This window comes from Halomonas sp. THAF12 (assembly GCF_009363675.1).
GTDB classification, from domain to species: Bacteria; Pseudomonadota; Gammaproteobacteria; order Pseudomonadales; family Halomonadaceae; genus Halomonas; species Halomonas smyrnensis.
This window is the reverse complement of the sequence record NZ_CP045400.1, coordinates 106,895-161,154: the sequence shown is the minus strand read 5'-3', so window position 1 is coordinate 161,154 and position 54,260 is coordinate 106,895. Positions and strand designations below refer to the sequence as shown.

The following is a 54,260-nucleotide window of genomic DNA, read 5'->3' as shown; positions in this document are numbered from 1 at the left end:
GCTTCGCGTGAGGGAGAGGGTGTACCGCTTGGTTTATTTACGTCGCTGGACACACTTTTCAGCCCACTTTGCCCGTTGACTCGTCGAGGTCAGTCATAGCAGGCTCTTCGCTATCAAGTATCACCCTGTCACGACCACCACGTTTGGCCCGGTAACTGGCAGCATCGGCGCGGTCGAGAACAGCCTTGATTGACTCCTCACCTGATTGGAAGTGGCTCACGCCGATGCTGGCAGTCACGTACCAGCGCTTATCCCCTTGTTCCACGGGGCAAGACCCAATCTGCTCTCGCAGTGCCTCGGCGAGAACCAGCGCCTGATCGGGGCTACAACCACTCAGTAGCACGGCAAACTCATCCCCGCCCTGGCGAGCGGCATGATCACTGCTTCGCACCACGCTGCGCACTGCGTCCGCCACCTGCTGCAGCATGCGGTCGCCTAGTGCATGCCCCCCCTGGTCATTGACCGGCTTGAAGTGATCGAGGTCGAAGAGCAGTACCGCTGTCGGCGTGCCAGTCTTCTGCCACTCCACCAGGGCTTCTTCAAGATAGCGTGTCAGGCCACGTCGGTTGAGTAGTCCGGTCAGCGGATCGTGCTCGGTCTCCCAGCGGCGCAGAGCGTTTTCATGGCGGTCCTGGGTGATATCGCGCACCATCCCGACGATACCGATGAACTCACCTTCGACATGAATCGCTCCAGCATGTACGTCCAGCCAGCGCGGGATACCTTCAGCACCCAGGAGGCGGAACTGGCGCATGAAGTCGCAGCGGCCGGCCAGGCTTTGATGCCAGGCCTCTATCACGGCTGGACGGTCCTCAGCATGGATCCGTTTACCCCAGGTATCCATATCGAGCGATTCATCACCTCCCAGAAGCTCCTCGAGGGCAGCATTGATGAAGGTCACCTGCCCTCTCGAGTCCGTGACGAACATCCCTTGAGGCGAAGCGGCCAAGGTGCCTCGCAACAAGGCCTCACGCTCCGCCAGATCCTGCAAGTTGCCCCGTCGCTCGCGCTCGGTCTCGTTGATCACATCAATGACCCGGCGCAGCTCAGGCATGTGCGTAGGAATTTCCAGCAGATAACGCCGTTCATTCTGAAGCTCACGGACCTGCTCTGCCAGGCGTGTCAGTGGACGAAGCGTCAACCAGATCAGCCCCCCGACCAAGGGTAGAACCAATACCAGCGCCCCCCAAGCATGGAAGGAGATGCGTTGCATACCGGCCACCAGCGGCGCCTCGGCCTGCGACTGTGGCAGGTGCACGCCCACGATCCAGCCGGCTGGCCAGATCTGACGATACGCTACCAGCTGGGCTTCACCGGTGACTGCCTTGCCGGCGCTTTCCCCCTCCCAGCCGTACAGTGCTCGTTCGAGCACCGGAGAAAGCTGCTCTGGAAGGGCAACGATAGGCTGCTCCTGATCAGGGTGAAATAGCCGCTTGCCGGACGCGGTGGTAATGGTGACATACCCACCGTCGCCCAGGCGCAGCCGCTCGAAGCTCTTGAAGAGTCGGCTCTCATTGATGTTGACCAGGCCTCCCAAAAAGCCGGTGTAGCGTCCCGCGCCGTCTCGCAACGGGACCAGCATCATCACCAAAGGAGATCCGGTGATGCGCCCCACGAAAGGCTCGCTGACGTACGGGCGCCGGAAAGCATGCATGAAACGCGCATACTCTCGATCGGGGAAGCTGGCCCCCACCCGGCCGTCACCGATAGGCCAAGCGTCTACAACTCGTGTGTCGCGATCGAAAAGAGTGAGACCTTCGAAGAGGGGAGACAAGGAGTGTCCATGCTGGGCATCAAGGGCACCACGGACTGGTTCAGGAATCTGCTTCGCTAACTGCTCCAACTCATCCAGACGCTCATCGACCTGATAGGTGATGGAATTGCTGATCAGCTCAGCTTCATAACGCAGGTGCTGGTGGTTGGTCTCGTCCACCAAGATACGACCCGCTTGCCAGCCGAGGGTCAGAAGCGTCACGCACAACACCCCCCACAGCATCGCGGCGCCAACCAGCAAGCGTCCACGCAGAGTCATCAGAGGGAGCTTGAGAGGGAGTTTCAGGAGACCCAAAATTTCGGTGTCAGCACCAGGTCTCTTTGCATTAGAACTTGATGTCATCAGCATTATGCTGCACCAGAATATCTCTAGCCGCCAGAGCCCCCACCCTCCTCAGACAAAAAGCCCCTGGTGACGGGGAGGCACCAGGGGCAAAATAATGGGTATCCGGATTATCTGGTTGGTATGCGAGAGCGAAAGGTGGCCGACAAACTCAACCCACAACGGATTAGCTGGTTGATGGCTCGCTGAGTACGCTCACTTGCTAGAGAGCAGATACTTCACCAAACAGGCGATGCCCAGGACCAGTAGCAATAGTAGGGCAATTCCGATCACTGGCATTATCCAGCCCATCGCCCCCATCATCCCGCAATCTGGTAGTGTCGTGTTCATCGTGACAGGGCTCCCTGTGGTGTCCATGCCCAAAACCCGTGGTGCCGCCGCCCAGTGGCACCACGGTCGCGCTCATATCGTTCACCCGGCACAGCAGGACAACTGCGTCACATCCTTGGTGAAAGTCTGGGCACAGAGCTTGAGCCCTTCCACCATGGTCAGGTAGGGAAACAGCTCATTGGCGATGTCGTGTACGGTCATGCGTGCGCGTAGCGCCATCACCGCCGTCTGGATCAGCTCACCGGCTTCCCCCGCCACCGCCTGCACCCCCAGCAACCGGCCCGAGTCGCGTTCGGCCACCAGCTTGATGAAACCACCGGTGTCGAAATTCACCAGCGCACGCGGCACGTTTTCCAGGTCCAGCTCACGGGTATCGACGCTGAAGCCTTGCTCGATGGCCTCGGCTTCCGTCAGGCCGACGGTGGCCACCTGGGGGTCGGTGAAGATCACCGCCGGCATGGCGCTCAGGTCCAGGGTGGCTTCGCCCCCGGTCATGTTGACGGCAGCCCGGCTGCCCCCGGCGGCGGCGACATAGACGAACTCCGGCTGATCGGTGCAGTCACCGGCGGCATAGAGCCCCGGCACCGTGGTGTGCAGATGCTCATCGACCAGAATAGCCCCATGTGCGGTTTCCACGCCGAGGCTCGCCAGGTTCAGGGCCTCGGTATTGGGTGTCCGTCCGGTGGCCACCAGCAGTTGATCCGCCCGCAAGGTGCCGGCGTTGGTGTCGACAATGAATTCATTGTCGGTGTAGTCCACACGGCTCGCCTGGGTCTGCTTGAGGACCTCGATGCCCTCGCGGCGAAACGCCGCCTCCACCGCATCCCCTACCGCCGGGTCTTCCTGGGAGAGCAGGCGGCTGCGGGCCAGCACCGTGACCCGGCTGCCCAGCCTGGCGAAGGCCTGGGCCAGTTCCAGGGCCACCACCGAGGCGCCGATCACAATCAGCCGCTCGGGAAGAGTGTCCAGGGCCAGAGCACTGGTAGAGGTCAGGTAGGGGGTGTCGGCAAGACCCGGGATCGGCGGTACTGCCGGTCGGGCGCCAGTACCGATGAAGGCGCGGTCGAAGTGGACGACCTGCTCGCCGCCCTCGTTCAGCTTGACCATCAGGCTATGGGCATCGATAAACCGGGCCTCGCCGTGCAGGACAGTGATGGCCGGGTGGTCGCGCAGAATCCCCTCGTACTTGGCGTCACGCAGTTCCTCGACACGTCGCTGCTGCTGCTCGAGCAGCTTGGCCCGATCCACCACCGGCGCCTGGGCGCTCAGGCCTGCATCGAAGGGACTTTCCGTACGCAAGTGGGCAATATGGGCCGCGCGAATCATGATCTTCGAAGGCACACAGCCTGTATTGACACAGGTACCGCCGACGGTGCCGCGTTCGATCAGGGTGATCCGGGCGCCGCGCTCGGCGGCCTTCAGGGCCGCCGCCATGGCGGCGCCGCCGCTGCCGATCACCGCGATGTGCGGGGCGTCTTCATCACGGCCCTTGGACACCGATGCGCCTGCCGGGGAAGTGGGCCCACTGTTGGCCAGTCGAGCTTGGTAGCCAAGTCGGGTCACGGCAAACGTCAACGCCGAGGCCGGTGTCCCCGGATCAACGGCTACCGATGCCGTCCTCTGAGGATAGGATACCTCCACCGACTGCACGCCGGGCAGCTTCTCCAAGGCTTCCCTGACATGATCCGCACAGCGGTCACAGGTCATGCCGCTCACGTTGAGTTCAATCATCACGTTTCTCCGAGTCTTCATTAGTAAAGCCGGCATCCTGCTTCCGCTTGTGGTATCGCGCGTAGAGAGGTAAGCCGATGACGATGGCCAGGACGGCAAACAGCAGGTAATCGAGATAGCCTGCCAACGCGGCCAGGCCCGCCGTACCGAATAGCACCAGGGCGATTGGCCCGGCGCAACACAGCACCATCAACCCGGTGCCAAGCACGACGCTTATAAATTTCTGCGAATCTTTCACGCTTATTCCTTCACCGTGACGGACAAGCTCGTAAACAACTCACCCGATGACCGCGATGTGCAGCTGCTTGATGTCACTCAGGGGGCGTATTCCTTGATTTGATAGAGCCGTTGTCACAACAGGCGTCGAACTGCTTCTTACGCCAAATCGCATAAATGGTCAGGCCGATGAAGAAGGCCAGGGCCGGCAATAACACAACGTCGAGATAGCCCGTCAGCGCCGCCAGGCCCACCGTGCCAAGCAGGATCACCAGGATCGGCGTAAAGCAGCACAATGCCACCAGGACGGTGCCGATCACGCTCACGCGCAGCAGGGTCTTGGGATTCTTCATGATCACTCTCGATCCGCTTGCGAGGATGTCGGGGTTGATGGATACCCAGCGTTGGTGGTGGCCTCGGTCAATGCCTCCACCGACGTTCGGGCGTCGTCAAAGGTGACCACGGCCTCGAGATCCGCGTAGCTCACGTCGACTTGCGAGACGCCGTCCACCTTGTTGAGGGCGGCCTTGACGGTGATCGGGCAGGCGGCACAGGTCATGCCCGGCACCGACAGCTTCACGGTCTGCAAGGCCGCTAAGGCGGGCGTGCTGAGCAGGGCGAGTAGCGCGATGAAGGCGAAACGAGCTTTCATGGTAGATCTCCTTTTAATAGAACAAGGGCAAGACGTAGGGGAATACCAGGGCGATTAGCACCAGCAGCGATACGAGCCAGAAGATCGCCTTGTAGCCCGTCCTGACCCGTGGCACGGCACACACCTCTCCCGGCTGGCACTTTTCCACTGGCCGAAAGACGCGACGCCAGGCGAAGAACATCGCCACCAGCGCGACGCCGATAAAGAGCGGGCGATAGGGCTCCAGCGACGCCAGATTGCTGATCCAGGCGCCGGAAACGCCCAGCGTGATCAGAACCAGCGGGCCGAGGCAACACGCCGAGGCCAGGAGGGCCGCGACTCCTCCGGCGGCCAGGGGCCCTCGCCCCGTTTTAGGTGTCCGCATTGACGATTCTCCTTTCGGGATGGGGGGAGCTACGATAAGGTTACTTCCGTAGCTTGGTACGGAGTCAAGCATCATGAAGAGACATGCAGATAAAGTGGCGGACACCATGACCATTGGCGGCCTGGCCAAGGCGGCCGGCGTCAATGTCGAGACAATCCGCTATTACCAGCGACGAGGGCTATTATCGGAGCCCGAACGACCTCCCGGAGGTATTCGACGCTATAGTGCCGCCGATATCGACAGGTTGACGTTCGTGAAAACGGCGCAGCAGCTGGGCTTTAGTCTGGATGAGATCAGTGACCTACTTCGGCTGGAAGATGGCGCCCACTGTCAAGAAGCCAGTGCTCTCGCAGAGCACAAGTTAGGGGACGTTCGCGAGAAGATCGACAGGCTTGAAAGAATTGAGAAGGTGCTGAGCGAAATGGTCGACCGATGCCATGCACAACAAGGCAATATCACTTGCCCGCTAATTGCGTCATTGCATGAAGGGCTCAGAGAAGCAGAAGACCCAAGGGAGTAAATCACCTTCAGTTCGTAGAAAACAACGCGGTCAAAGAGTCGCAATCATCTATGGACCATGTCGACAAGGAAAGTTTGCATGACCAGCTTGCCTGACAACATCCTGCACCTTCCCGAGTACCACGTCCTAGCCACCAAGATGGAAGAGCATGATCTCCACTACCAGGTCGAAGCTCCTGAGCCTCTAGCTTGCGAGGAATGCGGCGTTGAGAGTGAGTTTGTCAGGTTCGGCAAGCGCGATGTGGCCTATCGCGACCTACCCATCCACGGAAGGCGGGTCACCCTCTGGGTGGTCCGTCGCCGCTACACCTGCCGGGCGTGTGGAAGGACGTTCCGGCCAGCTCTTCCGGAAATGGTAGACGATCACCGCATGACGCGGAGGCTTTACAACCACGTCGAGAAGGAAGCCTTCAATCACCCCTACGCCTACGTGGCTGATACCACGGGCCTCGACGAGAAGACTGTCCGCGAGATATTCAAGAAGAAGGCTGAGTTCCTGGCAGCCTGGCATCGCTTCGAGACACCCCGCTGCCTGGGGATCGACGAGCTGTACCTGAACCGCCGCTACCGCTGCATCCTGACCAACCTGGAGGAGCGTACCCTACTGGACCTGCTGCCCGGTCGCCAGCAGGACGCGGTGACGAGGCGCCTCATGAGCATGACCGAGCGCCACCAGGTCGAGATCGTCAGCATGGATATGTGGAAACCCTACCGCCGTGCTGTCCAGGCGGTGCTGCCGCAGGCTCGCATTGTGGTCGATAAGTTCCACGTCGTGCGAATGGCCAACGAGGCCTTGGAAAAGGTCCGCAAGGGGCTCAGGAAAAAGCTGACGTCCAACCAGCGCCGAACCCTCAAGGGTGACCGGAAGATCCTGCTGAAGCGCGCTCACGATGTCTCAGATCGCGAACGGCTCATCATGGAGACCTGGACAGGGGCATTCCCCCAGCTCTTGGCGGCCTACGAGCACAAGGAGCGGTTCTTCCACATCTGGGACGCCACAACCCGGCGTGACGCCGAGAAGGCGCTGACTGCCTGGATTGACGACATCCCACAGGGGCAAAAGGAGGTCTGGAAAGATCTCGTCAGTGCTATCAGTGGCTGGCATGAGGAGATGCTGACCTACTTCGAGACCGACATCCCGATCACCAACGCCTTCACGGAGTCAATCAACCGGCTGGCCAAGGATAAGAACCGCGATGGCCGTGGCTACTCATTCGAGGTGATGCGGGCCCGGATGCTCTACACCACCAAGCACAAGAAGAAGGTGCCGCAGACCAAGGAATCCCCCTTCCTGGGCAAGGCCACCATGACCTACAGCATGGGTCTTCCCGAGCCTGAGAAAAACTACGGCGTCGATCTATCAACCTTCTGGAAGAGTTAAGGGTTCGAAGGAGCAAGGGGCTCCATCTACCACTTAATCCGGATACCCGCCTTAACTAGTCAGGAACTTAGCCATCCATGCGCTTCCTCAAAACCTTACCTCAGCGAGACAACGGGCAGCCCGGCTTACCCGGGCTGCCAAAGGATTCCGCTAGTTATTTAGGCTGTCGCACAACACGCAGATACGGTGTCTTCTCGTCCCAGCCTTCGGGAAAGCGCTCTTTGGCTTCATCACTCGATAGTGAAGGGGAGATAATGACGTCCTCACCGCTCTGCCAATCCACGGGGGTCGCCACCTTGTGCGTGTCGGTCAGCTGAAGCGAGTCGATAACCCGTAGGATCTCGTCGACGTTGCGCCCGGTACTCGGCGGATAGGTCAGCATCAGGCGTATCTTCTTGCTGGGGTCGATGATGAAAACGGTGCGTACCGTCACCTTGGGATCGGCTTTGGGATGAATCATCCCGTACAGCTCAGCGACCACCTGATCGTCGTCGGCCAGCAACGGGTAGTTCAGCGCCGCACCCTGGGTGGTCTCGATATCCTTGGCCCAGCCGGTATGCGAATCCAGCGGATCGACGGACACACCGATCAGCTTGGCGCCACGCTTGTCGAACTCACTTTTGCGCTTGGCAAACGCGCCAAGCTCTGTCGTGCAGACAGGCGTATAGTCGGCCGGGTGAGAAAATAGCACGGCCCAGCTATCACCAAGCCATTCGTGGAAGCTGACGGTGCCTTCCGTTGATTCGACCGTGAAATCGGGGGCTGTCTCTCCAAGTTGCAATGCCATCACGCTATCCTCAGGTTAGATATTTGGAAGATGCAGCTTAAACGCTAATCCTTATACCCACCATAAGGTCAAGCCTCTTTTGAAAAGGCTACAGCCCAGCAGTCTGGCGTGTAGCTAATCAAACGATGTGCTTGCCTTAGGGCCAGATTAGGGTTTTAGAATCAAGGGCTGGACTCAGCCGGCCGACTCATGGCCCTCACTACCTCAGGAAGCGATAGCCCTTGGAATCTCTCTCTTCTATCGGTCTGATTGGCGCGTTTGCAGGTGGCTTGATCTCCTTCTTCTCGCCCTGCACGTTGCCGCTCTTGCCGGGCTACCTTTCCGTCGTCACGGGCGGCAGCGTCAACAAACGGGACAAGAAAATCGAGGCGCTGATACTGAGCGTTTTCTTTGTGACTGGCTTCACACTGGTATTCATCATCCTGGGGCTAGGTGCCAGCTCACTCAGTCAGCTCCTGCGAGGCTACCGTCAGGAGCTCAACTGGATCACAGGCTCGGTGGTCATCCTGCTAGGGGCCTTCATGACCGGCCTGTTCAACGTCCCGATCTTTCAGCGTACCTTACAATTCAATCCTCGTTTTCAGGGCGGATCGCCGCTGTCGGCCACGGCCTTCGGCGTATCGTTCGCCATTGGCTGGACGCCCTGTATCGGCCCCATCCTCGGTGCGATTCTGATGGCTACCTCCAATGCCGCCAGTGCACAGCATGGAATGATCTATCTGAGCGTGTACTCCGCCGGGTTGGCGTTGCCCTTTCTGGCGAGTACGCTCTGCGTCAACAGCCTCAGCCGCCATAGCAAAAAGCTTGGCAGGTGGAGCGCCTACACCCGGCCGGTCGCCGGTATAATCCTGATTCTCATGGGCATCGCCATCGTCTCGGGCACCATGACACGGCTCTCCAGCTTCATGATCGGCCTGTTTCCCTCCCTGGCGACGCTGGGATAAGCGGGAATAGCGAAGCATGGCGGAAGCGAAACGTCTGACAGGGCGATACTGCGGTTGCAGCAGTAACCCAAGCTCGCATGCCGAGAAGCGCAATGAGTCGCCGCGACCAACACACCATGCATTCACAATGTCGCTGCAAGGTCCGGCGTGTCTCTGCTCAGCGCTTATTGCCTGAGCCAGCCCTACATAGTTGTTGTTTGCTCTCCTCGCTGATACCCGCCAGGATGCCGCAGGCACTGATTTCTCGTCCATCATTGCAACTCGCCCTCAGGGCAACGAGCTGTTTCTCAAGCGTCTGCAGTGCGGTTATCTGCGACCGCACATGAGAGATGTGGTCATCGAGCATGGCGTTGACGGCGGTACAAGGCTGGTGAGGGCCGTCCTGATAGCTCTGTAGCTCGCGAATCTCTGCCAGTGACAGGTCCAGGATTCGGCAGCGACGGATAAAGGCAAGCTGCTCGATATGCCGCTTCGTGTAGATACGGTAACCATTCTCCTGCCGGTCTGGCAATGGCAACAGGCCCCGCTGCTCGTAGAAGCGGATCGTCTGGGGGTCGACACCCGCTATCTGTGCTAACTGACCAATGCGCATCAGGCTTTCTCCTCAACGAATCATCTGTCCCATTGACCTTATGGTGGCTATATGGTTTTTAATACTAGCAATCTATGTTGGTTAACTGGAGCCGTATCGTGAGTAAATCCTGTGATGGCCCATGTGGCTGCGATGCAACGCCTGCAGCGGATACCGATATGCCGGTCTCTTCCGAAGCGTCAGGGGAATGGGTCAGCGTGTATGCCGTGCCGAAGATGGATTGCCCCTCAGAAGAACGGATGATCCGCTTGGCGCTGAACGGCTTTGATGAGATTCGAACGCTGTCCTTCGACTTGTCGAACCGTCGGTTGGAGGTCGTGCATGACGGCGAGGCTGAGCCCATTACCGCGAAACTAGCGACCTTGGGGCTAGGCGCCTCTCTTCAGGAAACCGTCATTGCCGACCCAGAGACAATCAGGGCCGCTGAGAGCTCGGCGGCTTCTGCCGCGCAAGAGTCCGGCACCCTGCGTTGGTTACTCGGTATCAATGCCGTCCTGTTCGTGGTGGAAATGACGACCGGCCTGATCGCGCACTCCACCGGCCTGATTGGAGAATCCCTGGACAATTTTGCCGATGCGGCCGTGTACGGGCTCGCCCTGTATGCCGTAGGGCACAGTGCGAAGATGCAGGTGCGTGCCGCGCATCTGGCAGGGGTACTGCAACTGATTTTGGCTATCGGCGTACTCGTCGAGGTGGTGCGACGCTTTGTTTTCGGTAGTGAGCCTGAATCGCTGATGATGATGGCGATTGCATTCGTCGCACTGATTGCCAATACCACCTGCCTGCTGATGATATCCAAGCATCGCGAGGGCGGTGCGCATATGAAGGCAAGCTGGATATTCTCGGCCAACGACGTGGTGATCAACATGGGCGTCATCGCCGCAGGCGCCCTGGTGGCGTGGACCGGATCCAATTATCCGGATCTGATTATCGGCAGCATCGCGGGGGTCATTGTGCTCAACGGTGCCAGGCGCATTCTGGCGCTCAAGGCGTGAAGCTGCGCAGCGCGTAGCTATCGCGATTAGAATTCTCGATCGAAGCGACTTTACGATCGATGCGCTAGGCCTGAACGCCGACGAGTAGCGCGAGGTCCGGAGCCAGGAAGATGATGGATAGTATCTGGCTGGTACTCGGCCTGGCGCTGCTTCCCGCGTTGGGAAACTTCAGTGGTGGGCTCGCTGCGGAGGCCTCCCGAACTACCGGGCGCCGTCTCAATTACGCCCTTCATGGCGCCGCCGGCCTCGTTATTGCGGTAGTGGCGGTGGAAATCATGCCACGCGTGCTGGAGGGCCTTTCAGCCTGGGTAATCGCCCTCGCTTTCGCGCTGGGTGGCATTGCTTACGTAGGCATCGAGAAGCTCGTTGAGAGTCTCCAGAAGCGGCAAGGTCAGCAGGGAGAAGGCGGTCAGACGAGTGTCTGGATGATCTATATCGCCGTGTCCATCGACCTGTTCAGCGATGGCCTCCTGATCGGGGCGGGGTCGGCGGTCTCACCGTCGGTCGCGATAATCCTGGCGGCGGGTCAGGTGCTCGCGGATGGCCCTGAGGGGTTCGCGATGATCGCCAACATGAAAGACAAAGGGATTCCCCGCAGCAAGCGCTTGCTGATCTCTGCCTCCTTAGCGGTTCCCGTACTCTCGGCAGCCGTCTTTGCTTACTTCGTACTCAGGAACCAGCCGGAGGCATTTAAGCTAGCGGCACTGACGTTCACGGCAGGCCTTCTCACGGTCGCTGCCATCGAAGATATGGTCTCCGAGGCTCACGAGAGCGGTGACGATACGCACATCTCACCGCTGGCTTTCATAGGCGGCTTCGTCCTGTTCGTTCTGGTATCAGCGGGCTTGGAAGGGGTGGTATCGCAAAGCTAACGTACTGCTCCCCAACACAGCCACTGTCGTGCTGGCCGAATACGAAGCAGCTCCCAGCTTACGGCGCACCTAGTCGAGTCCAGAAACATTCACTTTGCCACCCTGGCCAGCCGGCCGAATGAATTGACGCAGCTTGATTAAGCGGAGCAAGAAAGCATGAGCCACAGGGTTGATCCTGGATTCGGAGGCGAGAATGGCGGGTGATAAATACGCGCTACCCTCTGGCCTATACATTGGCGTGCGCCACAAGTCGCTTCTAACAGGGGTGATGGCCCTGCTTGCCGGAGGCGCCATGCCGCTTGCCTTTGCCCCTGTGGGCTGGGCATGGCTGGCGGTAATTGCTCTGGCAGCATTTTTTGCCCTGACCTCGCAGCCCTCAAGACGTCAAGCTCTATGGTCGGCCTACCTCTTTGGCCTTGGTTACTTCGGCGTAGGAATCTCCTGGGTCTTTATCAGCATCAGCCAGTACGGCAATGGCGCGGAGCTATGGTGATTTCTGGTGTACGGGAGGAGGTAGGAAGGGTGGCGTATCCTGTTGATTGATCACGACCAAGATCTCAATCAACAAGAGCGGATACGCCATGACCGATTCTACTCTCCGAGCCCTGTCGCAGCCAGAACCCGAGACCTCTGACCCGTTGCACGAATTGTTGCGCCAAGGGGCACGAGACCTGATCGCCAAGGCCGTGGAGGCCGAGTTGGCCACCTTCCTGGCTCAGTATGCCGACACGACTCTGGAGGACGGTCGGCAGGCGGTGGTACGCAACGGCTATCTGCCGGAGCGCACCGTGCAGACTGGCATCGGTGACGTCACCGTCAAGGTGCCCAAGGTGCGGGACCGAAGTGGCGGCCAGGCCTGCTTCAACAGCACCCTGTTGCCGCCCTACTTGAAACGGGCCCGTAGCGTCGAGGAGCTGATTCCCTGGCTCTATCTCAAGGGCGTCTCCACCGGCGACTATCAGGAGGCCCTGTCGGCCCTGCTGGGTGACCAGGCGAAGGGGCTGTCGGCCAACACGGTCTCGCGACTGAAGGCCCAGTGGCTCGACGAGCACAAGGTCTGGTGTCAGCGGGACCTGGCGGACCGCCGCTATGTGTACTGGTGGGCCGATGGCGTCTACAGCAATGTGCGGTTGGATGACCGCCTCTGTCTGCTGGTGATCATCGGCGTCACGGCGCATGGCCGCAAGGAACTGGTCGCCGTCGAGGATGGCCATCGCGAGTCGGAAGCCAGTTGGAAAGAACTGCTCACGGGCCTGCGAGAGCGTGGCCTGACAGAGGCCCCCAGGCTGGCGATCGGTGATGGTGCGCTCGGTTTCTGGAAGGCGCTGAGCAAGGTCTATCCGACCACGGCGCACCAACGTTGCTGGGTCCACAAGACGGCCAATGTGCTGAACAAGCTGCCCAAGTCGGTGCAGCCCAAGATCAAGGCCGACCTTCACGAGATCTGGATGGCCGAGACGCGCGAGGCGGCCCATCAGGCCTTCGACCGCACGCTGAAGCGCTTCGGCGCCAAATACCCCCAGGCGATGGAATGCCTGGCCAAGGATCGGGACGAGCTGCTGGCGTTCTATGACTTCCCGGCAGAGCATTGGGTGCACATCCGCACCACCAACCCGATCGAGTCGACCTTCGCCACGGTCCGCCTGAGGACCAAGCGCAGCCGGAACTGCGGCTCTCGGGACACGACCCTGGCGATGGTCTTCAAACTGCTCCAGACCGCCCAGAAACGCTGGAGGCGGATCAAGCACTTCCAGAAGTTGGAGCTGGTCGTCAGCAACGTCAAGTTCCAGGACGGGGAGCAGGTAGCCGATCAGTCAGACAGGAATGCGGCCTGACCGTCATCCACCAGATTTGACAATAACTCAATGGCCCCGTGGTGGCGGTGTTAGCCACGGCGGCCTTTGTCTCGCTGCTCGCCCTCTTTCCATGGGGCGTCGTGTATCTCGTGCGCCGCCTGCGCCCTGAGATGGACGCAATGACGCTCTGGCTAGGACTACCGGCGGCATGGGTGCTGAGTGAATGGATGCGCACCTGGTTCTTGACCGGCTTTCCCTGGCTCTTCATTGGCTACAGCCAAACCGACACCACATTTGCCACCATCGCCCCCGTCTTTGGCGTACTTGGCGTGAGTTTTCTGGTGGCGCTGCTCGCTGGCGGGCTTGCCTGGGTTATCCTGGGGCCAAGCCTGCGCCGTGCTGCGGTAGTCGGTGCCGTGTTAGTCGCTACCCTCGCCGGCTTGCAACTGCTGGATCGTGAATGGACGCAGCCAGCCGCTGACCCAATCGATGTCGTCCTATTGCAAGGAAACATCGCGCAAGACAAGAAATGGGACCCGAGCTACCGGGACATCACACTTGAGCGCTATCAGGCGCTTACCGCGCAGCATCTCGGGGCCGACATCGTGATCTGGCCAGAAGCGGCAATCCCGATGTGGCATGACCAGGCCAAAGAGTATCTTGCTGAGCTTGAGGCGTTAGCCGATCAGGCAGGCACATCGTTAATGATTGGCGTCCCGGTACGCGAGGCGGAGGGCCGTACCTACAACGCCGTGGTAAGCCTCTCCGATCCCTCAGGCTTCTACTACAAACGCCACCTGGTGCCCTTCGGTGAATATGTTCCGTTTCGGGATCTTTTGGGGTCGGCCCTCGACGTGCTCGGGGCGCCCATGTCCGACTTCACACCGGGACGGGAAGCGCACGTCCTGAATGCAGCAGGGGTGCCCGTAGGGGCACTCATCTGCTACGAGGCGGTCTTTGGTGCCGAAGTCACTGAGCTTCTGCCCGAAGCGCAGTTACTGGTGAATGTCAGCAACGATGCCTGGTTCGGCAGCTCGCTCGGCCCCCTCCAGCATTTCCAGATGGCACGCATGCGTGCCATCGAAACCGGACGTGACCTTCTTCGAGCCACGAACACCGGTATCACAGCAGCCATCAATCATGAGGGCAAAGTGCTCAAGCGTGCTCCGCAGTTCGAAGTGGCCACCCTCAGCGCCGAAGTGACACCGCGAACTGGCGCGTCCCCTTATGTGCGCTGGCGGGATTGGCCTGTCCTTGGCCTGACCGCACTCGGACTCGGCCTGCTCCTGCTCCGTCGAATTCGTCGGCATCATCGGTTGGGTACATGACGCTTGTTATTTAGCAGCGAGCAAATTCTAGATTGGGTCAGGAGGAAGGGGATATGTCTACTTATGGCAGTCGGCTCGCAGAGAAAGCCCACGAGCCGGGAAAGGCGATGCGCTGGCTGTGGCTCTCGCTCCTGTTACTGTTTGTCGATCAGGCGAGCAAGTACCTTGCCAGCACCATGCTAGCGCATGGTGAAAGCGTGCCTGCCGCACCCTTCTTCAATTGGGTCCACCGCCACAATACGGGGGCGGCCTTCAGCTTTCTCGCGGATGTCGGCGGTTGGCAGCAGCCGCTTTTCATCGGACTGGCCCTGGTTATCTCGATATTACTGGTGTACTGGCTTTGGCGTTCACCACGCGTACTGAGTTATCGGCTCGCCCTCAGTGCGATCCTCGGCGGCGCGTTGGGCAATGTCGCAGATCGCTTGCGGTTAGGCTACGTAGAGGATGAGTTATTGTCAAATCTGGTGGATGACGGTCAGGCCGCATTCCTGTCTGACTGATCGGCTACCTGCTCCCCGTCCTGGAACTTGACGTTGCTGACGACCAGCTCCAACTTCTGGAAGTGCTTGATCCGCCTCCAGCGTTTCTGGGCGGTCTGGAGCAGTTTGAAGACCATCGCCAGGGTCGTGTCCCGAGAGCCGCAGTTCCGGCTGCGCTTGGTCCTCAGGCGGACCGTGGCGAAGGTCGACTCGATCGGGTTGGTGGTGCGGATGTGCACCCAATGCTCTGCCGGGAAGTCATAGAACGCCAGCAGCTCGTCCCGATCCTTGGCCAGGCATTCCATCGCCTGGGGGTATTTGGCGCCGAAGCGCTTCAGCGTGCGGTCGAAGGCCTGATGGGCCGCCTCGCGCGTCTCGGCCATCCAGATCTCGTGAAGGTCGGCCTTGATCTTGGGCTGCACCGACTTGGGCAGCTTGTTCAGCACATTGGCCGTCTTGTGGACCCAGCAACGTTGGTGCGCCGTGGTCGGATAGACCTTGCTCAGCGCCTTCCAGAAACCGAGCGCACCATCACCGATCGCCAGCCTGGGGGCCTCTGTCAGGCCACGCTCTCGCAGGCCCGTGAGCAGTTCTTTCCAACTGGCTTCCGACTCGCGATGGCCATCCTCGACGGCGACCAGTTCCTTGCGGCCATGCGCCGTGACGCCGATGATCACCAGCAGACAGAGGCGGTCATCCAACCGCACATTGCTGTAGACGCCATCGGCCCACCAGTACACATAGCGGCGGTCCGCCAGGTCCCGCTGACACCAGACCTTGTGCTCGTCGAGCCACTGGGCCTTCAGTCGCGAGACCGTGTTGGCCGACAGCCCCTTCGCCTGGTCACCCAGCAGGGCCGACAGGGCCTCCTGATAGTCGCCGGTGGAGACGCCCTTGAGATAGAGCCAGGGAATCAGCTCCTCGACGCTACGGGCCCGTTTCAAGTAGGGCGGCAACAGGGTGCTGTTGAAGCAGGCCTGGCCGCCACTTCGGTCCCGCACCTTGGGCACCTTGACGGTGACGTCACCGATGCCAGTCTGCACGGTGCGCTCCGGCAGATAGCCGTTGCGTACCACCGCCTGCCGACCGTCCTCCAGAGTCGTGTCGGCATACTGAGCCAGGAAGGTGGCCAACTCGGCCTCCACGGCCTTGGCGATCAGGTCTCGTGCCCCTTGGCGCAACAATTCGTGCAACGGGTCAGAGGTCTCGGGTTCTGGCTGCGACAGGGCTCGGAGAGTAGAATCGGTCATGGCGTATCCGCTCTTGTTGATTGAGATCTTGGTCGTGATCAATCAACAGGATACGCCACCCTTCCTACCTCCTCCCGTACACCAGAAATCACCATAGCTCGTAGAGGATTTTCTCGATTTTCACTATGCCCAGTGGCACTGGCCATCGTTCAACCTAGCGGACGTATGGATCTTCCTCGGTGTCGCCCTCTTTATTTGGGCGGAAATACGACATCAACCAGGCAGCCGCCGCCGCTGAATCGCCTAGCGTCTTCGCTATCGCATGCTTGACTTCCGGAATAGGCGCGTCCTGGGCCTTGATAAGGCGGCACGCCTTCATGAGCCAGCTGTACGTTCCTGATGCACGACTGCTGCCAAGGGCTCTGCTGCATCCTAACCAATCTGGAAGAGCGCACCCTGCTGGACCTGCTACCCGGTCGTCAGCAAGAGAGGGTGACAAGACGCCTCATGAGCATGGCCAACCGCCACCAGGTCGAGATCGTCAGCATGGACATGTGGAAGCCCTACCGCCGCGCCTTCCAGACGGTGCTGCCACAGGCCCGTATCGTGGTCGATAAGTTCCACGTCGTGCGCATGGCCAACGAGGCCTTAGAGAAGATCCGCAAAGGCCTAAGGAAGGAGTTGAAGCCCAATCAGCGCCGGACCCTCAAAGGTGACCGGAAAATCCTGCTGAAGCGCGCTCACGACGTTTCAGACCGCGAACGGCTCATCATGGAGACCTGGACAGGAGCATTCCCCCCAGCTCTTGGCGGCTTACGAGCACAAGGAGCGCTTCTACCATATCTGGGACTGTACCAATCGGCGTGGTGCCGAACAGGCTCTCGCCACCTGGATTGACAACATCCCTCAGGGGCAGAAGGAGGTTTGGAAGGATCTCGTCAGCGCCGTCAGTGGCTGGCGTGAAGAGATGCTGACCTACTTTGAGACCGACATCCCGATCACCAACGCTTTCACGTAGTCGATAAACCGCCTAGCCAAGGACAAAAACCGTGATGGCCGGGGCTATTCGTTCGAGGTAATGCGAGCCCGGATGCTCTATACCACCAAGCACAAGAAGAAGGCGCCACAAGTCAAGGAATCCCCGTTTCTGGGCAGAGCCACCATGACCTACAACATGGGACTCCCCGAGCCTGAGAAGAACTTCGGTGTCGATCTATCAACCTTCTGGAAGGACTAAGGGTTGGATGGGGCTGGAAGGCCCATCAACCACTTAATCCGGATACCCAAAATAATCAGGGAAGCGCCTCTGGCCAGAGGCGCAGTGCCAATGCCTATGCAGATGCAAGGCTGCTTAACATTAGCAGCCTCAAATGATGCCCTGATCGCTGCCTCAAGGCCTCCCACCCGTAGGCCAAATAACAGACAAAAACGCCCCTTTTCTTGAAATAGAAAAAATTACGCAATTTCTTTACGCAAAACCGCCCCGCCAGGGCCTCCTGGAGGGGCGGTCGGCGTGCGTAAAGAAAACGACCATATTGCATACAGCCGCTATCGGCCAAAAGCGGACATCATGCCCGGGCGAGTCATCACCCGGGCAGTCGCTATCACCTTGCGACGTTACAGCGTCATGTATGGCTGGGCTTCTCCGGCGCGAAACTGGTAGACATTCCAGTCATCCTGCTTCGGTCCCGGCATACCCGGTGTGCCGATGGGCATGCCCGCAAGGCCGATGCCATCGGTATCGGGCTGCTCTTCGAAGAGCCTTTCCACCGCCGCGAAGGGCACGTGTCCCTCGATGACATACTCACCCATCTCGATGGTATGGCAGGAGCCCAGTCCGTAGGGCAGTCCGACTCGCTCCTTGACCTGACCGATCGGGACGTCGTCGACGATGGCGACCTCGACGCCGAGCGCCTCAAGCTGGCGGGCATACTCATCGCAGCAGCCACACTGGGGGTTCTTGTAGAGCGTCGCCGCATTGGGCAAGGCCGCCTGGGCGGTGCCGGCACCGATCAGCAGTGCAGAGGAGGCAAGCAGAGTGGGGACAAGGCGTTTCATGAGCGATCCTCCCGGGAACGACGAGACGTGAAGAGATACTTGACGAGAGTAGCGATGCCGAGGCCGAGCAGAAGCATGACACTCAGAGGCATCAGCCAGCCCATCCAGCCCATTGAACCCATCAGGGCAAAGCAATCGTTGGCGTACATGATGTGACTCCTGACGAAAGTTAGGGAGCACCGATAACGAGCCAATATGTCGTTACCGGGAAGTCGAGCGACGTCAGGATCTGGGAGGTTCTCGGGGTGGTGCAGCGATGAACTCAACCACGGCCGGGTCGGCCAGGTCGGCAAGAGCGTCTGGAGGGACGCGGGGGACAGTCGGCGTGGCGGTCAATGCCGCACAGGCGCCGCAATCGGCGTTGGCGTGATCGAGCATCTCGACCTGGGAGGTACCGCAGTCGACGGCGCAGTCATCCATAGACGCATGACCGGGCAGGCTGGCGACCAGCAGCAGAGCCGCGAGCAGCAGCGCCAACAGGCGTACTCCTCGGAGGTGCAGCAGGCAGCGAACATTGCAGGTCATTCGGTCATCCTCATGGTCGAGTCCCCATTCTGCCTCGGTGGCCGTGTCGTCCAACATGATCCAGGACAAGGGATTCGGCATGGTCTTTATCAGAGCCTTGGATGCTACAACCTACGTGTAACACAAGAGTCAAGGGGTTTCGAGTTCAGTCTCATTTCAGGTTGCTGCAGTATAACCAAGGCTCCACTGATACGATCAAAGAGGTTACATGATGCGTAAGTCTCTGCTGGCCATCACCCTTGGCCTGGCCGCCACTTCCGCCCTTGCTGCCGGTGAACATGGTGGCTCCCATTCCTCCACGCCTGATGCCGAGATCGACCGCACCATCCAGGTCGAGGCCGGTGACATGTGGTTTGATCCCGAGACACTCGGCATCACCGCTGGAGAGACTGTGCGCTTCAAGGTAGTCAACACCGGCAACCTGAAGCACGAATTCGTGATCGGCGATGCCGCAGCCCAGGAAGCGCACCGCGAGATGATGCAGGCTATGGGAGACAGTGGTCATGGTGACGGCCACGACGGCCATGGCGGCCATGACATGGCGGAAGGTGCCCATGGCGGCGCTATGCCGGCGGTGACCATCGCCCCCGGCGACACCGCAGAGCTGGTGTGGACCGCCCCCGCTGACGTGGAGTCGCTCGTCTATGCCTGTAATATCCCTGGGCACTACGAATCCGGCATGGCCGGGGAGATCCAGCTAGGCAAGTGAGCCGACGCATGAAGCTCTTGCTACTCGAAGATGACGACTTGCTGGCCGAGAGCCTCGCCGAATCCCTCAAGGACAACGGTTACCGGGTCGATTTGGCCGCGTCCCTGAGAGACGCCGAGGCGCTCTCGACCACCGAGACGTACGCGCTGGCGATCATGGACCTGGGCCTTCCCGATGGCTCGGGTCTCGACCTGCTCAGGCGGTGGCGCCAGTCGGGCCGGGACCTGCCGGTGCTGATCCTGACGGCTCGGGACACCTGGGAAGACAAGGTCGTCGGGCTCGAAGGCGGCGCGGATGACTACTTGACCAAACCCTTCCACGAAGCCGAGCTTGTCGCCCGGGTCAAGGCGCTGTTACGCCGCCAGTCGGGGCGACTCTCCCATCAGTTGACGCTGGGTGGCGTTGCCCTGGACGAGGCCAACCAGTGCGTCCGAGTGGCCGATGGTACCTGGCACCCCCTGACAGGCACCGAGTTCGTGCTGCTGCGCTACTTCATGCACCATCCGGGACGGGTGCTCTCCAAGGAGCACCTGCTCAACCAGCTCTACGCCCTGGAGCAGGACGCCGCGGCCCCCAACCTCATCGAGGTCTATATCGCGCGGCTACGCCGCTACCTGGGCAAATCAAGCATCCAGACCCGTCGCGGCCAGGGCTATGTCTTCGTTGCGGATTGACCGACGCAGCCTGCGTCTCCGCTTGCTGGCCTGGCTGTCGGGTATCGCCCTGCTGGTCACCGGGCTGACCTGGCTGCTGCACGGGATCCTGCTCAACGACCTGGCGCGGGACTTCCTGGGGGAACGGCTCGAACGCGAGGCCGATCACGCCATCGAGCAGCTGCGCCGCGATCATCTGGCCACCGCGCGGGTCCTGGACTCCGCCAGTCGCGGCTTCGCGATTTTCCACCACCTCTATGTGTTGCGCCTGGGCGATGAGGTCTCGGCCTCCCATCCGCGTTGGCAGGAGGCACTGCGACCACTGCTGGACAGTGGCGAGTCGCTGGCCGAGGTGCGTGAGGCGGGTCAGCACCTGCTGGTCTTTCGCCAGCCCTTCACCCTCGACAATCAACCCGGGGTGCTGCTGATAGGGGAGGATTTCTCCCGAGTGGAGGCGGGACTGCACCGCCTGCACTGGTGGGTCGGCGGCATCGCCGCCAGCCTGCTGCTCCTGCTGGGGGTGCTCAACCTGCTAGCCGTCAGCCGAGGAATGGTGCCGCTGTCGCGGCTGCGCGACCAGCTCGGCGAGCTGCAGGCCGGCAGGCGCGATCGTCTCTCTCTGGACGTCCCCTCCGAACTCGACAGTCTGGTCGGGCAGCTTAACCGCTTCATGGACGAGATCGATGCTCGCCTGCAGCGCTCCCGTGAGTCGGTCGCCAACCTCTCCCACGCGCTGAAGACACCCCTGGCCGCGGTCATTCAGGTGCTGCGGGGCTCGCGCCCCATCGATGCCACGCGTCGCCAACGCCTGGTGGAACGCCTGGAGGAGATTCACGCCCAGCTCGATGTTGAACTTCGACGCTCGCGCATCGCGGGGCCCAATGTCGGGCGCCTTGCCGATCCATACCGCGACGCCAGCAGACTGATCGAGATGTTCCGGACCCTTTACCCGGCCAAGCGCTTCACCCTGGAGGTAGCCGAAGGCACCGGACAGCGCATTCCCATCGAGTCTCAGGACCTGTCAGAGATGATCGGTATCGTGCTGGACAACGCCGGCAAATGGGCCAACCAAGAGGTTCACTGCGAGATAGTGATGGAGGAGGGTCTCGTCCTGCGTGTCGAGGATGATGGGCCCGGCGTGCCGGACGACGACGTGGCCTGCCTGGGGGAACGCGGGTGGCGCCTGGACGAGTCACACCCCGGCTATGGGCTGGGCCTGTCGATCCTGAACCAGCTCTTGAAACGCTATGGCGGGAATGTCCAGTTCGGACACAGTCCCCTGGGCGGTCTGAGCGTGGAAATTCACGTGCCCTTTGCAAAGGATGCGCCGTAACCTGGCATTTTCAGGCGTGATTCAGCTTGCCCCGTCATGATGTCGCCTTCTGACATCGACGGGAGTCACAGATGGCACGTTCCAGCGTAATCACGCACCCGCTGTCGCGCCGACGGCTGCTCAAGGGGGGTGCCGCCCTAGGCATCGGCTCGGCAGCCGCCCTTGGCCTACGCCCTGCCTGGGCCAATCCATGGGGGCAGACCAATACCTACGCCAAGGGGATCGAGGAAGGCCCGGAGGTGGCGCTGGCCATCCGTCGCGAGTCGCTTGAGATCGATGGTCAGGCGGCGCGGCCCTACACCATCAACGGCGAGAGCCCCGGGCCGATGATCCGCCTCAAGGAGGGCCAAGATGCCGTACTCAGGGTGACCAACCTGCTCGATGAGCCGACGTCCATCCACTGGCATGGCCTGATCCTGCCGCCCGACCAGGATGGCGTTCCCGGCGTCAGCTTCGCCGGCATCGCCCCCGGTGAGACCTTCACCTACCGCTTCCCGGTACGCCAGAACGGTACCTACTGGTACCACAGTCACTCCGGCCTTCAGGAGCAGCTCGGCCATGCCGGGCCACTGATCATCGACGCCGCCGAGCGCGAACCCTTCCGCTATGATCGCGAGCACGTGCTGCTGCTCACCGACTGGACCTTCGAGGATCCCATGGCGGTGTTCCGCAACCTCAAGACCGCCGAGGGGTACTACAACTTCCAGGAACGCACTATCGGCGACTTCTTCGCCGACGTGCGCGAGAAGGGCTTTGCGGCGACGGCGGAGATGCGCGGCATGTGGGCCAAGATGCGCATGAGCTCACGCGACATCGCCGACGTCACCGGCAGCACCTACACCTACCTGCTCAATGGCCACTCTCCCGAGGAGAACTGGACGGCGCTGTTCAAGGCCGGCGAACGGATCCGCCTTCGGGTCATCAATGGCTCGGCAATGTCCTACTTCGACGTACGCATCCCAGGGCTCAAGATGACCGTGGTGGCCGCCGACGGTCAGCCGGTGCAGCCGGTCCCGGTGGACGAGTTCCGCATCGGGGTGGCCGAGACCTACGACGTGCTGGTCGCCCCCGAGGACGACACCGCCTATACGATCTTCGCCGAATCGATGGATCGCAGCGGCTATGCCCGCGCGACCCTGGCACCGCGGGAGGGCATGGCCGCGGAGATCCCCGAGCGTCGCAGGATCGCCGACCGCGGCATGGAGGCCATGGGTGCCCATGGCATGGACCACTCCAGCATGTCCGACAGTGACATGGAGGGCATGGATCATTCCAACATGTCCGGCGATGACAGGGAGGGCATGGATCATTCCGAGATGGACCATGGCGGCAGCATGGCGAGGGAATCCGCCAAGACCCGCGGGAACGGCATGCTGGCGGCGGGAGAGGCCCAGCCGGGCTCGCGCTATGACCAGGCCGGCATCGGCATCGATCCCAACGCACGCCGCACCCTGGTCTACCGCGACCTCAAGGCCTTCACCCCCTGGCCCGACCGCCGTGAACCCGGCCGCGAGCTGGAGCTACACCTCACCGGCAACATGGAACGTTACATGTGGTCCTTCGACGGCAAGACGTTCAGCGAGGTAACGGGCCCCATTCACTTCGAGAAGGACGAGCGGCTGCGCCTGATCCTGGTCAACGACACCATGATGGAACACCCCATCCACCTTCACGGCATGTGGATGGAGCTGGAGAACGGCCAGGGCGAGCTGATCCCGCGCAAGCACACCCTGAACATCAAGCCCGGCGAGCGCGTCTCGGCGTTGATCACCGCTGATGCCGAGGGCAGCTGGGCCTTCCACTGCCACCTGCTCTATCACATGGACGCCGGCATGTTCCGGGTCGTCAAGGTCGCGTAAGGAGACGCCATGAATACCAGAATCCCGATGATCGCGGCCGGTGCCCTGCTGGCCACGCTCCCGCTCTCCGTCGCCCTGGCAGAGGATGGCTATGATGCGCCGGCGGACTGGCCCGCCCCCATGGCCAAGCACAACATGGCCATGGCGCTGTTCGACCGTCTTGAATATGCCGTGCCCGACAAGGGTCATGAGGAATTGGTCTGGGACTTCCAGGCCTGGTACGGCGGGGACATCAACCGGGTCTATGTGAAGTCCGAGGGCGAGAACGTCCAGGGCGATGGCGAGGATGCCGAGTTCGAATCCCTGGAGCTGCTCTACAGCCGGCTGATCGCCGATTTCTGGGAGCTGCAGGGCGGTATCGGTTACCAGGGTGGGGTCTTCTCCGATGATCACGCCGAACGTGGCTATGGGGTGATCGGCCTGCAGGGCGTGATGCCCTACGGCATCGAGACCGACCTGGCGTTTCAGGTCAGCGACGAAGGCGACGTCTCGGCCAGTTTCGAGGGCGAGTACGACCTGCGCCTGACCCAGCGGCTTTACCTGCAGCCGCGTACCGAGATCGCCGTGGCCGCCAGCGAGGCCGAGGCATTCGGCGTCGGCGAGGGGCTCAACTCGGTACGCGTCGGCATGCGCCTGGGCTACGAGGTGACGCGCCGCCTTGCGCCCTATGTCGGTGCCTACTGGCAGAAGCAGTACGGCGATACCGCCGACATCGCCCGCCACCATGGCGATCCCACCGAAGATACCGGCATCGTCGCCGGGGCCAGGCTGATGTTCTGAGCCACGAATCGGTCTCGCGACCGACGCCACCGCCTGGTGGCGTCGTCGTCTTTGGCGATCCGAGCCTGGGTTGATCCGTGTCAATCGTCTCGGCCATGGCGTTCAGCCTGGATTCAGACAGCGTCGCCACACTGGCGGTAACAGGAACCGTTGCCGGGCCACCGGCGATGGTCAGACACATCACAGGAGCGACGCATGATCCCCTACCCCCAGATCGATCCGGTGGCACTGTCGATGGGCCCACTGAGCATCCACTGGTATGGGCTGATGTACGTGGTGGGGCTGGCCGCAGCCTGGTGGCTGGGCAGACGACGTGCCCACCGGCTCGGCCTCACCCATGACGATATCGGCGACCTGATCTTCTATGGCGCGGTGGGGATCATCCTCGGCGGTCGACTGGGGTATGTGCTCTTCTACGGCCTCGATCAGCTGGCGGCCGATCCGCTCTGGCTGTTCAGGCTCTGGGAAGGCGGGATGAGCTTTCACGGTGGCCTTGCCGGCGTGCTGGTCGCCGCCTGGTGGTTCGCTCGCCGCCATCGCCTGGCCTTCCTCCAGCTGACCGACTTCATCGCACCGCTGGTGCCGATTGGCCTGGGCGCCGGGCGGCTGGGCAACTTCATCAACCATGAGTTGCCAGGACGCGTGAGCGACGTTCCCTGGGCGATGGTCTTCCCCTCCATGATGGGGCTCGGTTCGCAGCCACGCCACCCATCGGCCCTCTACGAGTTTGCCCTGGAGGGCGTGGTGCTGTTCGTCGTGCTGTGGTGGGTCTCCGCCCGACCACGCCGGCGCGGCACCGTCTCGGGACTCTTCCTGGTGCTCTACGGCGTCTTTCGCTTCGCGGTCGAGTTCGCACGCCTGCCCGACCCCCAACTGGGCTTCATCGCCTTCGACTGGCTCACCATGGGGCAGCTGCTCTCCCTGCCCATGATGGTGGCGGGACTGCTCCTGTTGATCGCGCCCCAGCGTCGAGGCCCGATCGATGCCGTCGCCAGCACCGGCCGGCCATCGACGTAGCGTCGCTTCGATTCCTTTCACAACCCAAGCCACCGTGAGAACGCCATGGAGAAGAGAGCACAACGCCGCCTGATGATGGTCTGGCTGCCGCTGGGGGGCATCCTCGCCGTGGGCGGCTACCTGCTGGTGACCGGCCAGCGATTACATCCTTACCAGGCGTTGCCGCTGCTGCTGCTCGCCTGCCCGCTGATGCATCTCTTCCTCCATCGCCACCACGGTGGCCAGCAGGATCATGGCGACGATGACTGACTATTCGCTAGCAGAGAAGGGAGGTTGACCATGTCACATCACGACCATCGCCCTGGCGTTTCACAAGCGTCCCTGGTCACTCGCTCGCTGAAGGTAACGTCCGAGGCGTCAAGGTATATCGCGGCGGCAGTGACCGAGATCGACGCGCTGTCCGGCCTCGACGGCGTGACCTACGATCCGCAGCACCACAAGCTCCACCTGGCCTACGATGCCAAGCGGCTGTGTATCGACGATATCGAGGCGGTATTGGCACGGCATGGCGTGGACATCGGCGCCGGACGTTGGAACCGGATCAAGGAGGACTACTACCGCTTCATCGACCAGAACGTGAAGGACAATGCCAAGCAGAAACCCTGGAGCTGTCATTGAGCTCGGGGCTGGCGAGTCATTGCCACAGAGCGCGGCATGAAGGCTGACCGACCGCCTGGACGATGGCTCCTGTGGCCAGAATGGCATGTGGCACTGTTCACGTTCCTGCTCAACGTGCCCTGGGAGTTCCTGCAGGTGCCCCTATACCAGGACATGCCCTCGATGCCTCACTGGACTGCGGTGAAAGCCTGCATGCAGGCAGCGGCCGGTGATGCGCTGATAGGTCTGGTCGCCTACTGGGTAGTGGCTCTATGGCGACGTCGCCGTGGCTGGCTGTGGCGCTATGGGCTCAAGGAGTGCGCCGCCTTCGTACTGGCAGGACTGGTCATCACGGTAGGCTTGGAGTGGTACGCCACCGCCATCGCCCAGCGCTGGAGCTACGCGCCGGTGATGCCCACCCTGCCATGGCTGGGTACCGGCCTCACCCCACTGCTGCAGTGGCTGCTGCTCCCGCCGCTCTTCCTGTGGATCGCTTCACGCCACCTCGCCGGTACTGCGGCCCTACAGACACGTGGAAATTGACCTTTGGGTAACACAAGGGTTCTAGGATGGAAGACAGAGCCTGCTGCCCCTGGCACAGCACGCCTGGCAGTTCGATGCCTCACTCGCCCATATCGACACGCAAGGAGATGCATGGACAGGTCGCCTCAGTACCAGAAGAACAGCCTCTCCCTCGTCGGGGCCATCGCCCTGGGAACCGGCGTGATGATCGGTGCCGGGATCTTCGCGCTGACCGGACAGATGGCCGAGATGACCGGCGAGCTGTTTCCCCTGGCCTTCCTCTCGGCGGCCATGATCGTCAGTTTCAGCGCCTACTCCTACGTCAAGATGTCCAATGCCTACCCGTCGGCCGGCGGCATCGGCATGTACCTTCACAAGGCCTATGGGCCCACCCTGCCCACGGCCTTCCATGCGCTGCTGATGTACTTCTCCATGGTGATCGCCCAGAGCTTCCTGGCGAGGACCTTCGGCTCCTATACCCTGGAGCTGTTCGATGGGGGTAACCGGTCGCTGCTGGTGCCGGCGCTGGGTGTCGGCCTGCTGATCGCCGCCTTCCTCATCAACCTCTCCGCCAACAAGCTGATCCAGGGCGTGGCGTCGGTGCTGGGGGTCATCAAGATCGGTGGCATCATCCTGTTCGGCGTGGTGGGCGTGCTGGTGGCCGACACCATCGGTATCCGGGCCACGGCCGAGGCGCCGGCGCCCGGCGTCTCCGGGTTCCTGGGGGCCACCGCGCTCGGCATCCTGGCCTTCAAGGGGTTCACCACCATCACCAACAGCGGGGCCGAGATCCGCGATCCCCACCGTAACGTCGGCCGGGCCATCATCGTCTCGATCGCCCTGTGCGTGGTGATCTATGCGCTGGTGGGCCTCGCCGTCACCAGCAACCTGTCGCTGACGGAGATCATCGCGACCAAGGACTACTCGCTGGCCGCGGCTGCACGCCCTGCGCTGGGGGAGGCCGCCGTCTGGTTCACCGTCCTGCTCGCCATGCTGGCCACGGCAGGTGGCATCATCGCCAGCGTCTTCGCGGTATCGCGGATGCTGGCGATGCTGACCGAGATGAAGCTGGTGCCCCATCGCCATTTCCATATGCCCGGCAGCATCCAGAAGCACACCTTGGTCTATACCATCGTGCTCGGCCTGATGCTGACGGCGTTCTTCGACCTGAGCCGCATCGCGGCACTCGGCATCATCTTCTATCTGGTGATGGATATCGCCATTCACTGGGGGGTGTTGCGGCATCTACGCGATGCGGTGGCGGCCCGCCCGGCCATCCTGCTGACCGCGATCGCCCTCGACCTGGTGGTGCTGGCAGGCTTCCTCTGGGTCAAGGCCACCACCGACCCGCTGGTGCTCTACGTTGCCGCCGCCGCGATGGCCGTCATCCTGGTGGCGGAATACGCCTTTCTTTCCCGGCGATCCGAGCAGGACGCCGACCACCATGCTCATTCGCATGACGCGAGTGGCAGCCACAGCAGGGAGGATGGAGCATGACACAGGACCACACCCATGAGGTCACGGACCCCGTCTGCGGGATGACGGTCGATCCTCACCATACCGACCACCGCGCCTCACACGCTGGAAAGACCTGGTACTTCTGCTCAGCCAGGTGCCAGCAGAAGTTCAAGCGGGACCCTGACGCCTACCTGCAGTGCGACGACACACCGGCCGAGCCAGCGCCGCCCGGCACGATCTACACCTGCCCGATGCACCCCGAGATCCGCCAGGAGGGGCCGGGGGACTGCCCGATCTGCGGCATGGCCCTGGAGCCCGAGACGGTCACCGCCGATAGTGGGCCTTCCGAGGAACTCAAGGACATGACCCGGCGCTTCTGGATCGGGCTGGTCCTGGCGCTGCCGGTGCTGGTACTGGAGATGGGTGGCCATGTGTTCGGCCTCGACCACCTGATCGCCCCCCAGGTCTCGAACTGGATCCAGCTGCTGCTGGCCACCCCCGTGGTGATCTGGGCAGGCGCGCCCTTCTTCGTGCGCGGCTGGCGTTCCATCGTGCGGCGCAGCCTCAACATGTTCACCCTGATCGCCATCGGCACCGGGGCGGCGCTGATCTACAGCCTGCTGGCGACGATCGTGCCGGGCATCTTCCCCGCGACCTTCCGCCAGGCCGATGGCTCGGTGGCGGTCTACTTCGAGGCGGCGGCGGTGATCGTGGTGCTGGTGCTGCTCGGACAGGTGCTGGAGCTGCGTGCCCGGGAGAAGACCTCCGGGGCGATCCGCGCCCTGCTCGACCTGGCACCGGCCACCGCACGCCGCATCGACGACGACGGCCAGGAGGAGGAGATCTCGCTGGACAAGGTCCAGGTGGGTGATCGCCTGCGCGTGCGCCCCGGCGACAAGGTGCCGCTGGACGGCGAGGTCTTGGAGGGGCGCTCCAACATCGACGAGTCGATGGTCACCGGCGAGCCACTGGCGGTGCGCAAGGAGGCCGGCGACGGCGTGATCGGTGGCAGCATCAACGGCCAGGGCTCGTTCATCATGCGCGCCGACAAGGTGGGCCGCGACACCATGCTGTCGCAGATCGTGCAGATGGTGGCCAGCGCCCAGCGCAGCCGGGCGCCCATCCAGGGGCTGGCCGACAGGGTCGCCGGCGTCTTCGTGCCGGCGGTGATCCTGGTCGCGGTGGTGGCCTTCATCGCCTGGTCGCTGTGGGGGCCGGCACCGCCCATGGCCTTCGGGCTGATCGCCGCGGTCAGCGTGCTGATCATCGCCTGCCCCTGTGCCCTGGGGCTGGCCACTCCCATGTCGATCATGGTCGGCGTGGGTCGAGGGGCCCAGGCGGGGGTACTGATCCGCGACGCCGAGGCGCTGGAGCGCCTGGAGAAGGTCGACACCGTGGTGGTCGACAAGACCGGCACCCTCACCGAAGGCAAGCCGCGGGTCACCGAACTGCGCCCGGCCGAGGGCTTCGATAAGCAGGAGCTGCTGCGGCTGGCCGCGGGGGTGGAGCGCGGCAGCGAACACCCCCTGGCCCAGGCAATCGTCGAGCGGGCCAAGGAGGATGGCGTCGAGCCGACGGAGGCCACGGAGTTCGATTCGCCCAATGGCAAGGGCGTGGTGGGCAACGTCGACGGCCGTCGCGTCGCCCTGGGCAACCGCCTGCTGATGGAGAGCGAGAGCGTGGCCCTGGCCGAGCAGGAAGACGAGGCCGAACGGCTGCGTGGCGACGGCGCCACGGTGATCTTCGCCGCGGTGGACGGCCGCCTGGCGGGCCTGCTGGCCATCGCCGACCCGGTCAAGGAGACCACCGAGGCGGCCATCCGGGCCCTTCAGGCCAACGGCATTCGGGTGGTCATGCTCACCGGCGACAACCGCACCTCCGCCGAGGCGGTGGCGCGCCGCCTGGGCATCGACGAGGTGGAAGCCGAGGTGCTCCCCGAAGACAAGGGGCGCGTGGTGCAGCACCTGCGTGACGAGGGTCGCGTGGTGGTGATGGCCGGCGACGGCGTCAACGACGCCCCTGCCCTGGCCACCGCCGACGTGGGCATCGCCATGGGCACCGGCACCGACGTGGCCATCGAGAGCGCCGGCGTGACCCTGCTGCGCGGGGATTTGACCGGGATCGTCGAGGCGCACCGGTTGTCGCGAGCCACCATGCGCAACATCCGCCAGAACCTCTTCTTCGCCTTCGTCTACAACGCCGCGGGGGTACCGATCGCCGCCGGCATCCTCTACCCCTTCACCGGCCTGCTGCTGTCACCGATCATCGCCGCCGCGGCGATGTCGCTCTCCTCGGTGAGCGTGATCGCCAATGCGCTGCGGCTGAGGCTTGTGAAGCTGAAGTCCGCTGACTGACTAAGCGAGAGAGGTGCAGAGTCATCTACTTGTAGGGTCCCGGATGATCAGATGAGCTATAGAAGTTATCCTTTGCTGGCCGCCAAGGAGCTTCTTCACGAGTTCATCCGGGAGCAAGGATATGGACATCAAGCTACATAAACAGGCGACCACCACTCCGAAGATCCGGGCCGAGATCCAGGCAGCGCCTTCCAGCATCAGCGACAGCGAGCTAGCACGCCAGTACGGCGTCGCCGTCTCGACCATCCGGCGCTGGCGGTACCGTGACGATGTCCAGGACCGACCGCACACGCGTCACAACCTGCTGGCCACGCTCACTTCCGAACAGGAAGAGGTGCTGATCGCGGCGCGCGAATTCCTGCGCCTCGGCCTGGATGATCTGCTCGTCGTGGCGCGTGAGTTCCTCAATCCTGGCTTGTCGCGTTCTGGTCTGCATCGCATGCTCAAGCGGCGCGAGGTGCCGACACTGGCAGAGCTGTCTAGACGGGACGCGGGCGACGATGAGAAACCCCGGCACAAGCCCTTCAAAGATTATGAGCCGGGCTACGTGCACATCGACATCAAGCACCTGCCCCGGATGCCCGATGAGGAGCAAAAACGCTACCTGTACGTCGCCATCGATCGCGCCACGCGCTGGGTCCATCTGGAGGTGAGACGCAGCCAGTCCGCGAAGGATGCGCGGGCGTTCATGAAGCGGGTGGAGGAGAAGGCTCCCTTCCAGGTCCAGACGGTACTGACCGACTACGGCAAGTCATTCACCGATCGCTTCACGCGGGCGGGGGAGCGCAAGCCCAGCGGGAATCACCCGTTTGACCAAGAGTGCCAGGCCCTTGGTATCGAGCACCGTCTGATCAAGCCGGGAAGACCGCAGACAAACGGCATGGTGGAGCGCTTCAACGGCCGTATCAGCGATGTGCTGGCGACTCGGCGCTATACCTCAGGCGAGGACCTGGAGCAGACGCTCAAACGCTACACCTGGCTGTACAATCACCACATCCCGCAGAAGGCGCTGCACCATCAATCACCGATTGCGATGATGAAGGAATGGCAGACCAAGCGTCCTGAGTTATTTACCAAGCGGGTAGTCAATCACACGGGACCCGACAGGTAGCTACAACGCGGAAGCTGAGGTAACGGCTGTACTTTTAGCTCCAGAAGACTCAGCTTTCCATCTGATTCCCCGGCTATCTGTCTTATGATCTGTTTGAGCATCACAAAACGTGTTTGAGTACTGCCTCTCTTCCGCTTCGAGTTGCTGATATTCCCCCGGAGCGATGCTGCCACCGATGACGTCATCGCCGATGCCCAAAACCTTGGGGTTATTGTAGCCTTCTAGTTCACCCTGATCTTCCTGCCCTAGAATGCCAGCCTTTTTGCCATTGTAAGCAAGCTTCGTAGTAGCGGAGTTAGAGAAGACGATATCCTCCACCGGTAGTTCTATCGATTGCCTGTCTTTGGCCTCATCCGGTTCCTGCTCCGTATCCACCTCTATGTCGTCGGCACCTTGTGCTCCAGAGCCTCCTCGACCTTCACCAGTCCCTCTGACCGGCAACTTCAGGCTCGGGTGGTGGAAGTAAATGTCTTGCTCGTTGGTGCCCGCATCCAAACCCTGTAAGCCAGATATCTCCCAGATAAGCATTTCCCTGAACTGGTCTAATTGGAGCGGACACCCCGGTAAGCCTCATACTGGAGGCATTGGAGGTGTTCATGACCAAGAAAACGCGACGTCGGTACTCCGACGAATTCAAGGCTGAGGCGGTCAACATGGTGCGAGGAGAGGGTTATGCCATCTCCGAGGCTGCCAGGCGGCTGGATATCGATCGCAGCCTGCTGGATCGCTGGTGTCGCCAGCAACGTGACCGGGAGGATGGTGTGACTGACGACCAGGCAGATGAGCGGGATGCCGAGATCATGAAACTTCGCGAAGAAGTTCGTAAGTTGCGGATTGAAAAGGAGGTTTTAAAAAAGGCCACGGCCTTCTTCGCGAGAGAGTCGAGCTGAGATACCAGTTCATCGAGTCGGAGAAGGCCTACTTCCCAGTGGCGGTGCTGTGCCGTGTCATGGACGTCAGCCGCAGTGGCTTCTATGCCTGGCGTCAGCGTGAACCCGATGAGCAGCGCCAGTGCCTGCACCGGGAGGTCAAGGACATCCACGATCAGAAACGTGGTAGCTATGGGAGCCGGCGAATGGCCAAGTAACTCCGTCGCAGAGGTCATACGGTCGGTCGTTATCAGGCGCGTAGCCTGATGCAGGAAGCCGGTGTTGCCTGCCGACAGCGTCGCCGCTACCGGCATACGACGGACAGTGACCACGGGCTGCCAGTGGCTCCCAACCTGCTCAAGCGGCAGTTCACGGTGCCTGAGCCCAATCAGGCGTGGGTGGCCGACATCACCGCCATCTGGACCCTGGAAGGCTGGTTGTACCTGGCGGCCGTGCTGGACCTCTACGACCGACAGGTCATCGGCTGGGCCATGGCCGACCACATGAAGACATCACTCACCCTGGACGCCCTGGAGATGGCAATTGGCCGCCGGCGACCTCCCCGAGGCGTGCTCCACCACTCGGATAGTAATACTGGGAGATGCCAGGTGTTCCGGGGTTGACCTGACTCACACAGCGATCGACCTATGCTGAAAGACCCGGTGCCGTAAGGGTTCTCGGATCTCCTGACTCCCACTCTGATCGACCCGGGTAGTGTGTCTTTCCACGGACCTGTCGGTGATCCGGGAATACCTGACGGCGAGGGCTCACCTCGTCGATGCATGTGACTCAAGAAGGGCCTGACGCCTGTCTCGTTACTGTCGTGTCCAGGCTATCGCACTCGGTGAAGCCACCTTGACCTGATAGCCTGGAGAGACGTCATGACTCAGCATCACCGTGATCGCCCTGACATTGTCGGTGGCGTCGACACCCACAAGGATCTGCATATGGCCGCTGTCGTGGATAAACACGATCGCGTGCTTGGTACCGCCAGCTTTCCGACCACCCGGCATGGCTACAAGGCCATGCTCGCCTGGATGCGTGGCTTCGGTGAAGTGAGCCGAGTAGGCATCGAGTGCACCGGGACCTATGGGGCTGGTCTGCTGCGTTACTTGCAGCGCACCGGCATCGCTACCCTGGAGGTCACCACGCCCGACAAGACCGTGCGTCGCAAACGGGGCAAAAACGATACCATCGATGCGGAGAACGCTGCCCATGCGGCTTACGCGGGCATTCGTACGGTCACCCCAAAGACCCGTGATGGCATGATCGAGGCCTTGCGTGTGCTGAAGGTCTGCCGGAAGACCGCCGTGGCAGCTCGCCGTGTGGCGCTTCAGATGATCCAGACCCAGGTGATCTCCGCGCCAGAGGAGCTGCGCGATCAGTTGAGGAATATGACGCGGATGCAGTTGATTCGGACGTTGGCCGCATGGCGCCCCGACTTAAGTGGCTATCGGGACGTCACAGTGGCCTACCGCATCGCTTTGAAATCTCTTGCCCGGCGCTACCTGGAGCTGCATGACGAGGTGGCCGATCTGAATGTCATGATCAAGGCCATCGTCGATGAGCTGGCACCAGAGCTGGTGTCGCGAACGGCGGTAGGCTATGAATCAGCTGCACAGTTGTTGATCACGGCGGGCGACAATCCGGATCGTATTGGTTCAGAAGCCAGTTTTGCGGCGCTATGTGGTGTTAGCCCGATACCCGCTTCTTCAGGCAAGACACAGCGCCACCGCCTTAATCGGGGCGGCGACAGAGCCGCCAATAGTGCTCTGCATATCATCGCCATCGGGCGGCTGCGCCTGGATGCGACAACCCAGGCGTATGTCTCCCGGCGAGTGACGGAGGGGCACTCCAAGCTGGAAGCTATTCGCTGTCTGAAACGCTACATCGCCCGAGAGCTGTACTACGTGCTGCGCCACCGTTACCGCGAGATCAATCAGACGCAAATCGCTACTTGACACTTAGAAGGGCGTCCGCGGCAGCCAGTACGCCTCCCGTGCGTATCGTGAACGACTGGTTAAGCACGGGTTCCTGTCCTCCATGAGCCGCAAGGGGAACTGTTGGGACAATGCGATCATGGAGCGCTTCTTCGGCTCTCTAAAAGCGAATGGCTGGAGGGGCAACGGTACTGGACCCGCCTGTCAGCGAGGCGCGACGTCGTGACCTATATCGAGATGGAGTACAACAGCTGCCGGCTCCACTCGACCCTTGGCTACCACGCGCCGAGGGAGATCGAGAAAATCGCGGAAGCAGCTTAATAAAAGTGTCCGCTACGACTTGACCAGAACACTCCGCCACGATGCGGCTTTCGCGGACCATCAGCGAGCCGCCGATGAGGTCGGAGTCGTAGTGGAAGTCATAGGTGTCAGTATTCACAAGGACTCGCAGATAAAAGCCTTAAAATGATCATCTGTTATAAGAAAAGCTTTCAACATACCATAGCTTCCGCCCATCCGGAGTTACGATCTCCACTTCATCATCGATTTCTTTACCTAAACAGGCTCTAGCCGCAGGCGAATTAATTGAAACATACCCCTGTTTTCCATAGATCTCGTCAACACCTACAATCCGAAACTTCATCTCCCTGCCATCGTCATCAACAAGCACCACGTGGGCGCCAAAATAAATCTTACCCGCTTGATCCGGATGATAATCAACCACCTTAAGCTCATCCAGTCTTTTCCGTAGATACCTGACCCTCCTGTCAATTTCTCTAAGTCGCTTCTTGTTATACTGATAATCTGCATTCTCCGACCTATCGCCTAGACCGGCCGCCCATGTCACCTTAGCTGTAACCTCTCTCCTCTCCACCCTCCAAAGATAGTCAAGCTCTTCTTTCAGGCTTTCATAGCCCTCTCTTGTTACAAGTGGATTCTTCATAGCTGACCTACAAGTTATTTAGAGCCTTTTTAATAGCATCGATTGTAGCAGCTTTGAATACCACCTGACCACCATCATCCACAACCTCACCAAACTCAGTAGCGCGAAAATTCCACTTACCAACAAACTCATTGGATATCAGATATTCCAGCGCTCTTCTCTCCTGCTGGGAGAGCTTCTCTTCCTCGCCCGCTTGCTGTGACCTATGATCGTATACGTCTATTCTACTACCCGGAGGAATAATTTCATTGAGCTTGTTTTTAGCATTTTTTAGATCGGAAAGAAGCGATCTAACAAGAAGCTTATGTTTAGCACTCGCAATCTCCTCTACCCAGTCATCAGCGCTTGGCGAGGGACGCTTAACATTGCCGCCGGCCATATCAGAAAAGGATTCTATGAGGGCGCGATATTTTTCTCCAGACTTGTTCCTAATGCTTTGTGGCTTCGGAACTCCTCGCTTGGCACCCAGCCTAGATATAGTTACTATAGAGAAATCACTAACACCTCTCTCCATTTGCTCACTACACACTTCATATATTGCATCAAGCGTCTTCTTGGTTCTAGGCGTAGCGTCTTCTTTTAGCTTCAACAAAAGATCTTCATTTTTCATATTAGCAGCCCGTCTCGTTTAATAGCTGAGGCTTTAGAATCAGAGAAAGCTCCGACCTATCAATTCTCTCCTCCTCCATCAGCTCGTCTAGCCTCACTGAACAGTCAACGACCTGGCCAACTCTTTCCCAGGTTTTCAGCCGTGACCTCAAAAAACCGACTACCTGGTTACCAACTTTAAGCTGCTGCTCATCCGTCAACATAAAAAGGCTCGGCTGCAACTCATTAAAAACCGACATTCGGTCCAACAATTGAGACCTCGGCGCTATTGCAACGGCTGCATCAGCCGAATGGTAGATTGTTGCATTCTCGCAAATCTCATGCAGTTGCTGAAAGTAAGAGACCTCCTCCATTTCTATCTCCATTTCGGAATCGGGCATCTTAATCAGAGAAATACCATCCTCTGCATCAGAAGAGACACCATTGACAGCTGACACGCACATCCTGATTAACTTATAGCAGGACTGCAAATCGCACAGGAACATGTCCATTTTCTTTGCTGCACTCTCATACTCTGACTCCAGCTTTCTTTGTTCTGCCTCAAGCGAAACTCTCTCAGCCTGATCAAAACTCATGCCCTTTGCATTTGCAATATACTCATCTCGATCTATCTTCTCCAACCTTTCTGTGATTGTGGAGATTTCTTCTTGGAGCCGCATACATTTTTCAGACTGCTTATTCGAAACGAACAAAATCTCGTTCCCAACCGACATTAAGCCACCCAGAAAAACCGGTCCTGTGATGAAATGCCTGCACCTAAGACAGTTCTGCATTCCCAAATACCCCATGGGCACCGGAGCCCGTACTCTTGTAGCGCCGACCTGATCTCCTCCATCATCGCAGCGTGAGGCAGCAAATGGACAAATACCATAGTCTCTGAATACAAAATTTCCTGCAGGCACACTATTGGTTAGCGACATCAGAAGGTCTTCATTATTAGAAACCAACTGATTCTTTACCGACTCAATTTTATTGGACTCAATTGTTTTTTGTATTGCTTCCACCTCGGCTTGAAGCGCAATCTTCTCGCCTTCCTCCAATCGCCGCCTTATTTCCCCATGGGATATTTTGCAATAATATATCGACATGACGATCGAAGAGTGCCCCACGACCTTCATGACAACTTCAACCGGCATCCCCATTTCCATAACATAAGCTGTAATCAAGCTCACCCGCATGGAATGAGGGGTGTATGGAGACTTATAACAAGATATATTATTAGGCAGCCCACTCAGCTCTGAAAGCCTAAGATGCGATGGTTGTATATGATAAATGGCAGCTGCCAACCTGCCCGTCAAAGCCGTGCCGACATTTTTTGGCTCAACATCTTCAAAAGCCCTAAATAAAAAACAGTTGACACCTTTTGACTTCAACTGAATTTCATTTAAGTTGGTTCTCTTGCACCGCGACCAGCTGGTAGGAAAAGCGACAGGATTATATTTAGCCTGCCACTCTCTCAACTTAATCAACCAGTATGCAAGATCTTCCGGCATCCATGGTATGGAGTAACCGCCATTATTGGACGATGTCTTATTAGTTGTAACAAACATCCCAATCTGGTCATCGGGATAGCGCTTAACAAAAGACTGCGACTTAGTCATCCCTGCCATTTCGGCATGATTCTTTACCCACGCCACTCCTCCAGCATCCTTAATTACAGGTATATATTCGTCAGCCTCACCCGAATCATTATAAGCGATCTGCCTTCCTCGAAGAGGAACCTTTGTCAAAGCAAAGGTGTGCACCCAGTCTGTCGGAACCCATAGATACCAGAAAGGCCCTGCTTTCTTGTAAACGCAGTCTGGGTCATCTTTGTCAATAATATGTCTTTCTACTTTCACCCAGTCCGAATCGAACTCATGAAGATGTGCAAGGTCACGAAAACTTCTAGCTGACTCTGGAATAATCCATGACTGGGCCTTCCTGACAAAGTGATACTGAAGACAAGGTTTGGTTGACTCGCTTCTTCCAGGCGAAGACACATAAGAGTCGGTCAACATAAACTCAAATGGATTTCGGGCATCCATCAGCCTGAACACTTCTCCAGTCTCTTCATCCTCCACAGTCAAATCAGACCCGATGATATAATCAAAAAATTCATTTACTGACAGTATGACATTTCTTCTCATATTGTCTGTTGAGAACTTTTCCAGCTCATCTCTAAATGGTTTTATATTTACTTTTTGCTTTGTTAGAAACTCCTGAGGACTTTTACTTCCATCATGCCTCTCAATATAAACTCTCACAAACCTACATAGATAGGATTTTTTCGAGCTTCCCCCCAGCGCCTGCCTCATAAACTCATCTATCTTTACGCGCCACTGCTTAAATTCCGGCAGGATAAACTCTACATTGAATGGTTCTTCTTTCCCCAAGAACTTGTACCAGTTTTTCCAGCTTTCTGCATACGCGCCTTGTGGGTCAAATGGAAATCTGGGGTCGCCGAGGTCTTTGACATACTTCTTATATTCTGACTGAGACCTTATCCCCTTCCCTTTAATCTTATAAACAACTTCTTCGTAGGTATAGAATTCTGGGATGTCAAAAAAATCATTATAGCTAACCCACTCATCCGGAAACATCCTCTCCGGATGAGCAACCAATCCCGGGACTTCCTTATATCGCTTCTTGTACTCAGAAGAGTTGCTAATCCCATGCTTCTTGCAAAGAAGCTTCATTTCGTGCAGAGAAAAATTCGCTTTAGGTAGCTTAAGAACATCCTCATCCACATTAAGCATCTTAAGCTTACGCATCTTCATCAGCAACACCTCGCATTATTTCTCTTATATCTTCATTGGTTGGCTTAATATAAACCAGGCAAGAATCAGGGCTTCTATGATGCATGGATTTTTGTATTTCAACCCGACTCAAACCAAATTTTCTAGCTCTATAACCATATGCATGCCTGTGTCCATGCTCGGTCGTGCCGAACTCTTTTTTACATACCAAGCCAATCTTTTCTACGGCTCTCTTGTGAGCGCGCTGGAAATTTTTTAAGGTTTCAGGCCCGCCATCTTTTTTAGTAAATGCAAATGGGTGGAAGCTGGCAGCAGGCTCCATTCTTTGGTATTTTAGATACTTCACCCAAACTGCTAAAAAGGTTTTCGCCATGCTAGGTGGATTAAAAATCACCTCAAAAAAACCAGCACTGCTTGTAAGAAGAGCACCTTTCCACCCTGCATGAAGCCGCTCGCTTAGCGGGTAAGAATTTCTTGGCTTATATTGCGTCTCTGCAAGAAGATATTCTCTTCTATTTTTATAATCCGGCAGTGGTGACTTCCCATACTCTGGGTGATACACCCTAACCAGTGCCTCGTCCCTTCGCTCAGGGTGCACAGTGATATCTGAAACGTAAAGGTGAAATAACTCACTCTTCCTCAACCCCCCATAGTTCATTAACATGGTCATTAGTTGATATTTGTAGTTCACTCCCCCAGAGTTGCTAAACCCTTCCTGCAAAAGAACATCCACCATGTCATCAGGAAATTTAACCACCTTATCGTTATCTATTTTAGGATCGCGATACCCTGCCACGGCTCTCGTTCGCCCAACTTCCAAATAGGCGTCCGCTCTTTTCTTTAAGTGATTGAGAAAAACATTGGCATTTCTATTATAGTATGCGCACCAATTTAACCTTTCTTCATAACCCGTTGCTTTTAAAAATGGATTTATACGAGCGGCCTCATATTCAGGCTGCCTGGCCAAATAATCCGTATAGTGTGTTATATGAAACAAAATATTGTTCACATCGAATGTTGAACGCGGGGGCCAGAACAACCCCATAGGGTCGTTACAGCTTTCATAATCAATAGTCCCTGTTACTAAAGAACGGGTGAATGATTTCAATAAGTCAATGGCTCTAATCTCGCCACTCAACGAATTTATATAAGAAATCAAAAGCCGAAGTGAAAAAACTGACCTTTCTTTCCAAGATTCACTTTTGTAACTGAACCAGGCCAAGTATCTGAGGTGGGATGCAATCACTCCACTTTCAGTATAAACAGCCGGCAACAAGTAAACATTACCGCTAGCCACATCCACGTAGCGGACTTGGACCTTATGTGCGAAGGGCATCAGATAGTACTTTTTTAGGGGTTGTTTTCATGTCTAGACCAAAAACCTTCAGTCGTCAATAAAAAACACCTTGGAAATAGTATTCGAAGGAAGGGGTTCTTTATGAAAAAACCCCTCCAGCAAAGTTGCCAGAGGGGCTATGAAGCGGCTGTGCCGCAATCGCTACATCAAGCCTCGATCTGAAAAGCTCGTGCATTCCGTGCCTGCCACAATGATGTGATCAAGCACTCTCACGTCGATCAGCCCAAGCGCCTCCTGGATGCGCTGGGTGATACGACGATCTGCATCACTCGGTTCAATCGATCCTGATGGATGATTGTGAGTGAGAATTACCGCCCCAGCGTTCACCTCAAGAGCCCGACGGGCTATCTCTCGAGGGTAGATTGAAGCGGAGTCCAAAGTACCGTTGAACAGCACTTCGTGCTTGATGAGCCGGTGCTGCGAGTCTAACCAGCTAACAGCGAAGACCTCGTAAGGTACTGTGGCATAGCGAATCGTCAGGTAGTCCAGAGCTATATGCGGATGGTTGAACACCACGCTGAAGTCCTGGTACTTGCCATAGAACCGCTTTTCGATGATCCGCAGAGCTTCTTCGATCACCGCGTCCTCTTCCTGCTTGAGCTGGCTCGGGGCTCCACCCCCCTTTCCAGGGAAGGCATAGACCTCTGCCGGCTCCGAGACTGCGAACAGATCCATCTGGTTCGTGCGCTTCATCACATGCTCCTCTCTCTCATACCCGTTATCGGGCCTCACCTGGAGATAGGGAGAGCACTGCCCCCGCACCCCTCCTGTCACCCCGCGCCCTATCCCCTCTTGAGACCTGCATCCCGCAGGAATGAGAGAGGAGATGGATCATGAGCAAGAGCAAGCGTGCGATCGACGGCATTCGGGAAGCACTCATCCAGGGCCTGAAGGAAGGCACCGCCCCCTGGCAGAAACCCTGGAAGCCCGGTAACACGGATGTGAGCCAGCCCTACAACGCCTCTTCAGGCCGCGCTTACACGGGTTGGTCGAACATCGTGAGCCTGTGGGTCGCAGCAGATCGGTCGGGCTACACAAGCCCTGCCTGGGTCACCTTCAAGCAAGCGAAGGATCTCGGCACACACCCTCGCAAGGGGGAAAAGGGCACTCCGGTGGAATTCTGGAAGTTCCACAAGAAGCGCGAGAAGGACGAGAACGGTAACACCGAGGAGAAGGTCATCCCGGTAAACCGTATCTTCTACGTCTTCAACGAGGAGCAGCTGGCTGACCCGCTGACGGAGGCTGCCAAGCCCCCCGTCATCGAGGCCCAACCAGAGCCCGTGCAGTTCGTTGCGCAGCTGATTGAGGCCTCAGGGGTAGCTCTGACCTGGGGAGGCGACAAGGCCTACTACCGGCCCTCTACGGACGGTATCCGCCTGCCTCGCCCTGAGCAGTTCCATGAAGTCAGCGAGATTGCCGCCACTGGGCTGCACGAGCTGATTCATGCGACTGGCGCAGCTAACCGCTTGAACCGCGACAAGAGCGATCGCGCTCGAGAGGAGGTTGTGGCGGAAGCTGGCGCCTGGCTTGCTGCCATGCGTTTCGGCTTGCCCGCTACACCGGAAAACTCCGCGTCCTATCTCACCGGCTGGGCCTCTCGGCTCACTGGTGATCAGGCGAAGGAGTTGGACCGTGCTCTGTCGGATGCACAGAAGGCGGTCACCTTCATTGAACAACTCGCACAAGAGTGCGGGATGCTTGATGAAGCACCCGAATCACCGGCCGCTACTGCGGTTGCGTGACAGATAGACCCATTCAACAGCCTTCCCCCTGGGAAGGCTTTTTTCTGGGCGGACGATTTTCCTGGCGCAATGTATGTATTATATGTACAGTACATACATACAATACATACACCGGGAGAGAAAGGGCATGGCGATCAAACCTGAGATTCAGGAGCGAATTGTAGCGGCAGCGGAACAGTTGGTAGCGGAAGGCGTGGACAAGCCCACCAATGAGCAAGTCCGGGAACGCCTGGGCGGCGGCTCCCTATCCCATATCTCGCCGGTCATGCGGGAGTGGAGGGAGAACCAGATGGTCACGGCCGTCGCCATCCGGGACATGCCCAACGAGATACGCACGGTCCTTGAGCGTGTTGGTGCCGAGCTGTGGCGCAGCGCCAGCCAGCTGGCGGATGAGGATGTAGAGAGGATTCGCGCCCAGTCGGGTGAGCAGCTGAAGGCGGCACATGGCGAGCGCGATGAAGCCCTCAGGGAGGTCGAGCGGCTTGAGGCCCGAATCGCGTCTATGCAGGAGGACCACGAACACGACAAGGCTCAGGTTGCACGGCTGACGGAAGAGAACCAGACCCTGGCCACCGAAACGGCTACCGCCAAGCAACGCGCCGAAGACGCCATGGAGCGCGTCAACGATCTCCATGGCCAGTTGAGCCGGCAAAGCGACCAGCTGGAGGCCGCCCGCGGCCAGGTACAGCAGATGCAGTCGGCCGCGGATCAGCTGCGCGAGGACAAGGCCTCGATCGGGAACCAGCTGGCAACCGTGGAGGGCGACCTCAAGAGCACTACCCGAGAGCTTGAGGCGGCCCGCCAGCGCGAATCGCGTATCCAGCAGACCCTGGAGGAGGTCAACCAAGAACTGTCCTCACTCCAGCAGGAGCATGCCAGCCTGCGCTCGGAGCAAGCCTCGACCGCCAAGCGGAACGATGAGCTGAAGGAAGAGAGCGCCAGCCTGCGAAGCACCATCGACCAACTCAGGGCCTCGGTCAGCGAGGCAAACGCCGAGCTGAAAGCTGCCCGAGAGCAGATCGTGGAGCTGAAAGGGGTCAGGCAAGAGCTGGCCGACACCCGAACAGAACTCGCGGTCACGCAAGCCCGTGAGAAGGAGCTGCGTGGCCAGCTAGACCAACGCCCCGAACCGTCACAACCAAAGCGGGGCGGTAAATCCTAAGCACGGAGGAAACATGACGTTCAAAGCCCCCATCACGATTGCCAGTGCTGTGCTGGCGCTCTCCCCCACCCTGGCGCCAGCCGACATGATCCTGGGCAGCTGGAATGTGCGCCAGCTCGGCTGGGACAACGGCAAGGAGGTCGAGAAGGTCGCCCATGTCGCCCAGTCGATGGATCTCATCGCCTTGCAGGAGCTGATGGATGAGAGCGCCCTCGAGGAGCTGGTCGCGCACCTCGAGGCGACAACCGGCGAAGTCTGGGGAGCCATGGCCAGCCATTCCCTTGGCGAGGGGGAGCGCTACCGGGAGCACTACGGCTTTGTCTGGCGGCAGTCGGAGGTGGAGTACGCTGAAGGGGCCGTGGTGTTCCTGGATCATGATGACGTGTTCGCCCGCGAGCCCTACTCTGCGAGGTTCCGTGATCGCGAGACGGGGCAAGAGCTGGCGCTGGCTAATCTGCATGTCATCTATGGGGATAGCGTCAGCGAACGTGCCCGGGAGGTGGAGGCCTTGGCCGACTACTGGGGGTGGCTGGAGGAGGTCTACCCAGACACGCCGAGAGTGCTGGCCGGCGACTTCAACCTGGAGCCGGACCACGAGGCCTGGGAACCGCTGCGCTCTGCTGGCGCCTCTCCCGCGCTGAGCCGTGTGGCGACCACGCTGGCGCATGAAACCGGCGTCTACCGGCACCTCTACGACAACTTCTGGCTCAACCCGGACGAACTCCCCATCAGCGATACAGGGGTGATCCCTTTCCCTACCTTGCTGGGCATGAGCCACGAGGAGGCTCGCTCCAGGGTCTCCGATCACGCGCCGATTTTCCTGGCCACTGATGGCGCAGAGATTCAGCTCTATGCCTGGCCAGGCACCGACGCCACACCGAGCGAAGACGTGGCGCCGTCCGACCTGAGCTGCATTGACCTCAACAAGAGCCCGGAGGGAGCCTTGGAGGGCTTGCCCCACATTGGTCCTGCCCGGGCTGAGCTTGTCGCCGAGAGGCGCCCCTGGGGCTCTGTGGCGGAGCTGAAGGATATAAGCGGCCTTGGGCCTGCCCGTGTCGCTGACATCCGCGAGAGCGGCCTCCTGTGCCCGCTGAGCGCGACTGGCTGACAGTGGGCGCCCTAGCTCTCCTCGAGACCTGCATCCCGCAGGAATGAGAGAGGAGCTGCTTCATGAGCGCACACGACGACATCCTGGACAGGCTGTGGGCCGCACGCCCGAAGGTATACACCGCGATCTGCAAAGACATGGCCGGGGAGTGGGAATTGCGCATCGAGTATGTGCAAGTCACGCCTCAGGCCGATCGCGAGGTAGAGCATCAAATGGCCATCCAGAAAGCCAAGGAGTCCTGCGCAGGGGCATGGGAGCGTGGCGTGGAGTACGCGCCCTGCATGTCGATGCCGGACACCAGCGCCATCGCCTGCATAGGCTTGTTCGAGGGAGGTGTCGAGCCGGCGATGCTCGATGAGGCCTACTTCGACTGTTCTGCATAACGCGCATCCCGACTGCGTGCTTCACTGGGATGGGTGGTGATCCTGGCCGGACACCCCCACCCCACCTTCCCCCAGGCACTAGCCTACCCCCCTTGTGTCACCCCCTTCCCTACCTCCTCACGAGACCTGCAATCCCGCAGGAATGAGAGGAAAAAGCACCATGACGATGAAGACAGCCACCCTCACTGACGCCCAGTGGGCCGACATCATGCAGCTGGTTGGCCGCGGCGAATCGGATCTCGCCGAGTATGTGCCACACCATGCCGGCAAGGATGGGTACGCGCCCGATGAGATCAATGACCTGGAGAGGCTGCTCAAGGACGAAGCCTCAGCGGAGCTGTCCAAGCAGCTCGCTGACGACACCGACGCTTCCAATGAGGCGCCGGCCACCCGGACCTATACCGCCTTCTGTCAGGAGAGCAATGGGACCGGGACGATCTGGATCAGCTCCATCGAGGTGGATGCCCAGGAGGATCGTGACAAGGAGTTAGCGAAAGCTGAAGAGCAGGCGAAGTATGAATGTGCCTGTGATTGGGGTCGCTTGACCGATCCTGACGATGAAGCTTCACCTCTCGATATAAGCGGCATAGTCTGCATGGGCCTTGCCGATGGCGATGTGAACATTGCGATGTGGGATGACACTCACCTCGAGTAGTTTGCTTCAAGGGCACCATCCTCGGATGGTGCCCTTTCCCTTCCAGGGGCGGCCAGAAGCGCCTGAAAGGTCACCCCTACCCCTACCCCCTCTCGAGACCTGCAATCCCGCAGGGATGAGAGGAGAAGCCCAATGAAGACCATCAATGCAGTCCGCCACCATGACGCCGACGCTGGCCAGGCATGGCTGGAAGTGCCGAAGCCCATCGTGAAAGGCCTGGGAATCGACAATGCTATCTCGCGCAAGTGCCTTGTCGACGCCACCAGTGTCTTCCTCACCGAGCCTCGGGATTCCCGGCTCGTGAAGCTGGCGCTGGACGACAAGCATGCCGAGGTGGAGATCACCGAGCAGCCGGTCGCCCAGGAGTCACTGCTTTATGATCTGAGCAGCTATACGCCTGCCCGCCTCGGAGACCAAGTGACCCTCCTCGAGGACCGCCTGATCGACTTGCCTCGTATCGAGGATCTGGGCAGCGAGAAGATCCTTGAGATCGCCTCGCAACTGCAAGATCGGGCACAGCGCTACTGCAACGTCATGCTTCCTGAACACGAGTGGGTCTCTGACCTGCTGCAATTCAAGAAGGGGCTGGAAGCAGAAGCGGCGCTGCGTGATTGCGCGGCCCACACCTCAACGATCGGCATGATGACCGAGGTGCGCCGCGGCAATAACGAGGGGTACGTCTGCACGGCATACCTGACCCGCGCCCTGTCGAAGGCTGGCTTGGTGGCTGTCCCGCTGGTGATCGGTAAGTTCTGGAGCTGGGAGCAGGCTGACCAGCTCTCGAAGAAGATCCAGGAGTGGTACTGCTGGTGAGCTGCCGGATCGTTTGATCCACATAGACGAAACGGGCCACTGGCCCTCTGGAGGAAAGCATGTCCAGCATCAAGTTTGTGACGGACCAGCGACCCGGTGAGCCTGACATCCTTTCGGGACACCAGCTCGAGGCGTTGACCATCATGGACCTAGATCGCAGCAAGGTACTGCTGCGCGTACTTCCGTCTGGCCCATGGACCCATGAGGCCTTGGAAGAGACAGGGGATGGCATCGCACAGATGCTGCCCCAGGAAGTCGAGAATGGCGTTGAGGCCTTCCTCGGCTCCCAGTGGGTAGGCAGCACTGAGGTGTGACCTACCGGATCGTTCGATCCTTTCTCAAGCCCCTCCTCTTCTGAGGCTGGGGCTTTTTCATGTCTCAGCCGGCCTGCTCACTACCAGCTCGCCAGAGCGCCCAGATCCGCTGGAACACCTCCCCATAGCCGAGATCATCGGGATAGACGCGATGGCTCGCCACCCACAGGAACACCACACCGCACGCACTGGCCAGCTCGTCATCCATGCCCCAGAGGGTGGTGAGGTCAAAGCCCCCGTTCTCCGCGGCGTTGTACCATGCCAGCAGGAAGTCGGCGCAGCGCCGGGATTGCCCGGTATCGCTCAAGGCTGCGGCGACAAGCCTCTCGAGGGCCTGCGTCGTGGTGTCATCCATCCTCACTGTGGTCATGCCTGTCACCCTCTCCGGTTGTTGGTGCTGGCGCCAGCCAAGCACGGTGCTTGCAAAGCCTCCTCCGAAGCACCATAGAGAATAGGGTCCGAAGGCGCGGCATGGCCACGGGCGATCGCAACCACAAAAGGAGCCACAGGATGAGCATTGATGCGCTGGCGCGGGCCGTGACGGCTCTCGACAACCATGAGATATACAACCCTGACGACGAGCTGAACCTGCTCGATAGCGAGTTTGTGAGCGTCACCGATGAAACCACTGGCGGTCTGCTGGAGCAGATCGAGGAGCTGGGCGGTGAGGTGCTGTTCGGCCCGGATGGCGGCCCGAACCGGAGGGCCATCACGGCGCTGCGCAAGCGGGGCCTCGAGGTGTCGGAAGCCGGCTCACCCTCCCCGGACAACCCCTATGAGACGTGTGTGGTGATCAAGATCGAGGAGGGCGAGATCCCGCTCACTAGCGAGCAGCTGGGGGTGTAGGGGGCCAGCCGGGGCGATCGCAGTCCTGACCTGCATCGCCTCTATGGGGTGACCTGGCTGCGCAGGAGGGCGCTGACATCGAACCAGCCATGCTCGCGTAGCACGGACGCGGCGCCAGCGGCTTTCTGGTTGTCCCGGGGCAGCAGCAGGAGGCGGTACGCTCCGTCCCAGGGTGGCGGTGCTGGGCACGTTGCGTGCGGAACCCCTGCCGCGGCCATGTGATGCGTGAAGGCCTCGAGCATCGTCTGGTCCTCGGGCTCGCAGAACATGTCGAAGGCGTTGAGGATGTCTTGGGCGGCCTCGCGGTCAAGGCTGTACCTGGCAAGGGGGGCTTGAACGCGGAATCTTGGGGCGTAGAAGCCGGCGAGATAACGGGCAGCGGCGAAGTGGTGCGCCCCACCCTGGTTGAGCAGGTGGTAGCCTTGGTCATGCCAGCTGAAGACTTCCAGCGTCTCTCCCGCTCCAGGAGAGGCATTGAATCGCAGCTCGTGCCAGCCGAGCAGTTTCTCTATCCAGGCAGGGTCACTGTTGATGAGACCGCAGCATTCGCTGAGCGCGTAGGCGTCGAGGGTAGCCGAGGTGGCGAGACTGCCCTTCCCAGATTCCAGGCTGGTGATCTCTCGTATCAAACAGCTGAAGGCGTCGTGATGTTGCGTCGTGATGAGGCGGGTTGCTGGCGCGAGAGTGGCGCGACGGCAGTGCATCCCTCGAGGGCCGGGCTCCCAGTGTGCAATATCCCCACCGAAGCAGGGCGACCAGTCTTGCCACCGGATGATCCCTTGGCCGCTGGCGCTATCGGCCGGTAACGCTACTTGGCTGGCTTGTTCGTGAAACGCTTGAGCGTATTTCCAGGCTGCGGTGTTGACCCATCGGGCTTTGTGCAGCCAGCGGCCGAATGGCTTGGTCGCCGGCATGGATTCCTTTCTCCTGACTGTCCTGGGTAGCGTCAGCCACGGACCTATCCATGGGGCAACCCGATATGAATCACTGGAGCCCCAGGAAACCATGCCTCAGACCCGCTCGACGTTGACGCGCCACAGCCCGCCATCGATGACCACAGGTATCGGCATCACAGCCCTATTCTTGACGGGGATCACGATGATGGCCCTGGTGGCAGATCGCCAATCCATGCAGGAGATAGTGGGCCAGCTGGCCACGGAGGGTGGGCGTCATGAGCTGGCGCTTGAGGTGGCTCAAACCTCGCGCCAGCGGCGAAAGGGGCTGATGGAGCGCCCATCGCTTCCCGTCAACACGGGGATGCTCTTCACCTACGACGAACAGCAGCCAGCGCAGAGCAGCTTCTGGATGTACCAGACCCGCTTCCCCATCGACATCGCCTTTCTCGACCAGCGAGGGGAAATTCTGTCGGTGGAGACGATGCCGCCCTGCACCCGTCAGCGTGAGGATTGCCCTCGATATTCGGCCGGCGTGCCTTTCTGGATGGCCCTGGAGCTGAATGCTGGCGCCCTCGACGCCATGGGGGTGTCGGTGGGCGATCGGCTAGAGGTCGACCTCTAGCCCGTCAGGCCTGCCCCTACCTCTCCTCGAGACCTGCATACCGCAGGAATGAGAGAGGAGATGGATCATGAGCACGTCTGTAATTTCGCACCCGACCCGTGGCAAGTGGGGCAAATCGAGCTGGCGCGGTAACTGCTCGGGGCATGTCTACAAGGACATTTTCGAGCAGCTTCGCCCGGAGACCTTCTGCGACCCCATGGTGGGCAGTGGCACCTCAGTGGAGGTGGCCTCAGAGATGGGGATCGAGGCCTTTGGCCTGGATCTTCACTCGGGGTTCAACATCCTGCGGCACTCCATCCTGGATGCCACCGGGAAGCCGGTGGATCTCTGCCTGTCGCACCCGCCCTATCACGACATGATCGTGTACAGCGGGAACGTCTATCCCGGCGAGCACCCGGATGACCTGTCGCGCTGCGCTGATCCTGAGGAGTTCATGGACAAGCTCCAGCAGGCTCTGCTGAACCAGCGCGAGGCCGTGAACCATGGTGGCTTCTACGGGACGATCATTGGCGACCTGAGGCGGAATGGCCATTACTGGTCCTTCCAGGCTGATGCGATCGCCAGGATGCCTGCGGACGAGCTGAGGGCCGTGCTGATCAAGGCACAGCACAACGTCCAGAGCGTGTCACGGCAGTATGCGGGCATGCGGCTGCCCAGGGTGGCTCACGAGTACATCCTGTTGTGGCAGCGTCCTGATCGCAGCGTGGCCCTGTTGTCGACGCTCTCCAGCATGGCCCACAGTCAGCAGCGCCGGCTGCGGGGGTCATGGAAGGCCGTGGTACGCCAGGCGCTGGTATCGCTGGGTGGTGAAGCTCCGTTGTCGCGCCTGTACGAAGCGGTAGCGGAGAATGCGCCGGACAAGCTGGCGGGTCGTCAGCATTGGCGCGAGAAGGTTCGCCAGACGCTCTACGTCAATGACTGGTTTGCGCCGGTCGAGCGAGGTGTGTGGCGAGTCGCTTGATTGCACTTCAGCCCCCATGGCATTGCCTGGGGGCTTTTCTCTGGGTGGCCTCAGCATCATCCCCGGGCCTAGCAACTGCTGGCGCAGCACACGACGCAGAGGCTGGTATCCTTGAAACCACAAATCGCCCACGAGGAGCCCACTGATGGCAGTCGAGGAGAGCAATACCGTACCGCTGACGATCACCCTGCCGGCCGCTGTCCATGCCGAGCTGGAGTACCTGACGAAGCTCCAGAAGCAGCATGGAGCCGCGATTCCATGGGGAACGATTGAAGAGATGATGCAGGAGGTAGCGGTTGCCATCGCGGATGGCTCACGTCGACCTGGCGCTTGGGAGCGCCAGCTTTTGGACATGATAGGCCTGACACCGGAATGCGAAGAAGCCAGACACTATCGCGAGCAGTACGGTGAGCCGGCCGAATGATCGAGTGAACAGCAGCCATGTGTGGACGCTTCGCCCTCTATGATGACCCTCGCCAGGTGGCCGAGAGATTCGGCTACCCTCTGGCGTCCGGTGCAACATTCCCACCGGCCCGGTACAACATTCCCCCGGGCGGCCCGATCGTCGCAATCGCTGCTACGGAGGATCAGCCGGAGGTCACTGCACTCCAGTGGTCGTTCAAGCCCAGGTGGGCGCCAGAGGATGCGCCGCGCACGCATGTAGCCAGAGCCGAGAGTCTGGCGACGAGCCGATTCTGGAAGGGGGCCTTTTCACGCCACCGCTGCCTGGTGCCGGTGAACGGTTGGTTCGAGTGGCGGCACGAGGGTGAGCGCAAGCTCCCCTTCTACTTCCACGGAGCCTCGAATGGCCTGCTGCTGCTGGCGGGAGTCTTCACCAAGCGAGCTGATGGCGAGCTGGGGTGCGCGATCGTGACCCAGCCGGCCCAAGGCGTGGCGAAGCAGATTCATAGCCGCATGCCAGTCGTCGTGGCCGCTGGCGCTGAGGCCTGGCTCGACCCTGAAGTACAGGATCGGGACACGCTGAAACAGCAGCTCAAGCCTATCCACCCTGCGCAGCTGGCGGCCTATCCGGTCGGCCTGGCGGTCAACGATGCGACGGCCGATGGTCAGCATCTCCTGGCGCCGGCTGAAGAGATAGCGAGGTAGGAGCGGCTGACCGTCGATCAGCGGTGCCAGCGACGCCTCATTTCACGAATTTCCAACTGATGCCTTCCCAGCTGTCACCTACCGCCCTATCTTATGGGCGAGGCCGTTCGTCGAACGGTATGAGAGCGAGAAAATTGCTTTCGTAGACCTCATCGGTTTGGTTTTCAGGTTGCTTGGACAAGGCCCGCTGGCTTTTCGGCTATCACGCGAGGGCGCTTACGTCAGCTGTCCTGAAACCTCCATGAGGAATCCCTGTGGCCAAGCTGCCCAGGGTAAGCTGTCATGCACAGCAAATCAGCAGCCCAAGCCATTTGAGCTGATCTGATTCCTAGCAGTACCCTTCAAGCCCCTTCTAGTTCGCTAGTTGGGGCTTTCTCATTTCGTCAGGAAGTGTCAGTACGAGCCCTATCCCCTCCTGAGCTTGGTATGTCACCGAAATGGATTCCCACTGGAGGGCGCATGACCCCGGACCTGATTTCGCCGCTGAACGCTGACGCTGAGATGCAAAGCCATTACAGCTCAAACCCCCTGTTGCGCGACATGCTGGTTATTGAGGCGTATGAGCGACTGGGGTTGGATGGCGTTACTCCCCTGCCCCTGAGTAGCGATGAAGTCACTCGCTATAATGCGGCGGCTGCATCCCTGGAAGTCGAAGCAGAGGACGCTTTGACACGACTCGAGGATGGGCCGGACGAAAACAACCTGAGGCCGCTGCTGGCTGGGCGCCTGAGCATCGCCATCAGGGTCAGGCTGCTTGTCGCTGAAGCCACTGTCAAAACAGCCCGCCAGCATGGGACTCGCACATGATCTCCAGCATTGAGTACACCAGTCGTAGAGACATCGAACGGCGGCAGCCAGCCGCCGATACGGTAGTGCTGTCCATCCGCGGCTTCGATGAGCGGTCACCCCGCTTGGCCAGGGGATGGGGTGATGTGCTCGCGATGCAGTTCGATGATGTCGTGCCGGGGGAAGGCTTTGGCTGCGAGGAGCCGATGACCCCGGATGATGCGCGTCGGATCTCGGCCTGGATCGGCCACTGGGCGCAGGCCCGACAGCCGGTGAAGCTGCTGATTCACTGCAACGCAGGCGTGAGCCGTTCCGCCGCGGTCGCGCTCTGGGCGAGCCATGCGCTCCGTCGCCCTGCCCAAGGGGTGGAAGGGGATGGGCGCGATGCCAATCCGCACGTTCGCTCCCTGCTGGCCCAGGTGGCCGCATAACGCTCTTCTGCCCCCCATTCGCCTGATGGTGGCCACCGGCCTGCATGGTGGCCACCGGCCTGCATGGTGGCCACCGACTCCCAGCGCCAGCACCGTCATTATCCCCCCTACCTCCTCTTGAGACCTGCACTCCCGCAGGAATGAGAGAGGAGATGGATGATGAAGCTGGAGCGTTTCTATACCTACGCGATGATCGGTGATTCTGTTGTTGGCTTCGCTGGGGCCTACACGGTGACGGTCACTCTGAAGCACGATTTCGAGGCGTCCCCCGAGGACCACCTGCGCTGTGCCGAGGCCTCTGAGCATTATGGGTTCGTCGCCATGCTGGAAGCCGAAGTGAGCGTGGCAATCAACGAGCACTCGATCCGCATCCCGGATGCTCGGACCAAGCAGCACGCGATCGGTGTCAATGTCGGGGTGACGAGTAACCTCCTTGATACCCAGGCGGCTGTGCTGGCGCACCGAGCCCTGGAGAAGGCAAGAAGCATGGTCGGCCCAGCGGCTCGTGCAGCTTGATACCAGAAAGACCTTCAGAGCCCCCCATGGAAACATGTGGGGGCTTTTTCACGCTGGCGCCATGGGAGGTGTCATGCCCTCCCCTATCTCCCTTTCGAGACCTGCATACCGCAGGAATGAGAGAGGAGAACGATCATGGAACTCACGAAATTCGACAACTTTGCTATCTGCTCCGATACCGTTCAGGGCACCCAGGGCGACTACACCGTGACGGTGCTCCTGGATCGCGACCCGGATGTGACCCCTGACCACTTCGACTGCCACAGCGAGACCGATAAGCGTCGCTGGCTGGATGATGAGTGGTTCTACGGCGTGCTTCGGGCAAAGGTGTCAGTCGACGTAGCTGGTCAATCCGTTCTTCTGGATGACTGCGCTGCGAGCTTAGGCGCCATTGAGGTAAACATCGGCGACGATAACAGTCACCTGGACGAGCATGCTGAAGAGCTGGCGCGTGAAGCCTTTGAGCGCGGCGTCTCTTTGGTCAGTGCCATCAAGTTGGCTGCCTGATTCTGTTCTATAGACCCCACTCGCTGGGGTCTTTTTCTTTCCCGGAGTGACGCGATGACCGTTGGCCTTCCGACCTTGCCCATGAAGCTGCTCGGTCAACGCGCTCCCACCCTGCTGGATGCCCTCCTCTTTGACGCCTGGTATCGGCTGGAGCATGCCGTGTTCACGAAGGCTATCCACCACAAACAAGCCTTGGGCCTCCCGGCCCACAGAGAGCGCAGGCTGCTTCAGAACCTCAAGGCAATGCCCAAGCTGGCCTATGTCGCCGAAATACGCCTGAGGGGCCGTAGAGAGCGTCCTGTCTGCCCATGGCTGCCAAACATGGCGACATACCTGGCCCCACACCATGTCAGCATGCAAGTGATCGCTACGCTGACGGGGGCTACTCAACTCCCCTCGCAGCCGCTAGTCGATGCCTGGGTGGCCAGTGGGGCAGCCCATGACCTCCTCGAGGGGGCCACGCTCTTCGACAATTATGGTCGAGCCGTCTCTCGCCTGATTTACTCGCCGCGTAACCAGGCGATGGTTCCAGTCGACTACGCGATTCACCCCTTCCCGGCCTACCTGTGCCGACAGCGTGCTCGAACGTACCGGGAACGTGCTCTGGATGAATCGCCCGGTGTAGCTGCCAGCCTCCAGATAGCCGCCGACCAGCTCCTCGAGGAGGCGTCTATCCAGGAGCATCGAGCCTACTGTTGCTGAGGCCTACAGACGCCTCTGGCTTGGCCTTTCCGCCCTTCTCCGTCCCTCGGTCACTCTGCCCCCTACCTCTCCTCGAGACCTGCATACCGCAGGAATGAGAGAGGAGATGGATCATGAGCAAGAGCACTGTGATTTACACCAAGATTGGTGAGCATCGTGGCAAGCAGCGTCTGTGGCTGGAGGGCAATCGGCTGGCGCGTACCGGGATCTCTCCTGGGCAGCGTTTCAACCTCGTCGCCGGCCGAAAAAGCCTGACCCTTCAGTTTGCGGCAGATGGCGCCTACAAGGTGTCTCGCCGGAAGCGAGGGGAAAACGAGTTGCCGGTGATCGACATCACGGCAGCGGAACTGGCCGAGGCGCTGGGCAAGGTTGAGAGGGTTCGTGTCGTTGTGCGGGGCAACCGCATCGACATCACGATCCATCATCACGACCTCGCTGAGTCGGAGCGCATGGAGCGGCTGCTCAAGGCCCTCGGTAACGGGGAGCCCTTGGAAGTTGGCTCGATCGCGCATGGCGGTGGCGTGCTTGACCTAGCCATACACAAGGGGCTGGCAGATGCCGGGGTGCCCTCTCGATTGGCCTTTGCCAATGAGCTGGAGGGTGCCTACCTGGATGCTTCACTGGCCAATAATCCCGTCTGGGATGAGGACAGTATCGCTATCCAGGGGCCAATGCAGGATGTGGAGTGGCATAAGCTGCCTCCTGTCCACCTGTTATTGGCCGGTTTGCCCTGCACAGGCGCCAGTTTGTCGGGGCGTGCCAAGAATGGCCTGGCGCATGCGGAAGCGCACGAGACGGCTGGTAGCCTCTTCGTTGCCTTTCTGAATGCCATCCAGACCCTTCGGCCGGCAGCAGTCCTGCTCGAGAACGTCCCGCCCTACCAGAACACTGTCAGCATGATGGTGATTCGCAATGTGCTGTCGGGGCTTGGCTACGAGGTACAGGAGACGGTCCTCGATGGGCATGCCCTCGGTGCGTTGGAGCG

The 54,260-nt window shown here is 59.9% G+C and carries 60 protein-coding genes and 5 pseudogenes (2 of these 65 running past the window's edge); 45 read left to right on the top strand and 20 right to left on the bottom strand.

Features of this window, described 5'->3' with window-relative positions:
• A pseudogene (locus tag FIU88_RS18670) lies at positions 1–11 on the top strand (type II toxin-antitoxin system PemK/MazF family toxin) (it extends 312 nt beyond the left edge of the window).
• A 47-nt stretch (positions 12–58) separates the two neighbouring features.
• Here FIU88_RS18670 and FIU88_RS18665 read toward each other — a convergent pair.
• The 6 genes from FIU88_RS18665 to merT all read right to left on the bottom strand — a co-directional run bounded on the left by FIU88_RS18665 (position 59) and on the right by merT (position 5,409).
• Positions 59–2,122: a diguanylate cyclase gene (locus FIU88_RS18665; RefSeq protein WP_152478304.1), complete on the bottom strand. Its 2,064-nt coding sequence runs from the start codon at positions 2,120–2,122 to the stop codon at positions 59–61.
• A gap of 405 nt (positions 2,123–2,527) precedes the next feature.
• Positions 2,528–4,177: a mercury(II) reductase gene (gene merA / locus FIU88_RS18660; protein ID WP_008957401.1), complete on the bottom strand. Its 1,650-nt coding sequence runs from the start codon at positions 4,175–4,177 to the stop codon at positions 2,528–2,530.
• Positions 4,170–4,415 (bottom strand): mercury resistance system transport protein MerF, encoded by a 246-nt coding sequence (gene merF / locus FIU88_RS18655; RefSeq protein WP_008957402.1) that lies wholly within the window; start codon positions 4,413–4,415, stop codon positions 4,170–4,172. The genes merA and merF (FIU88_RS18655) overlap by 8 nt, the downstream gene beginning before the upstream one ends.
• A 73-nt stretch (positions 4,416–4,488) precedes the next feature.
• Entirely contained in the window at positions 4,489–4,746 is a 258-nt protein-coding gene (merF, locus tag FIU88_RS18650; RefSeq protein ID WP_008957403.1) for a mercury resistance system transport protein MerF, read from the bottom strand.
• Positions 4,747–4,748: 2 nt separating this feature from the next.
• Positions 4,749–5,045 (bottom strand): mercury resistance system periplasmic binding protein MerP, encoded by a 297-nt coding sequence (gene merP, locus FIU88_RS18645; RefSeq protein WP_006911918.1) that lies wholly within the window; start codon positions 5,043–5,045, stop codon positions 4,749–4,751.
• Positions 5,046–5,058: 13 nt separating this feature from the next.
• On the bottom strand, positions 5,059–5,409 hold the full coding sequence (gene merT, locus FIU88_RS18640) for a mercuric ion transporter MerT (RefSeq protein ID WP_008957404.1): 351 nt from the start codon (positions 5,407–5,409) through the stop codon (positions 5,059–5,061).
• Between the two features lie 73 nt (positions 5,410–5,482).
• Here merT and merR point away from each other — a divergent pair, with 73 nt between their 5' ends.
• Positions 5,483–5,929: an Hg(II)-responsive transcriptional regulator gene (merR, locus tag FIU88_RS18635; RefSeq protein ID WP_006911920.1), complete on the top strand. Its 447-nt coding sequence runs from the start codon at positions 5,483–5,485 to the stop codon at positions 5,927–5,929.
• A gap of 78 nt (positions 5,930–6,007) precedes the next feature.
• The gene (locus FIU88_RS18630; RefSeq protein WP_008957405.1) at positions 6,008–7,309 is read left to right on the top strand and encodes an ISL3 family transposase; all 1,302 of its coding nucleotides are present in this window, start codon (positions 6,008–6,010) and stop codon (positions 7,307–7,309) included.
• A 154-nt stretch (positions 7,310–7,463) separates the two neighbouring features.
• On the opposite strand, the gene FIU88_RS18625 is transcribed toward FIU88_RS18630, so the two are convergent.
• The gene (locus FIU88_RS18625) at positions 7,464–8,096 is read right to left on the bottom strand and encodes a peroxiredoxin (RefSeq protein WP_152478303.1); all 633 of its coding nucleotides are present in this window, start codon (positions 8,094–8,096) and stop codon (positions 7,464–7,466) included.
• Between the two features lie 221 nt (positions 8,097–8,317).
• Between FIU88_RS18625 and FIU88_RS18620 the strand changes: the two genes are divergently transcribed.
• Positions 8,318–9,040 (top strand): cytochrome c biogenesis CcdA family protein, encoded by a 723-nt coding sequence (locus FIU88_RS18620; RefSeq protein WP_253742709.1) that lies wholly within the window; start codon positions 8,318–8,320, stop codon positions 9,038–9,040.
• Positions 9,041–9,197: 157 nt separating this feature from the next.
• Here FIU88_RS18620 and cadR read toward each other — a convergent pair whose 3' ends face one another.
• The gene (cadR, locus tag FIU88_RS18615; protein ID WP_152478302.1) at positions 9,198–9,632 is read right to left on the bottom strand and encodes a Cd(II)/Pb(II)-responsive transcriptional regulator; all 435 of its coding nucleotides are present in this window, start codon (positions 9,630–9,632) and stop codon (positions 9,198–9,200) included.
• Between the two features lie 98 nt (positions 9,633–9,730).
• Between cadR and FIU88_RS18610 the strand changes: the two genes are divergently transcribed.
• From FIU88_RS18610 to lspA, 6 genes are all read left to right on the top strand, one after another.
• Positions 9,731–10,627, top strand: a complete 897-nt coding sequence (locus FIU88_RS18610; protein ID WP_152478301.1) for a cation transporter — start codon at positions 9,731–9,733, stop codon at positions 10,625–10,627.
• 110 nt (positions 10,628–10,737) lie between these two features.
• Complete coding sequence (locus tag FIU88_RS18605; RefSeq protein ID WP_224420027.1) at positions 10,738–11,499, top strand: ZIP family metal transporter; 762 nt, start codon at positions 10,738–10,740, stop codon at positions 11,497–11,499.
• A 193-nt stretch (positions 11,500–11,692) separates the two neighbouring features.
• Complete coding sequence (locus tag FIU88_RS19465; protein ID WP_253742707.1) at positions 11,693–11,992, top strand: hypothetical protein; 300 nt, start codon at positions 11,693–11,695, stop codon at positions 11,990–11,992.
• 88 nt (positions 11,993–12,080) lie between these two features.
• A complete protein-coding gene (locus tag FIU88_RS18595) occupies positions 12,081–13,334 on the top strand; it encodes an IS256 family transposase (protein ID WP_152478300.1) in 1,254 nt (417 codons plus the stop codon).
• Between the two features lie 41 nt (positions 13,335–13,375).
• Complete coding sequence (lnt, locus tag FIU88_RS18590; protein WP_253742706.1) at positions 13,376–14,623, top strand: apolipoprotein N-acyltransferase; 1,248 nt, start codon at positions 13,376–13,378, stop codon at positions 14,621–14,623.
• A 53-nt stretch (positions 14,624–14,676) separates the two neighbouring features.
• Complete coding sequence (lspA, locus tag FIU88_RS18585; protein WP_253742705.1) at positions 14,677–15,123, top strand: signal peptidase II; 447 nt, start codon at positions 14,677–14,679, stop codon at positions 15,121–15,123.
• Here the strand turns inward: lspA and FIU88_RS18580 are convergent.
• A complete protein-coding gene (locus FIU88_RS18580) occupies positions 15,099–16,352 on the bottom strand; it encodes an IS256 family transposase (protein WP_152478300.1) in 1,254 nt (417 codons plus the stop codon). The two genes, lspA and FIU88_RS18580, sit on opposite strands and share 25 nt — an antisense overlap.
• Positions 16,353–16,452: 100 nt before the next feature.
• Between FIU88_RS18580 and FIU88_RS18575 the strand changes: the two are divergent.
• Both FIU88_RS18575 and FIU88_RS18570 read left to right on the top strand, forming a co-directional pair.
• A pseudogene (locus tag FIU88_RS18575) lies at positions 16,453–16,590 on the top strand (signal peptidase II); the annotation flags it as partial.
• 128 nt (positions 16,591–16,718) lie between these two features.
• Positions 16,719–17,529: pseudogene (locus FIU88_RS18570) on the top strand (ISL3 family transposase); the annotation flags it as partial.
• 380 nt (positions 17,530–17,909) lie between these two features.
• Here the strand turns inward: FIU88_RS18570 and FIU88_RS18565 are convergent.
• The 3 genes from FIU88_RS18565 to FIU88_RS18560 all read right to left on the bottom strand — a co-directional run bounded on the left by FIU88_RS18565 (position 17,910) and on the right by FIU88_RS18560 (position 18,875).
• Positions 17,910–18,350 (bottom strand): DUF411 domain-containing protein, encoded by a 441-nt coding sequence (locus FIU88_RS18565; protein WP_152478299.1) that lies wholly within the window; start codon positions 18,348–18,350, stop codon positions 17,910–17,912.
• Complete coding sequence (locus tag FIU88_RS19255; protein WP_172977657.1) at positions 18,347–18,499, bottom strand: hypothetical protein; 153 nt, start codon at positions 18,497–18,499, stop codon at positions 18,347–18,349. Before FIU88_RS19255 ends, FIU88_RS18565 begins: the two co-directional genes overlap by 4 nt.
• Positions 18,500–18,572: 73 nt before the next feature.
• Positions 18,573–18,875 (bottom strand): hypothetical protein, encoded by a 303-nt coding sequence (locus FIU88_RS18560; protein WP_152478298.1) that lies wholly within the window; start codon positions 18,873–18,875, stop codon positions 18,573–18,575.
• Positions 18,876–19,083: 208 nt separating this feature from the next.
• Between FIU88_RS18560 and FIU88_RS18555 the strand changes: the two genes are divergently transcribed.
• The 12 genes from FIU88_RS18555 (at position 19,084) to FIU88_RS18500 (ending at position 31,268) form a co-directional block, all read left to right on the top strand.
• Positions 19,084–19,584: a plastocyanin/azurin family copper-binding protein gene (locus FIU88_RS18555; protein ID WP_152478297.1), complete on the top strand. Its 501-nt coding sequence runs from the start codon at positions 19,084–19,086 to the stop codon at positions 19,582–19,584.
• Positions 19,585–19,592: 8 nt separating this feature from the next.
• Positions 19,593–20,258, top strand: a complete 666-nt coding sequence (locus tag FIU88_RS18550; RefSeq protein WP_152478296.1) for a response regulator transcription factor — start codon at positions 19,593–19,595, stop codon at positions 20,256–20,258.
• A complete protein-coding gene (locus FIU88_RS18545; protein ID WP_152478295.1) occupies positions 20,239–21,570 on the top strand; it encodes a sensor histidine kinase in 1,332 nt (443 codons plus the stop codon). The genes FIU88_RS18550 and FIU88_RS18545 overlap by 20 nt, the downstream gene beginning before the upstream one ends.
• A 71-nt stretch (positions 21,571–21,641) precedes the next feature.
• Positions 21,642–23,429, top strand: coding sequence for a copper resistance system multicopper oxidase (locus FIU88_RS18540; RefSeq protein ID WP_152478294.1), 1,788 nt, complete (start codon positions 21,642–21,644; stop codon positions 23,427–23,429).
• A gap of 9 nt (positions 23,430–23,438) precedes the next feature.
• Positions 23,439–24,209 carry a copper resistance protein B gene (locus FIU88_RS18535; protein WP_172977656.1) on the top strand — a complete coding sequence of 257 codons (771 nt, stop codon included), beginning with the start codon at positions 23,439–23,441 and terminating at the stop codon, positions 24,207–24,209.
• 195 nt (positions 24,210–24,404) lie between these two features.
• Entirely contained in the window at positions 24,405–25,226 is an 822-nt protein-coding gene (lgt, locus tag FIU88_RS18530) for a prolipoprotein diacylglyceryl transferase (RefSeq protein WP_152478293.1), read from the top strand.
• 45 nt (positions 25,227–25,271) lie between these two features.
• Positions 25,272–25,475, top strand: a complete 204-nt coding sequence (locus FIU88_RS18525) for a DUF2933 domain-containing protein (RefSeq protein ID WP_152478292.1) — start codon at positions 25,272–25,274, stop codon at positions 25,473–25,475.
• A gap of 30 nt (positions 25,476–25,505) precedes the next feature.
• Entirely contained in the window at positions 25,506–25,844 is a 339-nt protein-coding gene (locus tag FIU88_RS18520) for a cation transporter (RefSeq protein ID WP_152478291.1), read from the top strand.
• A gap of 87 nt (positions 25,845–25,931) precedes the next feature.
• Complete coding sequence (locus tag FIU88_RS18515) at positions 25,932–26,366, top strand: hypothetical protein (protein ID WP_216647299.1); 435 nt, start codon at positions 25,932–25,934, stop codon at positions 26,364–26,366.
• Positions 26,367–26,477: 111 nt separating this feature from the next.
• Positions 26,478–27,842 (top strand): APC family permease, encoded by a 1,365-nt coding sequence (locus FIU88_RS18510; protein WP_152478289.1) that lies wholly within the window; start codon positions 26,478–26,480, stop codon positions 27,840–27,842.
• Entirely contained in the window at positions 27,839–30,157 is a 2,319-nt protein-coding gene (locus FIU88_RS18505) for a heavy metal translocating P-type ATPase (protein ID WP_152478288.1), read from the top strand. Before FIU88_RS18510 ends, FIU88_RS18505 begins: the two co-directional genes overlap by 4 nt.
• A 121-nt stretch (positions 30,158–30,278) precedes the next feature.
• Complete coding sequence (locus tag FIU88_RS18500; protein WP_152478287.1) at positions 30,279–31,268, top strand: IS481 family transposase; 990 nt, start codon at positions 30,279–30,281, stop codon at positions 31,266–31,268.
• On the opposite strand, the gene FIU88_RS18495 is transcribed toward FIU88_RS18500, so the two are convergent.
• A complete protein-coding gene (locus tag FIU88_RS18495) occupies positions 31,269–31,796 on the bottom strand; it encodes a hypothetical protein (protein WP_152478286.1) in 528 nt (175 codons plus the stop codon).
• Between the two features lie 68 nt (positions 31,797–31,864).
• Here FIU88_RS18495 and FIU88_RS18490 point away from each other — a divergent pair.
• The 3 genes and pseudogenes from FIU88_RS18490 to FIU88_RS18480 all read left to right on the top strand — a co-directional run.
• Positions 31,865–32,724 (top strand): annotated as a pseudogene (locus FIU88_RS18490) (IS3-like element ISPa133 family transposase); the annotation flags it as partial.
• 294 nt (positions 32,725–33,018) lie between these two features.
• Complete coding sequence (locus FIU88_RS18485; RefSeq protein WP_152478285.1) at positions 33,019–34,098, top strand: IS110 family transposase; 1,080 nt, start codon at positions 33,019–33,021, stop codon at positions 34,096–34,098.
• Positions 34,099–34,114: 16 nt separating this feature from the next.
• Positions 34,115–34,398: pseudogene (locus tag FIU88_RS18480) on the top strand (integrase core domain-containing protein); the annotation flags it as partial.
• A 148-nt stretch (positions 34,399–34,546) separates the two neighbouring features.
• Here the strand turns inward: FIU88_RS18480 and greB are convergent.
• The 5 genes from greB to FIU88_RS18455 all read right to left on the bottom strand — a co-directional run bounded on the left by greB (position 34,547) and on the right by FIU88_RS18455 (position 40,417).
• Positions 34,547–35,020 carry a transcription elongation factor GreB gene (gene greB / locus FIU88_RS18475; RefSeq protein WP_152478284.1) on the bottom strand — a complete coding sequence of 158 codons (474 nt, stop codon included), beginning with the start codon at positions 35,018–35,020 and terminating at the stop codon, positions 34,547–34,549.
• 7 nt (positions 35,021–35,027) lie between these two features.
• Positions 35,028–35,630, bottom strand: a complete 603-nt coding sequence (gmtX, locus tag FIU88_RS18470) for a gamma-mobile-trio protein GmtX (RefSeq protein WP_152478283.1) — start codon at positions 35,628–35,630, stop codon at positions 35,028–35,030.
• Between the two features lies 1 nt (position 35,631).
• Entirely contained in the window at positions 35,632–38,388 is a 2,757-nt protein-coding gene (locus tag FIU88_RS18465) for a VPA1269 family protein (RefSeq protein WP_216647298.1), read from the bottom strand.
• Entirely contained in the window at positions 38,375–39,703 is a 1,329-nt protein-coding gene (gene gmtY, locus FIU88_RS18460) for a gamma-mobile-trio recombinase GmtY (RefSeq protein ID WP_152478282.1), read from the bottom strand. Before gmtY ends, FIU88_RS18465 begins: the two co-directional genes overlap by 14 nt.
• Positions 39,704–39,865: 162 nt before the next feature.
• Positions 39,866–40,417, bottom strand: coding sequence for a RadC family protein (locus tag FIU88_RS18455; RefSeq protein ID WP_152480415.1), 552 nt, complete (start codon positions 40,415–40,417; stop codon positions 39,866–39,868).
• Positions 40,418–40,557: 140 nt separating this feature from the next.
• Here FIU88_RS18455 and FIU88_RS18450 point away from each other — a divergent pair, with 140 nt between their 5' ends.
• The 7 genes from FIU88_RS18450 (at position 40,558) to FIU88_RS18420 (ending at position 45,901) form a co-directional block, all read left to right on the top strand.
• Positions 40,558–41,466 (top strand): ArdC family protein, encoded by a 909-nt coding sequence (locus FIU88_RS18450; protein WP_152480414.1) that lies wholly within the window; start codon positions 40,558–40,560, stop codon positions 41,464–41,466.
• A 127-nt stretch (positions 41,467–41,593) separates the two neighbouring features.
• On the top strand, positions 41,594–42,628 hold the full coding sequence (locus FIU88_RS18445) for a DNA-binding protein (protein WP_172977785.1): 1,035 nt from the start codon (positions 41,594–41,596) through the stop codon (positions 42,626–42,628).
• A gap of 13 nt (positions 42,629–42,641) precedes the next feature.
• The gene (locus FIU88_RS18440; RefSeq protein ID WP_152480412.1) at positions 42,642–43,736 is read left to right on the top strand and encodes an endonuclease/exonuclease/phosphatase family protein; all 1,095 of its coding nucleotides are present in this window, start codon (positions 42,642–42,644) and stop codon (positions 43,734–43,736) included.
• Positions 43,737–43,798: 62 nt separating this feature from the next.
• A complete protein-coding gene (locus tag FIU88_RS18435; RefSeq protein WP_152480411.1) occupies positions 43,799–44,119 on the top strand; it encodes a hypothetical protein in 321 nt (106 codons plus the stop codon).
• A gap of 160 nt (positions 44,120–44,279) precedes the next feature.
• Positions 44,280–44,774 (top strand): hypothetical protein, encoded by a 495-nt coding sequence (locus FIU88_RS18430; protein WP_152480410.1) that lies wholly within the window; start codon positions 44,280–44,282, stop codon positions 44,772–44,774.
• A gap of 132 nt (positions 44,775–44,906) precedes the next feature.
• Complete coding sequence (locus FIU88_RS18425) at positions 44,907–45,587, top strand: hypothetical protein (RefSeq protein WP_152480409.1); 681 nt, start codon at positions 44,907–44,909, stop codon at positions 45,585–45,587.
• A 59-nt stretch (positions 45,588–45,646) separates the two neighbouring features.
• Positions 45,647–45,901: a hypothetical protein gene (locus FIU88_RS18420; RefSeq protein WP_152480408.1), complete on the top strand. Its 255-nt coding sequence runs from the start codon at positions 45,647–45,649 to the stop codon at positions 45,899–45,901.
• A gap of 64 nt (positions 45,902–45,965) precedes the next feature.
• On the opposite strand, the gene FIU88_RS18415 is transcribed toward FIU88_RS18420, so the two are convergent.
• The gene (locus FIU88_RS18415; RefSeq protein WP_253742833.1) at positions 45,966–46,256 is read right to left on the bottom strand and encodes a hypothetical protein; all 291 of its coding nucleotides are present in this window, start codon (positions 46,254–46,256) and stop codon (positions 45,966–45,968) included.
• A 155-nt stretch (positions 46,257–46,411) separates the two neighbouring features.
• Here FIU88_RS18415 and FIU88_RS18410 point away from each other — a divergent pair, with 155 nt between their 5' ends.
• Positions 46,412–46,747: a hypothetical protein gene (locus tag FIU88_RS18410; RefSeq protein WP_152480406.1), complete on the top strand. Its 336-nt coding sequence runs from the start codon at positions 46,412–46,414 to the stop codon at positions 46,745–46,747.
• Positions 46,748–46,788: 41 nt separating this feature from the next.
• Here the strand turns inward: FIU88_RS18410 and FIU88_RS18405 are convergent, their stop codons facing one another.
• Entirely contained in the window at positions 46,789–47,661 is an 873-nt protein-coding gene (locus tag FIU88_RS18405; protein WP_152480405.1) for a DUF6685 family protein, read from the bottom strand.
• A gap of 91 nt (positions 47,662–47,752) precedes the next feature.
• On the opposite strand from FIU88_RS18405, the gene FIU88_RS18400 reads away from it, so the two are divergent.
• The 10 genes from FIU88_RS18400 to FIU88_RS18355 all read left to right on the top strand — a co-directional run.
• Positions 47,753–48,265 (top strand): DUF192 domain-containing protein, encoded by a 513-nt coding sequence (locus FIU88_RS18400; protein WP_172977784.1) that lies wholly within the window; start codon positions 47,753–47,755, stop codon positions 48,263–48,265.
• A gap of 67 nt (positions 48,266–48,332) precedes the next feature.
• The gene (locus tag FIU88_RS18395; protein WP_152480403.1) at positions 48,333–49,226 is read left to right on the top strand and encodes a hypothetical protein; all 894 of its coding nucleotides are present in this window, start codon (positions 48,333–48,335) and stop codon (positions 49,224–49,226) included.
• A gap of 145 nt (positions 49,227–49,371) precedes the next feature.
• Positions 49,372–49,650 carry a hypothetical protein gene (locus tag FIU88_RS18390; protein WP_152480402.1) on the top strand — a complete coding sequence of 93 codons (279 nt, stop codon included), beginning with the start codon at positions 49,372–49,374 and terminating at the stop codon, positions 49,648–49,650.
• Between the two features lie 17 nt (positions 49,651–49,667).
• The gene (locus tag FIU88_RS18385; protein WP_152480401.1) at positions 49,668–50,333 is read left to right on the top strand and encodes an SOS response-associated peptidase; all 666 of its coding nucleotides are present in this window, start codon (positions 49,668–49,670) and stop codon (positions 50,331–50,333) included.
• A gap of 459 nt (positions 50,334–50,792) precedes the next feature.
• Positions 50,793–51,140 carry a hypothetical protein gene (locus tag FIU88_RS18380; protein WP_152480400.1) on the top strand — a complete coding sequence of 116 codons (348 nt, stop codon included), beginning with the start codon at positions 50,793–50,795 and terminating at the stop codon, positions 51,138–51,140.
• Entirely contained in the window at positions 51,137–51,550 is a 414-nt protein-coding gene (locus tag FIU88_RS18375) for a hypothetical protein (protein WP_152480399.1), read from the top strand. The genes FIU88_RS18380 and FIU88_RS18375 overlap by 4 nt, the downstream gene beginning before the upstream one ends.
• 156 nt (positions 51,551–51,706) lie before the next feature.
• Positions 51,707–52,066 carry a hypothetical protein gene (locus FIU88_RS18370; protein ID WP_152480398.1) on the top strand — a complete coding sequence of 120 codons (360 nt, stop codon included), beginning with the start codon at positions 51,707–51,709 and terminating at the stop codon, positions 52,064–52,066.
• 135 nt (positions 52,067–52,201) lie between these two features.
• Positions 52,202–52,573 carry a hypothetical protein gene (locus FIU88_RS18365; protein WP_152480397.1) on the top strand — a complete coding sequence of 124 codons (372 nt, stop codon included), beginning with the start codon at positions 52,202–52,204 and terminating at the stop codon, positions 52,571–52,573.
• 81 nt (positions 52,574–52,654) lie between these two features.
• Positions 52,655–53,275 carry a hypothetical protein gene (locus FIU88_RS18360; RefSeq protein WP_152480396.1) on the top strand — a complete coding sequence of 207 codons (621 nt, stop codon included), beginning with the start codon at positions 52,655–52,657 and terminating at the stop codon, positions 53,273–53,275.
• Positions 53,276–53,388: 113 nt separating this feature from the next.
• A protein-coding gene (locus FIU88_RS18355; protein WP_152480395.1) for a DNA cytosine methyltransferase crosses the window boundary here: on the top strand, positions 53,389–54,260 show its 5' portion. It continues 496 nt past the right edge of the window; only the first 872 of its 1,368 coding nucleotides appear in the window; its start codon is at positions 53,389–53,391; its stop codon lies off the right edge, out of view.

What these genes read in the sequence shown, in the direction of transcription:
- FIU88_RS18665 (WP_152478304.1), bottom strand. Translation starts at nt 2,122, where the DNA reads ATGCTGATGACATCAAGTTCTAATGCAAAGAGACCTGGTGCTGACACC.
- merA (WP_008957401.1), bottom strand. Translation starts at nt 4,177, where the DNA reads ATGATTGAACTCAACGTGAGCGGCATGACCTGTGACCGCTGTGCGGAT.
- merF (WP_008957403.1), bottom strand. Translation starts at nt 4,746, where the DNA reads ATGAAGAATCCCAAGACCCTGCTGCGCGTGAGCGTGATCGGCACCGTC.
- merP (WP_006911918.1), bottom strand. Translation starts at nt 5,045, where the DNA reads ATGAAAGCTCGTTTCGCCTTCATCGCGCTACTCGCCCTGCTCAGCACG.
- merT (WP_008957404.1), bottom strand. Translation starts at nt 5,409, where the DNA reads ATGCGGACACCTAAAACGGGGCGAGGGCCCCTGGCCGCCGGAGGAGTC.
- merR (WP_006911920.1), top strand. Translation starts at nt 5,483, where the DNA reads ATGAAGAGACATGCAGATAAAGTGGCGGACACCATGACCATTGGCGGC.
- FIU88_RS18630 (WP_008957405.1), top strand. Translation starts at nt 6,008, where the DNA reads ATGACCAGCTTGCCTGACAACATCCTGCACCTTCCCGAGTACCACGTC.
- FIU88_RS18625 (WP_152478303.1), bottom strand. Translation starts at nt 8,096, where the DNA reads ATGGCATTGCAACTTGGAGAGACAGCCCCCGATTTCACGGTCGAATCA.
- cadR (WP_152478302.1), bottom strand. Translation starts at nt 9,632, where the DNA reads ATGCGCATTGGTCAGTTAGCACAGATAGCGGGTGTCGACCCCCAGACG.
- FIU88_RS18605 (WP_224420027.1), top strand. Translation starts at nt 10,738, where the DNA reads ATGATGGATAGTATCTGGCTGGTACTCGGCCTGGCGCTGCTTCCCGCG.
- FIU88_RS19465 (WP_253742707.1), top strand. Translation starts at nt 11,693, where the DNA reads ATGGCGGGTGATAAATACGCGCTACCCTCTGGCCTATACATTGGCGTG.
- FIU88_RS18595 (WP_152478300.1), top strand. Translation starts at nt 12,081, where the DNA reads ATGACCGATTCTACTCTCCGAGCCCTGTCGCAGCCAGAACCCGAGACC.
- lspA (WP_253742705.1), top strand. Translation starts at nt 14,677, where the DNA reads ATGTCTACTTATGGCAGTCGGCTCGCAGAGAAAGCCCACGAGCCGGGA.
- FIU88_RS18580 (WP_152478300.1), bottom strand. Translation starts at nt 16,352, where the DNA reads ATGACCGATTCTACTCTCCGAGCCCTGTCGCAGCCAGAACCCGAGACC.
- FIU88_RS18565 (WP_152478299.1), bottom strand. Translation starts at nt 18,350, where the DNA reads ATGAAACGCCTTGTCCCCACTCTGCTTGCCTCCTCTGCACTGCTGATC.
- FIU88_RS19255 (WP_172977657.1), bottom strand. Translation starts at nt 18,499, where the DNA reads ATGTACGCCAACGATTGCTTTGCCCTGATGGGTTCAATGGGCTGGATG.
- FIU88_RS18560 (WP_152478298.1), bottom strand. Translation starts at nt 18,875, where the DNA reads ATGACCTGCAATGTTCGCTGCCTGCTGCACCTCCGAGGAGTACGCCTG.
- FIU88_RS18555 (WP_152478297.1), top strand. Translation starts at nt 19,084, where the DNA reads ATGATGCGTAAGTCTCTGCTGGCCATCACCCTTGGCCTGGCCGCCACT.
- FIU88_RS18550 (WP_152478296.1), top strand. Translation starts at nt 19,593, where the DNA reads ATGAAGCTCTTGCTACTCGAAGATGACGACTTGCTGGCCGAGAGCCTC.
- FIU88_RS18545 (WP_152478295.1), top strand. Translation starts at nt 20,239, where the DNA reads ATGTCTTCGTTGCGGATTGACCGACGCAGCCTGCGTCTCCGCTTGCTG.
- FIU88_RS18540 (WP_152478294.1), top strand. Translation starts at nt 21,642, where the DNA reads ATGGCACGTTCCAGCGTAATCACGCACCCGCTGTCGCGCCGACGGCTG.
- FIU88_RS18535 (WP_172977656.1), top strand. Translation starts at nt 23,439, where the DNA reads ATGAATACCAGAATCCCGATGATCGCGGCCGGTGCCCTGCTGGCCACG.
- lgt (WP_152478293.1), top strand. Translation starts at nt 24,405, where the DNA reads ATGATCCCCTACCCCCAGATCGATCCGGTGGCACTGTCGATGGGCCCA.
- FIU88_RS18525 (WP_152478292.1), top strand. Translation starts at nt 25,272, where the DNA reads ATGGAGAAGAGAGCACAACGCCGCCTGATGATGGTCTGGCTGCCGCTG.
- FIU88_RS18520 (WP_152478291.1), top strand. Translation starts at nt 25,506, where the DNA reads ATGTCACATCACGACCATCGCCCTGGCGTTTCACAAGCGTCCCTGGTC.
- FIU88_RS18510 (WP_152478289.1), top strand. Translation starts at nt 26,478, where the DNA reads ATGGACAGGTCGCCTCAGTACCAGAAGAACAGCCTCTCCCTCGTCGGG.
- FIU88_RS18505 (WP_152478288.1), top strand. Translation starts at nt 27,839, where the DNA reads ATGACACAGGACCACACCCATGAGGTCACGGACCCCGTCTGCGGGATG.
- FIU88_RS18500 (WP_152478287.1), top strand. Translation starts at nt 30,279, where the DNA reads ATGGACATCAAGCTACATAAACAGGCGACCACCACTCCGAAGATCCGG.
- FIU88_RS18495 (WP_152478286.1), bottom strand. Translation starts at nt 31,796, where the DNA reads ATGCTTATCTGGGAGATATCTGGCTTACAGGGTTTGGATGCGGGCACC.
- FIU88_RS18485 (WP_152478285.1), top strand. Translation starts at nt 33,019, where the DNA reads ATGACTCAGCATCACCGTGATCGCCCTGACATTGTCGGTGGCGTCGAC.
- greB (WP_152478284.1), bottom strand. Translation starts at nt 35,020, where the DNA reads ATGAAGAATCCACTTGTAACAAGAGAGGGCTATGAAAGCCTGAAAGAA.
- gmtX (WP_152478283.1), bottom strand. Translation starts at nt 35,630, where the DNA reads ATGAAAAATGAAGATCTTTTGTTGAAGCTAAAAGAAGACGCTACGCCT.
- FIU88_RS18465 (WP_216647298.1), bottom strand. Translation starts at nt 38,388, where the DNA reads ATGAAGATGCGTAAGCTTAAGATGCTTAATGTGGATGAGGATGTTCTT.
- gmtY (WP_152478282.1), bottom strand. Translation starts at nt 39,703, where the DNA reads ATGCCCTTCGCACATAAGGTCCAAGTCCGCTACGTGGATGTGGCTAGC.
- FIU88_RS18455 (WP_152480415.1), bottom strand. Translation starts at nt 40,417, where the DNA reads ATGAAGCGCACGAACCAGATGGATCTGTTCGCAGTCTCGGAGCCGGCA.
- FIU88_RS18450 (WP_152480414.1), top strand. Translation starts at nt 40,558, where the DNA reads ATGAGCAAGAGCAAGCGTGCGATCGACGGCATTCGGGAAGCACTCATC.
- FIU88_RS18445 (WP_172977785.1), top strand. Translation starts at nt 41,594, where the DNA reads ATGGCGATCAAACCTGAGATTCAGGAGCGAATTGTAGCGGCAGCGGAA.
- FIU88_RS18440 (WP_152480412.1), top strand. Translation starts at nt 42,642, where the DNA reads ATGACGTTCAAAGCCCCCATCACGATTGCCAGTGCTGTGCTGGCGCTC.
- FIU88_RS18435 (WP_152480411.1), top strand. Translation starts at nt 43,799, where the DNA reads ATGAGCGCACACGACGACATCCTGGACAGGCTGTGGGCCGCACGCCCG.
- FIU88_RS18430 (WP_152480410.1), top strand. Translation starts at nt 44,280, where the DNA reads ATGACGATGAAGACAGCCACCCTCACTGACGCCCAGTGGGCCGACATC.
- FIU88_RS18425 (WP_152480409.1), top strand. Translation starts at nt 44,907, where the DNA reads ATGAAGACCATCAATGCAGTCCGCCACCATGACGCCGACGCTGGCCAG.
- FIU88_RS18420 (WP_152480408.1), top strand. Translation starts at nt 45,647, where the DNA reads ATGTCCAGCATCAAGTTTGTGACGGACCAGCGACCCGGTGAGCCTGAC.
- FIU88_RS18415 (WP_253742833.1), bottom strand. Translation starts at nt 46,256, where the DNA reads ATGGATGACACCACGACGCAGGCCCTCGAGAGGCTTGTCGCCGCAGCC.
- FIU88_RS18410 (WP_152480406.1), top strand. Translation starts at nt 46,412, where the DNA reads ATGAGCATTGATGCGCTGGCGCGGGCCGTGACGGCTCTCGACAACCAT.
- FIU88_RS18405 (WP_152480405.1), bottom strand. Translation starts at nt 47,661, where the DNA reads ATGCCGGCGACCAAGCCATTCGGCCGCTGGCTGCACAAAGCCCGATGG.
- FIU88_RS18400 (WP_172977784.1), top strand. Translation starts at nt 47,753, where the DNA reads ATGCCTCAGACCCGCTCGACGTTGACGCGCCACAGCCCGCCATCGATG.
- FIU88_RS18395 (WP_152480403.1), top strand. Translation starts at nt 48,333, where the DNA reads ATGAGCACGTCTGTAATTTCGCACCCGACCCGTGGCAAGTGGGGCAAA.
- FIU88_RS18390 (WP_152480402.1), top strand. Translation starts at nt 49,372, where the DNA reads ATGGCAGTCGAGGAGAGCAATACCGTACCGCTGACGATCACCCTGCCG.
- FIU88_RS18385 (WP_152480401.1), top strand. Translation starts at nt 49,668, where the DNA reads ATGTGTGGACGCTTCGCCCTCTATGATGACCCTCGCCAGGTGGCCGAG.
- FIU88_RS18380 (WP_152480400.1), top strand. Translation starts at nt 50,793, where the DNA reads ATGACCCCGGACCTGATTTCGCCGCTGAACGCTGACGCTGAGATGCAA.
- FIU88_RS18375 (WP_152480399.1), top strand. Translation starts at nt 51,137, where the DNA reads ATGATCTCCAGCATTGAGTACACCAGTCGTAGAGACATCGAACGGCGG.
- FIU88_RS18370 (WP_152480398.1), top strand. Translation starts at nt 51,707, where the DNA reads ATGATGAAGCTGGAGCGTTTCTATACCTACGCGATGATCGGTGATTCT.
- FIU88_RS18365 (WP_152480397.1), top strand. Translation starts at nt 52,202, where the DNA reads ATGGAACTCACGAAATTCGACAACTTTGCTATCTGCTCCGATACCGTT.
- FIU88_RS18360 (WP_152480396.1), top strand. Translation starts at nt 52,655, where the DNA reads ATGAAGCTGCTCGGTCAACGCGCTCCCACCCTGCTGGATGCCCTCCTC.